Origin of the sequence: Actinomadura rupiterrae, from assembly GCF_024172125.1 — a bacterium.
Classification (GTDB): domain Bacteria; phylum Actinomycetota; class Actinomycetes; order Streptosporangiales; family Streptosporangiaceae; genus Spirillospora; species Spirillospora rupiterrae.
Window position 1 is genome coordinate 113,808 of the sequence record NZ_JAMZEA010000014.1, and the last position, 56,813, is coordinate 170,620.

A 56,813-nucleotide genomic window follows, 5' to 3' on the forward strand; every position below is an offset into this window, starting at 1 on the left:
GTCCGGCGGCGAGGCCGACCTCGTGCGGGCGCAGGCGCTCCCGCGAGCGGCGCAGGAAGTCGGCCAGCTGTGCGCGGTCCATGTCCATATGTCCATCATCGCGCCTTCTGGCCACTGCTCCGGCGGCGCAGCCTGGGATCGCCGATCCTAGGGAGACCGGTCCGATTTCGCGGTTCGGCGCCCGCGGGCAACGTAGGGGGCGAACCGAGAAAACGGAGGTCCGAAAATGGCCAAGGCAGTGCGTTTCGATGAGTACGGCGGGATCGACGTCCTGCGGGTGGACGAGGTCGAGCGGCCGGTCGCCGGGCCGGGCCAGGTGCTGGTGAAGGTCGTGGCGGCCGCGATCAACCCGGGCGAGGCGGTGATCCGGGTCGGGGCGCTGCACGACCGGTGGCCCGCGACGTTCCCGTCCGGGCAGGGCAGCGACCTGGCCGGGGTCGTGGTCGAGGACGCCGAGGGGTTCGCCGCCGGCGAGGAGGTCTTCGGGTTCACGGACCTGCGCGCCAGCCACGCCGAGTACGTCGTGGTCGAGGCGTCCCAGCTGGCCCGGCGCCCGGCGGACCTGCCGTGGGAGCAGGCCGGGTCGCTGTATGTGGCCGGGACGACGGCCTACGCGGCGGTCGAGGCGGTCGGTCCGCGTCCGGGCGACACCGTCGTGGTCTCCGGCGCCGCGGGCGGTGTCGGGTCGATCGCGGTCCAGCTGGCGCGCCGCGCCGGGGCGACGGTGATCGGTCTGGCGAGCGAGCGGCACCACGAGTGGCTGCGGGCGCAGGGCGCGATCCCGGTGACCTACGGCGAGGGCGTCGCCGACCGGATCAAGGCGGTCGCGGGCAACGTCGACGCCTTCATCGACACCTTCGGGGACGACTATGTCGAGCTCGCCATCGAGCTGGGCGTCTCCCCCGAGCGGATCAACACCTTCGTCAACTACGAGGCGGCGGCCGAGTACGGCGCGAAGACGGCGGGGAACGCGCAGGCCGCGCGGATCGAGGTGCTGGTGGAGCTGGCCGACCTCATCCGGGCGGGCGAGCTGGAGATCCCGATCGCCGCGACCTACCCGCTGGACCGCGTCCAGGACGCCTTCCGCGAGGTGGAGCGCCGGCACACCCGCGGCAAGATCGTCCTCAAGCCCTAGCGGCGGTGCCCGGGCCGCGCGAGGCCCGGGCCGGGCCCGGCGGCGGGTCGGGCGGGGCGTGGTTGGACCGTTTTAGGCGGGTTCGCGACAGAACCCGGACCGTCCCGCTACGCTGAGCAGTCCTCCCGAAGGTCCCGCCCCGCCGCCGCGCGGGTCGGTTCCCCCGCCCATCGAGGGGACGCCCATGCCCCGTCACGACCAGCCCGACCACGGGTTGGACCGTCCTGCCTCGTCCCGGATCTACGACTTCTCGCTCGGCGGCAAGGACAACTACTCCAAGGACCGGGACGTCGCGATGCAGGCGTTCGAGCGGCTCGCCGCGGCCCGGCTGCTCCCGCGCGAGAACCGCAAGTTCATGCGCCGCGCCGTCCGGCACCTGCTGGACGCGGGTGTCAGGCAGTTCCTCGACATCGGTTGCGGGCTGCCCGGACGCGGCAACGTGCACGAGGTCGTGCACGGCGCCGACCCGTCCGCGAGCGTCGTCTACGTCGACCACGATCCGGTCGCGGTGGTGCACTACCGCGCGCTCCTGCACGCGGTGCCGAACGCGACCGTCCTGCACGCCGACGCCCGGGACCCCGGCGCGATCCTGGACCATCCGGACGTCGCCCGGCTGATCGACTTCGACCGTCCGGTCGGGGTGCTGATGATCTCGATGCTGGACCTCATCCCCGACGAGGACGACCCGCACGCCGTCGTCCGCGCGTTCCGCGACCGGATGGCGCCCGGCAGCCACCTGGCCGTCTGCGACTTCCTCGACGAGAACCTCAGCGAGGAGGAGCGCGCCATCGCCGACGAGCTGGTGCGGCAGAACGGCGTCGTGGTGACGCTCCGGCCGCGCGAGGCCATCGCCGGGTACTTCGAGGGGCTGGACCTGGTCGAACCGGGCCTCGTCTACGCCCCCGAATGGCGTCCGGACCGGCCCTTCGACCCGCCGTCCGGATGGCTCCTCGCGGGGGTCGGCGTCAAGCCGTAGCGTCCCCTGGGGTGACCGGCGCGGGACGCGGGCCACCCCGCGCCTCCTAGAAGCGGTTCAGGGGACGGATCGGGGGTGAGATCGCGCTGTTGAACTGCAGCAGGATGATCAGGGCGATGCTGACGTAGGTGTCGACCACACACAGGACGACGCTGAGGGCGTAAAGCCCCTGGACGACGGCGATGCGGCGGCGGATGGCCGACACGTCGGCGGGGGCGGTCCCGTCGCGGAGCAGGCCCGCGCGCTCGGCGTAGCGGAGCCCCGCCAGCTGGACGACGCCGAGGAACAGCAGGTCGGTCCAGTAGACGAGCAGCGCCAGCCGCGAGGCGGTGAAGGCCGCCAGCAGCGCCGTCGCGAACGGGACGAGCGAGACCCCGAACAGGAACAGCACGTGGATCCAGGCCAGGTTCCGGTCGCCGCGCTCCAGCAGCCCGAGCTGGGCCTGCTGGCCGACCCAGAACATGCCGAGGGTCAGGAAGCCCAGGAAGCAGATGAGCAGCTGCGGGCCGACGTGGCCGAGCAGGTGCCACACCGGGCGTTCGGCGCCCACGGCCCCGTCCGCCCAGAGGAACCGGGCGTGCAGGGCCTGCTCGGCCGGGACCTTGAGGTCGAGCACGAGCAGCGTCATCGCGACGGCGAAGATCCCGTCGCTCAGCGCCGCGAGCCGGCCGAGGCTCTGGCCGGCGATGCGGTGGTAGTGGGTTCCCTGGCTCACCTGGACGGGCGCGCCGTCCGGTAGGCGGCGAACGACTGGCGGTCGCCCGACCACGCGTCGCGGGGCAGGACCGCTTCGAGCCGCGCGAGGTCCGCCTCGGTCAGGACGATCTCGGAGGCGCCGGCGTTCTCGGCGATCCGGTCGGCGCGGCGCGTCCCGGGGATCGGGACGACGTCGTCGCCCTGGGCCAGCAGCCAGGCGAGGACGAGCTGGGCGGGCGTCGCGTCGTGCTCGGCGGCCAGCCGGCGCACTTCGGCGACGAGTTCCTCGTTGCGCTTCAGGTTCTCGCCCTGGAAGCGGGGGTCGTTGCGGCGGAAGTCGGAGGCGCCGATGGTGCCGGTGGTGAGCGCGCCGGTCAGGAAGCCGCGTCCGAGCGGGCTGTAGGGGACGAGGCCGATGCCGAGGCGGCGGGCCGTGGGGACGACGTCGTCCTCGATGTCCCGCCACCACAAGGACCATTCGTACTGCGCGGCGCTGATCGGATGGGTCGCGGCGGCGCGTTCCAGCTCGTCCGGGCTCGCCTCGGACAGCCCGAGGTAGCGGACCTTGCCCTCCTCGACCAGCTCGGCCATCGCGCCGACGGTCTCCTCGATCGGGACGTCCGGGTCGACGCGGTGCAGGTAGTACAGGTCGATGCGGTCGATGCCGAGGCGCGCGAGCGACGCCTCGCAGTAGGCGCGGACGCGCTCCGGCCGCGCGTCCACGCGGACGCCGTCCTCGCCCCGCACGATCCCGAACTTGGTCGCCAGGACGACCTGGTCGCGGCGTCCGGCGAGCGCCCGGCCGAGCAGTTCCTCGTTGTGGCCGCTGCCGTAGCTCATCGCGGTGTCGAGGAAGGTGACGCCGAGGTCGACGGCCCGGTGCACGGCGGTGATCGACTCGGTGTCGTCGGCGTCCCCATAGCCTTGGGACATGCCCATGCAGCCGAGGCCGACCGCCGACACGGTGAGGCCTTCCGGCCCGAGGGTGCGGAACTTCATGGGCCCCGAGTGTGGCAGGGGCCCGAGGGCCCATCCACAGTGGGCCACTACTCGTCATGGGAGTACCAGGATGACCGAGCAGCGCACCGAATCCCACGCCGAGGCGCGGCCGGAGGCGCCCCGCGAGAAGCGGGCCGAGGCGGCGCGCGAGACGCGGACCGAGGTGTTGCGGGCCAAGGAGTTCGGCGACCTGCTGCGTTCGCGGCGCGAGAGGTTGCAGCCGTCCGATGTCGGCCTGCCCGCGGGGACGCGCCGCCGGACGCGCGGGTTGCGGCGCGAGGAGGTGGCGCAGCTCGCCGCCATCTCGGCGACGTACTACGCCTACCTGGAGCAGGGCCGGGAGACGCGCCCGTCCCGCCAGGTGATCGACGCGCTCGCGGAGGCATTGCGGCTGGACCCGGCCGAACGCGCGCATGCGCACGAGCTCATCCACGGCGCGCCCGCGACGCCGCCTCCGGTCATCGGCGAGTCGTTGTCGAACGAGGTCGTCGCCCTGGTGAACAGGCTCGATCCGTGCCCGACCTACGTCACGGGCCGCCGGTGGGACGTCCTGGCATCGAACCGTGCAGCGCGGGCATTGTGGACGGACTGGACCGCCCTCCCGCCCGAGGAACGCAACATGGTGTGGTGGATGTTCACCGCGCCCTCGGCACGGGAGGTCCTGGTCGAGTGGGAGCGGGAGGCGGCCGCGCTGCTCGGCCGGTTCCGGGCGTCCGCCGCGCGGTTCCCCGGCGACCCCGGCTTCGGTGAGCTGCTCGACCGCCTCCGCGCGGTGAGCCCGGAGGTGCGGGCCTGGTGGCCGCAGCACGAGATCACCCCGCTCCGCTCGGGCGTGAAGCTGCTGCGGCATCCGGAGCTGGGCGAGATCGCCCTGCACCACGTCGTCCTGCAGCTGGCCGACGACCCCGAGCAGCGCGTCGTCACCTTCGCTCCGTCCGCGTCCGACCAGGCGCGGATCGCGGAGCTTCTGGACGGTCGGTGACGGGCGCCGCGCGGTCAGAGGGTCAGTCGAGGATCTGGACGTGGCCGTCCGTGCCGTGCACGCGGATGCGCTGCCCGTCCTTGATCAGGCGGGTGGCGCCCTCGACGCCCACCACGGCCGGGAGGCCGTACTCGCGGGCGATCACCGCGCCGTGCGTCATCAGCCCGCCGACCTCGGTCACCAGTCCGGCGACGGCGACGAACAGGGGCGTCCAACTCGGGTCGGTGAACGCGGTGACCAGGATGTCGCCCGCTTCGAGGTCGGCGCGGGCCATGTCGGTGACGACGCGGGCCCGCCCCTCGACCGTCCCGGACGAGACCGGGAGGCCGACCAGCGCGCCGGGCGGGAGGTTGTCGCGCCGGTACCGGCCGGTGATCGTCTCGCCGTCCGAGGTGAGGACCCGGGGCGGGGTGAGCGCCTCCTGCGTCCGGAACTCCGCGCGCCGCTCGCGGATGAGTCCGGCGTCCGCCTCGCCGGTGCGCACCACCTGCTCCAGCTCCTCGAACCGGAGGAAGAAGATGTCGTCGCGCTCGCGCAGGACGCCGCTCCGGACGAGGCGGTCGGCCTCCCCCAGCAGCGCCTGCTTGTAGATGGAGTAGCGGCTCACCATCCCGTACTTGGGATATTCGCGGTATCCGGCGAATGCGCGGACGCGGTCGATCATCTGTTTCGTCTCTTCGGCCTTGCGTTCCCCATCTGGCAGCGCACGGACGCGTTCCAGCAGTTCCGCTTCTTTCTGCCGCGCTTCTTGGAGCCCTTGTGCGAAGCGCTGCTTTCCGGCGCCGGGCTTGAAGTTCCTGACGTGGCCGAGAAGCGTGGGGAGGAGCATGGCGGGGTGCTCGTTCCAGCGCGTCCGGGTGATGTCGATCTCGCCCGCGCAGCGCATGCCGTACTCGTCGAGGTAGTTCCGGATGGCGTCGCGCGCTTCCGGCCCGCCGGGGAATTCGGACAGGTCGTCCAGGAAGCGGGCGTCCTCGCGGCCCTCGTCCACGACGCGCTGCAGGAACGCCACGGCGTCCGGGTGCGGACGGACGACGTCGGCGACGTCGAGCAGCGCCAGACCCATCCCGGAGGTGACGTTGTGCGGGACGGACTGCGCGATCGCGTCCGCCGCGTTCCGCTCCCCCAGCCACTCCTCCAGGTGCTCGTTCAGCCACCAGGCCGCCTCCATCCCGGCCATGATCGCCTGGTGGCTCCGCCGGTCGAACATCACCCGCCGCAGCTCCGCGAGGTCGGCCCGGATGAAGTCGAGCAGCGCGGGCCCGGACAGGCCCTGGATCTCGCGCCGCAGCGTGGCGACCGACGCCCGGTTCTCCTGGATCAGGACGGGCACGACGGCCGGATCGGCCTCGAACGGATCGAGCGCGGCACGCGCCTTCCCTTCGCCGCCGGGTGCGTCCGGACGGGAGGCGTCGGCGGGTGCGTCCGGACGGGAGGCGAGGAAGTCCCCGCGGTCCAGGACGGTCTGCAGCGCGTCCCCGATGAGCGGGTCGGACCGTCCCAGCGTGCGCATGATGCCCGCGCGCCCGGCGGGCGCCGCCACGATCGGGGCGATGTCGACGAACAGCCGCCCGCCCGCCTCGTGCATCGGATGCGCGGCGGTCAGCTGCCACACCGACAGGCCCAGCGGCTTGATCGCGTCGGTCATCATCTGCGCGTGCCCGACGGACACGAACAGGTGGTTCTCCCCGTCATCGGTCGGCGGGACGGGGAACAGCGTGGTGATCGGACGGCTCTGGACGACGTGGAAGTCATCGTCGACCAGGCACCACTCGATATCCTGGGGCCGTCCGAAATGCGCCTCGATCCGGCGTCCCAGCCGGACGAGCCGGATGGCCTGCTCGTCCGTCAGCACCCGCCGCGTCCGCCAGGCGGGCGCGACCGGCTCCTCCCGGGTGCCGCCTCCCGCCGCCGCCTGGACGGACCGCTCCTTGGCGGCGACGACCGCGCCGACGGCCTGGTCGTCCCGGACGGTGTAGACGTCCCCGGAGGCAAGGCCGGAGACCAGCGCCTCGCCGAGGCCCCACGCGGCCTCGACGGTGGCGGTCCTGCGGTTCGAGGTCACCGGGTCGGCGGTGAACATGACCCCGGCGGCGTCCGGGAACACCATCCGCTGGACGACCACGGCCATCCGCACCTTCCGGTGGTCGAAGCCGTTGCGGGCCCGGTAGGTCACGGCGCGCTCGGTGAACAGCGAGGCCCAGCACCGCCGGACGTGCCGGATCACCTCCGCCGGGCCGGTGACGTTCAGGTACGAGTCCTGCTGGCCGGCGAACGACGCGGACGGCAGGTCCTCGGCGGTCGCGCTGGACCGCACCGCGCAGGACACGCCGGCCGCGCGGGGTGAGCCGACCGCGGAGGGCGCGCCGACCGCGCGGGGTGCGCCGTCCCCGAGCCGCGCGTACGCCGCGCCGATCGCCGATACGAGATCGTCGGGCATCGCGACGCCCTCGATGACGCGGCGGATCTCCTCGCTCTGGACCCGGATCGCCTCGCGGTCGTCCGGCCGCACGTCCGACAGCCGTTCGAGCAGGCCGTCGATCGCGGGAGCCGCGACGCGCTGAAAGGCGTCGGCCGTGACGCAGAATCCGTCGGGCACGCGGATACCGTCGATGCGCGCGAGCTCCCCCAGGTTCGCCCCCTTTCCGCCGACCTCCGCGATATTCGTCGGGTCGCATTGCTCGAAACCCAGCACGTAGCCCAATTCCGTCGCCCCTCGTTCGTCGTGTCGGTCCTCGACGGCCGCAAGTATGGGGCAATTTTTCGCGCCTCATGAGGCGCGCGAATGTGATATAAAATGAAACTGGGGGAAGAGGTACGCCTCAGATCGGCGGCCGGTAGTCAGCGGCCAGATGCGCCTGAAGCTCCGCGTGGCGGAACTGGTAGAGCGGCCCGACCGCGCGCAGCAACCCCAGCCGGTGGCAGTCCCGCAGGAACGGCATGAGCCGGCGCGGCAGCAGCCCCGCCCGGCTCAGCCGCCAGGTGGCCAGCGCATACAGCCACCAGGCCCGGTGACTTCCCGCCGTCGTCGCGACCATGGCCCCGGTCGCCGTCGCGAACACGCTCACGATCGCCATCTCGCCCGGACGCCTCGTGGTGATGGCCACGGCGAGCAGCATGAGCGCTCCGGCCAGGAAGCCGGAGGCGCCGATGCGGAGCAGGTTCATGGTCCGGTCGGCGCGCAGGCTGGACGTCGGAGTCACGGCACGGAACGCGGACGCCGGCGTCTCCACCGCCGTCAGGAACCCGGCGAACCCGCCCCCGAACCCGGCCGCGAACCCGGCGAGGCCGCCTCCAAGCGCGCCGTCCGAGCCGGCGAGCAGCGCGCCACCGCCCATCACGAGCGCGCCGACGAGCCCGAACCCGAGCATCGCGGCGATTCCGTTCACCAGCTCGCGCGGGGGTTTGCGCAGGTCGGCATAGCCGGGTAGATCCTGCTCGCCCATCTTCGTCCGTCCGCCGACGATGATCCCGCACAGCAGGCCGCCCGCGAGCCCCGTCCACGGTTCGATCATGGCCCCGGCCGTGATCCCGCAGAACACGGCCGCGGCGAGGCCGCAAACCGCGCTCATGGCGGAAGAGACGGCGCCGGTGGTGGCGGCGAGGCGCCACCAGGCGAACTCGCCGGTCCCCTGCCCGTCACCAGACGCGTCGGGCCCGGCGGCGAGATGGTGGGCCAGGTAACCGAGCCAGCGGCGGGTGTCGGCGGTCGAATGGCGGAACGGCTCGGCCGGGTCCTTGGCGGGCTCGTGCGTGGCGATCATCGCGGGGATGAGCGCGTCCAGCAGGTGCGCGCGCAGCGCGGCGGCGCTGGGGAACCGGGACGCGTCGGTCAGCTCGGCGGGGTCGGCGCCCGGGGCGGTGTAGACGGCACGCAGCAACCACAGCCCGAGCGGCGTAGCGGCAATCGCCGCCAACGCACTCGCTGCGTCACCGGTGCCGGGCGCGGGGGCTGCGCGCAGGGCGGCGAGGACGTGCCGCCAGGACGGTCCGAGCGGCGGGAGCAGGCTGCGTTCCACGTAGTCGGCCGCCGCGGACGGGGTCAGCGGCCGAGCCGTCAGCACCGCCGCGGACGAGATCACCGCGCCCGCGTTCTGCAGGGCCCTGCGGTACTCGCCCAGGCGGCTGGTGAGGATGAGCTGCTCCGCCGCGCCCAGCGACCGGTTCAGCGCCGTGATGATCGCGGCGCGCGCGGGCGCGGGGAGCTCGTCCAGGCCGTCCAGGACGGGGAGGACCCGGCCGCGCGCGGTCATCGCCCGGACCATGCGCGCGCCGATCCCCGGGGCGCGCAGCGCCGGGTAGTCCGCCAGGAGCTGCTCGGCCAGCCAGGTGTCCAGGCGCGGATGCCGGGTGGTGTCCCACGCGGCGGCCGGGAGCAGCACCGGCACCGGCTCCCCCGGCTCGCGGGTCTGCAGCAGTTCCAATAGCAGTTGGACGGCCAGGGTGGTCTTGCCCGTGCCCGCGCCGCCGAGGATCACCAGCCGGCGTCGCCGTAGCCGCCGGAACCGGGCCGCCAACGCGGGGACGTCGGCGCTGGACGCCGTCCAAGGCTCCGCCGGGTCGGCCTGGTCCATCAGGCCGGTGCGGACGGCCAGGCGCCAGCGCACCGGAATCGGGCCGGGCGCGTACAGCGACCGCAGGCGCGCCTCGTCCTCCCACTGCTGCTCCACGACGTCCGCCAGGACGGCTTCGGCGCGCCGCATCGCCTCGGCGGCGGGGACCGCCTCGGCGCGCGCCGCGCTGCTGCTGCGCCGGGCCCACAGGATGAGCGGGACGGCCGCGACCACCGCCGCGATCACCACGCCGGTGATCTGCCCGACGTTGGCCGAGGTCTGCAGCCCGTCCTTGCCGCGGAGCGGGAGCGCCGTCACGGCCAGCAGGGCTGCCAGTCCCGCGAGCCCGGCCGCGGCCACCACCCATGGCCATCGGCCCTTGCCGCCTCGCATGGGGCTCATCGTGGCCATCGCCGGGCACCCGCCGCAACGGAAGTCCACAACCGGCCCGCAGTTCACACCGAACGGCGTCCGGCACCCAATGTGCGGGAGGCGGGCGGCGCGGGATATACGATTGCGTATAACTGAGATCCGGCGCGGGTGGGGTGGGCACGATATGGGGGCGTTGCGGACGCCGCGCGAGAAGTGGGTCGAGGCGGGGCTGGAGGCGCTGGCGTCCGGGGGCGTGGACGCCGTCCGGATCGAGGCGCTGGCCAAGTCGCTCGGTGTGACCAAGGGCGGGTTCTACGGCTACTTCGCCGACCGGGACGCGCTGCTGGACGCGATGCTGGACACCTGGGAGCGCGAGACCACCGGCGACGTCCTCGAACGGATCGAGCGCGAGGGCGGGGACGTCGCCGACAAGGCCCGGCTGGCCGGACGGCTCACCTTCTCCGAGCGGCTGCGCCCCATCGACCTGGCCGTCCGCGACTGGGCCCGCCGCGATCCGGACGTGGCCGACCGCCTGCGCCGCGTCGACAACGTCCGCATGGAGCTGCTGCGCGAGGCGATCGGCACCTTCTGCGACGACCCGGACGAGATCGAGGCGCGCAGCCTGCTGGCGTTCTGCGCGGCGATCGGCAGCCAGTTCCTCGCCGCCGACCATCCCGGCCGCACTCGCGCCGAGGTCCTCGCCCGCGCCTCCGACCTCCTCCTCAACCGCGTCCCCGGCGGCCCGGCCCGCTGAACGTCAGGGCGGACCCGCGAGCATGCCCGCCATCCACCGCACCCACTCCGCGCCGCGCCGGACCTTGTCCGGCTCTAGCCGCCCCTCGGTCACGTGGATCAGCTCACCGTCCGCCAGCCGCCACGAGTCCAGGCTGCGTCCGAGATGTGCCTGGACGAGCGCGGGCGAGAACAGGCGCCGCGCGGCGGGCAGGTCCGGTGACGTGACGCGGTACATGCGGTCGAAGTCCTCGCCGAGGAACTCCCCGAACTGGCCGCCGATCATCGCGTTGGCCAGCGTGTTGCGCGGCCGCCGCGCCATGCGGTCGACCTGGACGTCAGGGAACCGGCCCGGCACGGCGACGGAGAACACCGAGACGCGCGCCGTCCGCCGGGAGGTGCGGACCACCGAGCCCGGATCGGGACGTGTGTGGAACTCCCCGGTGAAGCGGCAGTCGGCCGCAGTGATCGGAGGGCCGTCAAACGTGCCGGTCAACGTCCGGAGAACGGTGAAGTCCTGCCACTTTCGGCCGAGGACGGCCGCCCACGGCGCGGCGACGCCGCCCTCGCGGAACAGCCAGCCGTGGGCGAGGGCCCACTCCTCCAGCCTCGCGGCCCGCCTGCGCTCCGACCCTCCGAAGATGGACATCCGGCCGAGCGTTCCACGCCATCGCGCGGAGCCGCAAGAGCCGGAGTCCCGCCCGCACGGCGGCTGACGCGGCGCGGGCCGTCCGGGTGCGGCGCGGGCCGGCCGGGTGCGGCGCGGATCGGTTTCCAGTAAACACTGGCGTCTTTATGGCGCTCGGCCGATGATCCCGGTATGAGATTCCTCGCCGTCCGGACGGCCGTCGCGCCCGCCCTCCTGGCCGCCGCGTCCGCCGTGCTGGTTCCCGCGTCCGCCGCCCAGGCCGCCGCACCGGCCGCCCTGAAGGACCTGCCGCTGCCGTTCCTCTGGCCCGGTGCGCGCGTGTTCAGCGTCGCCGCCGTCTCCGACACCGAGGCCTGGGTGGCCGGTGGGCAGGGGCACGTCGGCGACAACACCGGCAATCCGGTGGTGCGGCGGCGGGTCGGCTCGGAGTGGAAGGAGTACCCGCTCGAAGGCTGGTCCGGAAACGGCGACATCGCGCAGGTAGCCGCATACGGCGGCGAGGTCTGGGCGTGGGGCGTCCAGGACGGCAAGCGCCTGTACCTGGCGAGGTTCGACGGCACCGCGTTCCGGCCGGTCGTCCCGCCGGCCGAGGTCGCCTACGCCGAGTGGACGCGCCTGTGGGCGGGCCCGGCCGGGGTGTGGATCCAGATCGAGGTGCAGGGCGAGGGCAACGAACTCCTGCCTTCGCTGTTCCGGCGCGTCGGCAACGGCTGGAAGGCCGATCCGCTCGCCGGGCAACTGCAGGACGGCCTTCAAGACCTCCAGGCGCGCAGCGGCACCGAGGCGTGGACGGGAAGCTGCCGCTACAACACCACCACGCAACGCCTGGAATCGCTGGCGCTCCGCTGGAACGGCTCCACCTGGACGGCACTTCCGCCTCTGCCCACCGACTACTGCGTCTCCAGCGTCGCGCCCGCTGCGGACGGCACGGTCTGGGCGCTCACCTGGAACACGCTCTACCGCTGGAACGGCACGGCATGGACGGCCGCACCGTCCGGGCCGTTCAACAGGGACGGCCAGAAGGTCCGCCTGGACGCCGGCGGCAACCCGCTCGTGGTCGTGGACTACGCCGAGAAGCTCGACCCCACTCCGCCGCTGCGCTACGCGAACGGCACCTGGCAGGCGTTCACCACGCCGGTCGAGACCTGGACGAACGACCTGTCGGTCGCGCCGTCCGGACGGATCTGGGTGGCGGGCAGCACGCGGTTCGGCTCCCCGGAAGTGCTCACCTCGTAACCAGCGGCGCAGCGCTGCGGGCTCAATAACCGGCGGCGCAGCCCATGTGGGCTCGCAGACGCAGGCGACCGGCCGTCCGGGGGACGCTGCCCTCCGGACGGCCGGTTTCCGCTCGTTCAGACCGGGGCTACTTGCCGGGCCTGGACTGCGACAGCGTGCTCGCGGCGGCGGCCTTCTCGGCCTTGGTGGCCTTCGGGTTCCGCATCGTCTCGGCGGCCTCCGCGGCGGCCTCCTCGCCGCTCTTGGTGCGCCGGTCGGCGGCCTGGGACAGCGCGCTGGCGGCCGCGGCCTTCTCCTCCTTGGTCGCCTTCGGGTTCCGCATGGTCTCGCTGGCGTCCGAGGCGGCCGCCGGGCCGGTTCGGCCGGGCTCTCTCGCCATCATGATCACCTCTCCGTGTGAGCCGGGACGGGCGGGGGCCGGACCGGCGCACCGGCCTGCTGCCGACGTGCGACGCGTCCCGCGAGGCGGATCCCGAATCAGGCGGATTCCGGATCACCCTGGCCCCGCCAGGCCCCCAAGGCCATTCGTCCCCTTAGCACCCAGTTGTTAACCCTGAGCGCGGAATCGGGTGCATTGGGTGACGATCGGGTCAGCCGTTCGGGCAGGTGTCCTGGTACTGCTTGATGGCGCCGCCGGGCGCGGGCGCCGGGCACAGGAACCGGTCGTAGCGGACGTCGTCGTCGAGGAACCGCTTCATCCAGGCGATGGCGTACTTGGCGATGGTGGTGTTGGGAAGGTTGAAGGCGAAGACGTGGTCGGCGCCGCTCAGCTCCAGGTAGGCCTTCTCCGGCGCGCTGCGCAGGTCCTTGTAGATCGGCTCGGCGTTCGCGGCGACCGGCGCGATCATGTCGCTCTCGCCGCCGACGACCAGGGTGTCGGCCTTGACGTTCCAGGCGTAGCTGGAGTTGGGGTCCCAGGGCGCCAGCGGGACGACGGCCTTGATGCCGGGACGCTCGGCCGCCGCCCTGATCACCCCGCCGCCGCCCATGGAGTGCCCCATCAGGCCGGGACGCGTCGGGTCGATGCGGTCCTTCACCGCGCTGCGGTTGGTGAGGTAGTCCAGCGCGGCGAGCATCTCCTTGCCGCGCTGGTCCACGACGTCGAACAGGCCGAGGGTGTCGATCGTCATCACCACGAAGCCCTGCGACGCGAGCCGCGGGCCGTACCAGGAGATGGCCCACTGCGGGGACACGAAGCCGGGCGTGACGACGATCGGCGCGAACGTCCCCTGGCTGGTGTCGGTCGGGTAGTAGATCGTGCCGCCCGCGAACCCCGGGTCGGTGTTGGACGGGACGACCACCGACGCGGTCTTGAACGGACCGGTCTCGGCGGTGATGGACGCGTCGGTCGGGTCGGGCCCGCGCTGGTACGGGTTGGCGAGCGCAGGTCCGGCCACCAGGGCGAGGACGGGGGACGCGTGCCCCGGTACGGCGGTCGCCATGAGCACGGCCGCCAGTCCGACGGCGGGGGCCAGGCCCCGGAAGCACCTGCGCGTTACGTCGTTCATCAGACGGCCTCTCTGGGGGTCGCTTCGGTGACGCAACAGTGGCAGGAGCGGCCGGGGAACCCTACGAAAGAAGTGATGAACCGCCCCGGCCCTCTCACCCCGAACTGACAAAGGCGGGCGCGGAGGCGGTCCGGCGAGGAATCCGAACCGGGTGGCGCCACGCCTCGGCGCGACCCGGTCCCCTTGGCGAGAACTTTTTCGGCGCAGAATTCAAATGGCCTCGGAAAGCTCGGCGCGCCCGCTTTCTTTCGAAGATCGAAAAGCGGTCTGGCCGGAGATGGTCAACTTATCAATTAATGGTTCTCAGGCGACGTGATGTGTGACACAGTTCTCGTCGTTCGGCCGTTGCCGAATGCCATTGGTGTGCGAGGGGAGCTTGCGCATGTCACACCGTCCTCGATGGTTGTCACGTCCAGTCACGATCCTGGCGGCGGGGGCCGCCCTGGTCACCGCGGTCACCACCGCTCCCGCAGGGGCCGCCCCGTCCGTCGCGCGCATCGCCGAGGGGCCGAGCGGCCAGGGCTGCGCCCACCGGGTGAACGACACCCCCGAGAAGCTGGTGGAGTGCGTCCGCACCGAGGACCTGTGGCGGCACATGAAGGCGTTCCAGGCGATCGCCGACGCCAACCCCGGCCCCGACGGGCACGCCTCGCGCAACTCCGGCGAGCCCGGTTACAAGGCGTCGGTCGACTACGTGGCCGGGCTGATGCGCCAGGCCGGGTACGACGTCACCGTCCAGCCCTACAAGTTCTTCTACTTCGCCTACACCGCGACGCCGACGTTCCGCGAGGTCTCCCCGACCCCGCACGACTACAAGGTCGTGGACGACTGGAACCCGGGCCAGGCCACCGGGACGGCCTCGGCGGCGCTCCAGCCCGCGGGTGGCATCGTCATCCCGCCGACCCCGACGTCCAGCTCGAAGAGCGGCTGCACGGCGGCCGACTTCAGCGGGTTCACCGCGGGCCGGGTCGCGCTCGTCCAGCGCGGCGGCTGCAACTACGGCGTGAAGGTGCTGAACGCGCAGGCGGCCGGCGCGTCCGGCGTGGTCGTCTTCAACGAGGGCAACCCCGGCCGCACCGGAGTGATCAGCGGCAGCCTGATCGACGGCAACGGCAACCGGATCGTGCCGACCATCCCCGTGTCGTTCACCTCGTTCGCCACCGGCAGCGACCTGCTCAACCAGTACCAGCAGGCCACCAGCGGCGGGACGGCGCTCCCGGTCCTCAACCTCGACGTCAAGGCGAAGGTCGACCCGAACGCCGACGACTACAACGTGATCGCCGAGTCCAAGGGCGGCGACCCGAACCACGTGGTCGTCGTCGACGCCCACCTGGACGCGATCTACGGCGCCGGGATGCTGGACAACGCGTCCGGCTCGGCGACGATCCTCAACATCGCCCAGCTCATCCGCAAGGTCACGCCGCGCAACAAGCTGCGGTTCATCTGGTTCGGCGGCGAGGAGCTGGGCGAGCTGGGCTCGTCGTTCTACGTAAACAACCTCAGCCCGGCGGAGCTGGCGAAGATCGGGTACGACCTGGACGCGGACGTGACCGCGACCAAGAACTACGACGTCGGCGTGCTCGACCCGGCGGGCGTCGACCTGTTCGGACGGACCGTCACCGAGCAGTTCCCGCCGCAGGTGTACGAACCGTCGAAGGTCGCCCGCGACCTCGGCGTGCAGTATTTCACCTCCATCGGGAAGAACCACATTTTCTTCTCCCCGGTCGGAACCGACGCCGAGCAATTCAACCTGGCCGGAGTTCCCGCGAGCGGCGTGCTCACCGGACAGGACTGCTGCAAACTCCAGTCGGACGTCGACCTGTTCGGCGGGACGCTCGGGAACTTCGAAGGGAACATCCCGAGTTCCGACGGCGGATGCGTCGACAACCCGTTCCGCTGGTGCGACAACCTCGACAACAATGACCCGAAGGTCATGACGTTCATGTCGAAGGGATTCGCCAAGATGGTCGGCACCATGGCCTTCGACACCACGGTGCTCGGCTCGTCCGCCAACCCGCGCGTCCACGCGGTGGCACCGGCCAAGTCCCATCCGAGAGGCGCACCAAGTAGCTGACCTGCGGAAACGCTCGTCATCTGACGGCCGCGAGGTGTCCGGCGCCCGGATATCTCGCGGCCGTCCCCTTTCCGGCGGGGTCAGGGCCCGCCGGGCAGCGAGGCCAGGAACTCGCGGGCGGGCCCGCAGTCGCCGTGCCGGAAGAGCGGCTCGATCACCTCGCCGAACACGTCCTCGTCGACGCGGTGCTCCAGCATCGCCCTGATCACCTTGAGGAACACGCCGCCGGTCGCGGGACCGTGCAGCTCGGTGGCCGCGTGGAACCAGGTGACCATCAGGGCGAACGTCTCCTGCTCGTCGGCGTTCATCGGTGCGGACCTCCTCGGGGGCCTGGTTCTGGACGCCTGCCGTGCCGCCGCACGGCACGCGCCCCGGACGGCACGGGACCCTGTGATCATCTTCGGGGCCGGGGCGTGCCCGGCGTCCAGCAGGCGCGCCGTCTTGGGACGGCCCTTAACCGGCACATGCCTGCATCCCGGCTCACCGATCGGATCCGGTGCGGAACGTGTCCAACTCCACCGCGCGCGGACGCGTCGTAAGTCGCGAGCCGGACACGATCCGGGCATTGTGGGTGACCCTTGGGTACCGCGGAGGCCAGGTTCTGATGCAGTTCGTTGCTCGGCAGGCGGAGCGACAGGAGATCGTCGGGCTGGTGGCCGCGGCCGCGGGCGGGGCCGGCGGCGCGCTCGTGATCGCCGGCGAGGCGGGGATCGGCAAGACCTCCCTGCTGGACGCCGCCGTCGGCGCGGCGAGCGCGAGCATCGCAGCGAGCGCGGGCGTTCCGGGCGGTGCGGGCGGTGCGGGACGCGCGGCGGACGGGCAGACCGTGCTGCGCGCCGCCGGTGCCGAGTTCGAGAAGGACCTGCTCTACGCCGCCCTGCACCAGCTCTGCGCGCCCGTCCTCGACCACCGCCGGGCGCTGCCGCCGGTGCAGGCGGGCGCGCTGGAGGCGGTGTTCGGCCTCGGCGAGCAGACCTCGCCCGATCCGCTGACGGTCGGGCTGGCCGTCCTGGGGCTGCTGCGGGAGGTGGCCCGCGAGCGTCCGGTGTGCTGCGTGGTGGACGACGCGCAGTGGATCGACGAGGCGTCCCGGCGGGCGCTGGTCTTCGTCGCCCGGCGGGTGGCGCTCGAACCGATCGCGGTGGTGTTCGCCGCGCGCGACGTCGGCGCCGTCCCCGGGCTGGCCGACCTGCCGCGGATCGCCCTGGCTGGCCTGGCCGACGAGGACGCCCGGACGGTCCTGGGCACGGCGGCTCCGGCCGGCCTGGACGGCGAGGTGGTCGACCGGATCCTGGCCGAGGCGCGCGGCAACCCGCTGGCGCTGCTGGAGTTCGCGCACGACGCCGGTCCGTTCGGGGTGCCGAGCCCGCGCCGGTCCCGGGCGAGCGTGGTGGACGCGCTGGAGGAGCAGTTCGTCCACCGGTTCGAGCGGCTGCCGTCCGCCGCCCGCCTGCTGGTGGTGCTCGCGGCGGCCGAACCGGTCGGCGACCTCGGCGTGCTGCGCCGCGCCGCCGCCGTCCTCGACCTGGACATCGCCGAACTGGACGCGGCGGAGAACGCCGGGCTGCTCGCGCTCGGCCCGCGGCTGCGGTTCCGGCATCCGCTCGTCCGGTCGGCGGTGTACGCGTCGGCGACGCCGGGGACGCGGCGCCGGGTGCACGGCGCGCTCGCCGAGGCGACCGATCCGTCCGTGGAGCCCGACCGGAAGGCCTGGCACCGCGCGCACGCGGTGGCGGAGGCCGACGAGGAGGTCGCCGCCGAGCTGGCACGCTGCGCCGACCGGGCGCGCCTGCGCGGCGGGTTCGCCGCCGCCGCGGCCTTCATGGAGCGCGCCGCGCAGCTGACCCCGCCCGCCGACCACCACGTCATCCAGGACGGGACCGCGCATGGTCGGCTCGATCAGGACAGGATCGTGCGCGACCCACTCGTCCGGGATGGTGAGGGTGCGGGACGGCCGAGCGACCGGCGTCCTGGGCGGTTGCTGGCAGCGGCGCAGTTGCGGCTTCGCGCGGGAGCGCCGACGGCGGCGCGGGCGCTGGTCGCGCGGACCGAGGCGTACCCGATGGACGCGCACGGGCACGCCGAGGCGCGGGTGCTGCGCGCCCGCGCGGACTTCCAGCTGGGCCACAGCCCGGAGGCGACCGCGCGGCTGGTCGAGGCCGCCGCCGACCTGCCTCCCGAGCAGGCCCGCGAGACCTACCTGGAGGCGTTCTCCTCGTTCATCTACAACGACAACGAGCCGGGGCTGCTGCAGCGGCTCGGCGCGCGGATCCGGGAGCAGGCGAAGCACCAGGCGCCGCCGCGCCCGGTCGACCTGCTGCTCGACGCGCTGCTGGACCAGAACATGCTGCCGGTCGGGCAGGCCGTCCCCGCGATGCGCCGGGCGGCGGCGGCCTGCCGGCACGCGGCCGTGGGCCCCTGGCGCATGAACCTGGTCTGCCAGATGGTCATCGACCTGCGCGAGGACGGGCTGATGGAGGAGATCGCCGACCGCCAGGTCGCGGTCGCGCGCGAGCAGGGCGCGCTCGCCACGCTGCCGCAGGCGCTCCGCTACCAGGCCATCTCCAAGACCTCGACCGGACGGTTCGACGACGCGGCCGCGCACCTCGGCGAGGCCCGCGCGGTGGACGAGGCGGCGGGCACGTCCCCGCTGCTCGGCGCCGAGCTCGTCTACACCGCCTTCCGCGGCGACCTCGCCCGCGCCCGCGAGCTCCTCGCGCTGATGGGACGCGACGGGCAGCCGCGCGAGAACGTGGCCGAGCACTACGCCATGGCAGTCCTGCACAACGGGCTCGGCAACTTCGAGGCGGCGCTGGAGTCGGCGCTCGCCGCGCAGCACCGGCACCAGGCGGGTTCGTACTCGATCTGGGCCGTCTATGCCGAGCTGGTCGAGGCCGCGGCGCGGTCGGGCCGTCCGGACGATGCCGAAACCGCGCTGAACCACCTCGAAGCGCTCGCCCGCGCCAATCCCGTCCCGTGGGCGCTGGGCGAGTACACGCACGCGCGCGCCCTGCTCGGCCGGGGAGATCCGGACATGCTGTACCGGGAGGCGATCGGCCACTTCGCCGAGACCCGCATCCGGGTTCATCACGCGCGGGCGCTGCTCACCTACGGCGAATGGCTCCGTCGCGAGCAGCGCCGCGAGCATGCCCGCACCGAACTGCGCGCCGCGCATCGGATGCTGGCGGACATGGGCGCCCACGCGTACGCCGAACGCGCCGCCCAGGAGTTGCGCGCCACCGGCGAGCGCCTGCCGCTCGCGAACGGCGAGGGCTGCCTCACCCGGCTCAGCGCGCAGGAGCGCCTCATCGCGGAGAAGGTCGCGGCCGGAGCGACGTCCAAGGAAGTCGCCGCGACGCTGTTCCTGAGTCCGCGGACCGTGGACAGCCACCTCCGCAACATCTTCCGCAAGCTGGGCATCTCGTCCCGCCGCCAGCTCCGCGACCTGGACTTCTGAGCCTGGCGTCGGCGGTTACGCAGCCGCCCGAATACGTAATCGGTGCCGATGCGGCGCCGCGCCCGGTCCCTGGATCTTTGCCGTGAGGTAGTCCAGTGGAACGAGCGATGTATCAAGTACAACTACTCGGCCCGTTGAAGCTCCTGCGTGCGGAACGCGAGCTGCGGGCCGGCGGTCCGTTGCAGCAGGCCGTCCTGGCGATGCTGGCGCTGCGCGCGGGGCGCCGGGTCGGGCCGGACGAGCTGGTGGACGGCCTGTGGGGCGACGCTCCGCCCAACCACGCGGTCGGGACGCTGCGGAACTACGCCTACCGGCTCCGCGCGGCCATGGGCAAGGACCAGGACGTCCTGGTCTCCGCGCAGGGCGGCTACTTCCTCAACTTGCCGCCCGAGGCGGTGGACGTGGCACGTTTCGAACGCCTTATCCAGGACGCCGGGGACGCGAGTTCCGAAGGCGACCTGGTCAAGGCCCGTCAGCTCTACGAGCAGGCGTTGCCGCTGTGGCGCGGCGTCCCGCTCGCCGGAGTCGCCGGGCCGCACGCCCAGCGCACCCGTGATCGGCTGCAGCAGTTGCATCTGGACACCCGGCTGGCCGCCCTCCGCTGCGCCGATGGCCTGGGCGACCATGCCCGCGTCGCCGCCGAGCTGGAGCCGCTGCTGGCCGCGCATCCGCTGCGCGAAGACCTGCGCGCCCTGCACATGCGGGCGCTGCACCGGGCCGGACGCACCGCCGATGCGCTGGCCGCCTTCACGCGCGCCCGGCGTGTCCTCGCCGATGAACTCGGCATCGATCCGGGCCACGAACTCACCAACCTGCGCGACCAGATCCTCACCGGCCAGAATCCTGCCCGTCCTCAGCTTGCAAGACCAGGCCCGGCGTCCGCCGCCGCGAGCGCGGGACGCCCGTTGGCGCGGCCGCGTCAGTTGCCGCCCGTGCCTGCCGATCTGACCGGACGCGACGACCTTCGCCAAGCGGTCACCGACGCGCTCGCACCGGGCCGCGATCATGTCCCGGTCGCCGTCCTGAGCGGGATGGGAGGCGTCGGGAAGTCCGTCCTGGCACTGGACGCGGCCCACCGCCGCCACGCCGACTACCCGGACGGCCAGTTGTACGCCGACCTGGACGCCGCGCCCGGCGAAGTGCTTCTCGATTTCCTCGTCGGGCTGGGGATGCCGCTCGCGGACGTCCCGGCGACGCTCAGCGCTCGCGCGGCGGCCTACCGATCGCTTCTGGCCGACCGCCGGGTCCTGGTGGTTCTGGACAACGCGTCCGGCACCAGCCAGATCCTGCCGCTTTTGCCCGCCACTCCCGGAACCGCCGCGCTGGTGACTTCCCGGCGCCGCGTCCTGCCCGTCCCGGGCGCTCGCCGGTTCGAGGTGCCGTTGCCGACCGAAGCGGAAGCGGTTGCGATGCTGTCGCGGTTCGCCGGTCCCGAGGTCGCCGCGTCGGCGCAGGAGCGCGCCGAGCTGGCCCGGCTTTGCGGACGCCTCCCGCTGGCTCTGCGCATCCTCGGCACCCGGATCGCCGCGCGTCCTGAACGCGGCCTGGCGGCGATGCTCGCCCGGCTGTCCGATCCTGAACGCCGCCTCACCGAACTCCGCGCCGGGGATCTCTCGGTCGAGGCGTCCCTGAAGCCGGGATACGCGGCGCTGGCGCCTGATCAGGCCCGCGCCCTGCGGCGCTGCGCTCTGCTCCCCGCCGCCGGGTTCGGCCTCCCGGCGGCCGCATCCCTGCTGAACCTTCCCGAGCCGGACGCCGAAGACCTGCTGGACCAGCTCGTCGACGCCGCCCTGCTGGAGCCGCACGGCATAGACCACTACCGCGTCCATGATCTGGTCCGGCTGTTCGTCCAGCAGGCGGTCCGGCGCGAAGAGCCGGCTGGTCAGACCGCGCTCACGCTCGTCCGGTAACGAGGAAGCCCCTCGACCGCAGACGGGTCGAGGGGCATCCGCGCAAGAACCGTCAGGCGGCGGCTGCGGCGGTCTCGGCGGTCGCCGTCAGGACGGCCCGGCCGAGGATGTGGCCGGACATCATGAAGCCGAGCAGCGCCGGGGTCGCGTCGGCCGGGACGCCGATGGACTCGACGTCGAGGGCGTGCACCACGACGAAGTAGCGGTGCGGGCCGTGTCCGGCGGGCGGCGCCGCGCCGATGTAGCGCGCGGCGCGGGCGTCGTTGGGGAGCTGGAACGCGCCGCCGGGGAGGCCGGAGCCGGTGTCGTCCCCGGCGCCCTCGGGCAGCTCGGTGACGGTCGCGGGGATGTCCGCGACGGCCCAGTGCCAGAACCCGGACCCGGTGGGGGCGTCCGGGTCGTAGACGGTGACGGCGAAGCTCCTGGTGCCCTCGGGAGCGCCACTCCAGGACAGCTGCGGCGACAGGTCCCTGCCGCCGGGGACGCCGGACGACATCTGCTCGGCCGGCCAGGCCGCGCCGTCGCCGACGGCGCTGCTGGTGACGGTGAAGGAGGCCGCTTCCGGAAGGCGGGCGAAGGGGTCGTTGGCGCTCATCGAATGCTTCCTCTCGGTGTGTCGATCGCGGCCGCGGCGATGCCGGGAGGCTGCCGCGGCCGAACATCATCGACCATAGCAGCAATAATCGATTATTTGCCAAATCGTCTATGATGACCGCATGACCCAGACGGCCCACGGCTCGTCCCCGGCGGGGAAGCGGATGCTCTCCGAGCAGGTGCACGCCCACCTGCGGGACGCGATCATGCGCGGCGACCACGCCCCCGGCGACCCCCTCAAACCGCAGGACATCGCCCGCGAGCTGGGCGTGAGCCTGGCCGTCGTGCGCGAGGCGCTCGTGCGGGTGGTCGGCGAGGGCCTGGCCGACCGGCTGCCCAACCGCGGCTTCGCCGTCCCGGCCTTCTCCGACCGGCGCTGGCAGGAGGTCGCCGAGGCCCGCCGGACGATCGAACCGGTCATGCTGCGGATGTCCATCGAGCGCGGCGACCTCGACTGGGAGGCGCGCGTCCGGGCCGCGCACCACCGCCTCGTCCGCACCGCTCCGTACGCGCCCGAAGAGGGCGTGAACTACACCGAGGCGTGGGCCGAGGCCCACCGCCTGTTCCACCGCGCCCTGCTGGAAGGCTGCGGCAACCCCGTCCTGCTGGAGACCTTCGACCGGCTGTGGACCGCGAGCGAGCTGGCCCGCCGCTGGTCGGCGCACCGCAGACCCGACCGCGACGGCGAGGCCGAGCACCGCCGCCTGGAAGAGACCGCCCTGGCCCGCGACGCCGACACCGCCGCCGAAGTGCTCACCCGGCACCTCACCATGACCGCCGCCGCCCTCACCGAGGACACCCCGCCCTCCCCCTGACCGCCCCCACGACCAAGGGGCCTCCGGCGCGCTCCCGGCAGCGGCTCAGGAGGTGTGGACGCGGTGGCCGGACAGGACGCCTATGACGCGCTCGGTGTCGGCGGCTTCGATCATGCGGTTCTTGCAGGACAGGTGGCCGCCCATCAGGGAGAACCTGAAGTCGGTGGCGCGGACGAGGTCGGCCAGTTCCGCGGAGAGGGCGGCGCGGAAGGCGGCGTTCCCGGGGGTGGTCTTCTTGGCGAACTTCAGTTCCATGTCTTCGCTGTGGATGAAGAGCTCTTTCAGGCCGGCCGCTGCAGCCGCCGCTTCCAGGCGCGGTGAACGGATGCCGTCCATCGTCAGGTGGATCTCGATGGACGCGTCGGATGCGCGCCTGTCCGGTGGAACGGGCGCTTGCCAGACGTCCTCGAACACGAAAATGATCCGGTTGTAGAGCAGGCGCACTCCGTTGGAGGCGGTTACCTCTGGGTCCCAGAAGGGGGACGTGGCCTTGCCGCCCGCCGCTTTGGCGATGCGGTAGAGGCGGATGCGGAAGCGGAGGTGCACGACGAATCCGGTGAGCGCGAGGAGCCCGAAGAACAGGCCGACGGACGCGCCTCCGCTGAGGTTCAGCCCCTTCCCGAGGTGGGCCACCGTCCGGACGAGTCCGAAGACGAAGGTGAACGCGGCCAGCGCGCCGAGTATCGCGGCCTGCATCCACGGGTAGCCGACCTCGTCATCGTCCGACCCGGCGCCTTCGCGGGCGCGCTCGATGAGGTAACCGGCGACGACCCAGGCTCCGGCGGCGAGGACGGCTCCGGCGCACGCCGCCCACATGCGGTCGAGCCCCCAACCGGCGAACAGCGGGAAGATCGGTATGGCCACCACCAGCATCGTCACGAACGCCAGCACGAAATCCGCCGACCGCCGCTTCATCGACCAGCCCTCTCCGTCGCCATCGCGGACAAGGGCAGGATGTCCGGAGCCGCTTTGGGCCCGGTATGGCCTCGGTATAGGCCCGGCAGGGCGCCGGGGCAGGTTCCGGCGAACCAGAAGGGGCTCCCCGGCAGTCCAATACAGAGGAGATCGGCGGACGAGGAGGGGACGAGGCGGTTCGGTGGAGTTCCGGGTGCTGGGTCCGTTCGAGGTCACCGTCGCGGGACGGCCGGTCGCGCTGGGCGCGGGCAAGGCCCGGCTGCTGCTGGCGCTGCTGCTCGCGGCGGCGAACCGTCCGGTGAGCGACGACCGGCTGGTCGACGGGCTGTGGCCGGACGGCCCGCCGCCGTCGGCGCGCAAGAACCTCCAGGTGTACGTCCACCAGCTGCGTGGCGCGCTCGACGACCCGGGCCGGATCGCCCGCCATGACCTGGGTTACGCCCTGACCGCCGCCGAGGACGAGGTGGACGCCCAGCGTTTCGAGGCGCTCCTCGCGCGCGCCGACCAGGCCGAAACGCCATCGCGAAAGAGGGCGCTGCTCGGCGAGGCGCTGTCGTTGTGGCGGGGCGACGCCTATGCCGGGCACGGCGACGCGGCGTGGTTGCGGGACGAGTCCGTCCGGCTGGACGAGCTGCGGCTCAAGGCGCTGGAGGAGCGCGCCGAGCTGGAGCTGGCGGCCGGCGGGCACCGGCGGCTCGTGCCGGAGCTGCGTGCGCTGGCGCGCGCGCATCCGTTCCGCGAGGGCCTGACGGCCCAGCTCATGCTCGCCCTGTACCGGTCCGGACGGCAGGCCGAGGCGCTGGAGATCTACCAGGACGCCCGGACGGCGCTGGCCGACGAGCTTGGCCTCGATCCGTCGCCGCGGCTCGGCGACCTGCACCAGGCCGTCCTCACCGGCGATCCGCGCCTCGACCTGCCGGCGCCCGTGCGCGAGGCCCCGCCCTGGCACGGACCGCGCTGCCCCGTTGAGGAGCTCGTCGGGCAGCGGCCGGAACGCGAGGCGCTCGCCGCGCTGCTGGCGTCACCGCGGCTGGTGACCGTCACCGGCCCGGGCGGGGTCGGCAAGACGACGCTGGCGCTGCGGGCGGCCGCCGACCTCGCCGAACGCCGCGGCGCCGAGGTCGCGGTGATGGCGCTGGCCGGCCTGTCCGAGGGCGACGACCTGGTCGGCGAGCTGGCGTCCCTGCTGGAGCTCGGCGGTAACGACACCGATCCCGCGGGCGCCGTCCAGCGGCACCTGCGCGGGCGGCGGGACGTCCTGCTGGTGCTGGACAACTGCGAGCATCTGGTCCAGGCGTGCGCGCGGCTGGTCGGCTGGCTGCGTCCCGCGTGCCCTGACCTGCGGATTCTCACGACCAGCCGGCGTCCGCTCGGCGTCCCCGGCGAGACCGTCCGTCCGCTGGAGCCGCTGCCCGTGCCGACCGGCGACTCGGACGCGACGCCCGCCGTGGAGCTGTTCCTTCGGCGCGCGCGGGAGGCCGCGCCCGACCTCGACATCGCCTCCGCACCGGACGCGGTGGCGCGGATCTGCCGCGCCGTCGGCGGGCTGCCGCTCGCGCTGGAGCTGGCGGCGGCGCGGCTGCGCGCGTTCGGCCCGTCGGAACTCGCCGGCCACCTGGAAGGGGACCTGGGCCTGCTGTCGGTGCGAAGCGGTGGCGCGGACCCCCGGCACCGGACTCTCGAAGCCACCATCGGCTGGTCGTACGGCCTGCTGGACGCAACGGAGCGGCTCCTCCTGTCCAGGCTTTCGGTGTTCCGCGACGGCTTCACCGCGCACGCGGCCGCCGAGGTGTGCGGCGATCCGCCGCTCGACCGGCGCAAGGTCCCGGCGCTGCTCGCCTCGCTGGCGGACGGCTCGCTCGTCCAGCCCTCGCAGGAGACCGCGCGTTTCCGGCTGCTGGAGACCGTCCACGACTACGCCCGCGACCGCCTCGCCTCACAGGACGACCCGGCGGACGACTCGCAGGACGACCCGGTGGACGTTCTGCGCGACCGGCATCTCGCCTACTGGCTGGAACGCGTCCGCCGCATCCACGCCCTGCCCGACCACGACGAGCAGCTCGAAGCGCTGCGCGCTCTGTCCCGCGAGGTCGGCAACCTCCGGGCCGCGCTGTTCCACGGCCACCAGGCCGGACGCGCCACGCAGGCCGCCGAACAAGCCGCTGCGCAGGCCGCCGAGCTGACCGTCCTGCTGGACCGGTTCTGGAACATCGGCGCCGCGCACCTGACCGACTTCGAGCGCTGGGTCCGCCAGGTCCTCGGGTCGGTGCCGCCCTCGGCGAGCGGCCTCCCCCGCGCGATCACGCACAGCTGGCGGGGCGAGTTCGCCGCCGCAAGCGCCCTGCTGACCGGCGGACCGGGACGGCGGAATCCGGCATCCGCGGTGACCTTGCTGGCACTCGAATGCCTGTTCCGCACCACGAACCCGCGCGCGCTCGCCGAGTACCCCGCCGTCCTCGACCGCCTCGCCCCCGAGGACCAGCCCGAAGGGCTCACCCGGACGGCGAGCCGACTGCTGGAATGGGGACGCCCCGACCTCGCCGCGCCGCTCCTCGACCGGCACGACGCGCTCACCACGCCCGGGCCCGCGATGCCCCGCCACCTCGCGATCTGGAGCCGCTGCCTGCTCGCGATCCGCCAGGGCGACACCACCGGGACGGGCCGGTGGGAGTCCCGTGTCCTGGACGGCCGCGCCGTGCCCGCCGCTCTCCGGCACCGCTTCGCGCGGATCTCCGCGCTGCGACTCCTGGCGGACGGCAACCCGGGTGCGGTGCGGCGCCTGCTCCAGGACTCGGTGGAGGAACTCGGGGCCGCCTTCCCCGGCAGGTACGGCGCCACCTTCGTGCTGCGCGGCCTGCTCGCCGAGGCGCTGCGCCGCCTCGGCGACCCCGGGCGGGCGCGCCGGGAGCTCGGCCGCGCGCTGGACGAGGCCCGTCCCGCCAGCGACTACCTGTTCGCGCTCCCGCTCGCCGTGACCGCCGCCCTCACCGCGGCCGACCTCGGCGACGACCAGGCGGCCCGGTCGCTCGCGGCGGCCTGGCAGGCGGTCCGCGTCCCCGCGGGCTTGGCCGCACCGCTCGGCCTGGAGGACCAGGTGCGGGACACCCTCGGCATCGACCCCGCCCCCACTCCCCCGGCGCTGCTCCACACCTGGTCCGAGGAACCCCTTCGCGCGCTCCTCGAACAGGCCCGCGGCTGGACGCAGGCCCCCGACGAACCCGTCCCGTTCACGACGGTCGCGTCCGTCCAGAACGAGTAGGACGTCCCGGCACCGGACACCAGACCGTCTCGCTACAGAGACGGGTCGGCGAGTGCTTGGGCTGCGGCTTCGGGCGCGTAGGCCGCCAGCGCCGACACGAGGGCTCGGAGGTCGCGGCGAGTTTCCGGAGCGAGCGAAGCCTTGCGGGCGACGTCCAGTTCGTTCGCCACGGTGAGGACGACAAAGTCGTTCAGGTCGGTCGCGTCCAGGGGGACGACCTCACCGGTGAACCGGTCGGTGAGCGGAAGCGGCGTTTCGCCGAGGCGGGCGTAGGTCTTGGTCCGGTCGCATGCGTCGTAGAGGTAGACGAGGCTTTCGGCCTCGTCGCCGATCGCCGCTTGGAGGCGATCCCGTTCGTCGAGCGGCAGTAGCGCGTGCGGGAAACCGTCCGTGCCGTAGGCGGCGTGGCAGAGCGCGACGAACTGCAGGCGCCGGCTCCCGCCCCACTCCCGCACGAGGTCGCGGACGCGCTGGAGGTGGTCGAGGAGGTTGCCGCCCGGGTGGTCGACGCTTCCGGCGCCCAGCTCGCGGAGCAGGGCGAGTGCGCGCCATTCCGCGGCGGCGGTGGCGATGGTCTCGGCCAGCTTCACCGGCTGGTCGCGGGCGATGAGGTGGCCCGCGTCGAGGATGCTCGTCGCGGTGGCGTGCGGAGCCAAGCGCACCAGGCGGTCGGCTTCGTCCGCGGTGATGGACGACCCGACACCCGCCCGGACGAGCAAGATCGGCACGTCCAGCCCGGCGGTGATCTCCCGCAGCCGCGGCGCCTGCGCGAGGGTGTCCTCGACCAGCGGGCCGAAGTCGCCGAGCACGGCGCCCGAGGCCAGGAACGCGCGGACGCGGTCGGCGTCGGGGTCGGGAACGACGTCCACCAGCACCAGGCCGTCCACCTTCGCCCGGACCGCCGGGTCGGCGAGGGCCGCGAGCGCGGCGAGCCCGCCCAGGGACGCGCCGACGACCACGCATCCCGGTGCCTCTTCGGCGAGCATCGCGGCGGCGTCGGCGGCGAAGGGCGCCAGGGCGTGCCGCGAGCCGTCGCTGTCGCCATGTCCGCGCTGGTCGTAGGCCACGCACCGGTATCCGGCGGCGGTCAGGACGTCGATGACCGGTGTCCACACCTGGCGGCGCTCGCCGCCGGCGTGCAGCAGCAGGACCGTCGGGCCGTCGCCGGTCTCCTCCCCTCGCAGCAGGGCGTCGGGGCGCGCGAGGTTCCGTGTCCGGGATGCGGTGCGAGCGACCATAGAGAGACCTCTCCGCTACCTTGTGGCATCAAGGTAGGACGCTAGGAGGCTTGCCTTGGCCTGTCAAGGTAAGCTTCCGGCATGACCACCCCGCGCGTGCGCCGCGCGCCCGACGAGGCGCGGCGCCTGATCCTGGACGCCGCCGAGGGGCTCCTCGCCGAGGGCGGCGTGGCCGCCGTCCAGGTCCGGGCCATCGCCGCCCGGGTCGGCATGACCGACGCGGGCGTCCACCACCACTTCGGCACCCGCGACCGGCTCCTGGACGCCCTGCTCCGCCATGGCGGACGCAAGATCCGCGCGGGCATGGAGGAGGCGCTGGCGTCCTGGCTCGACCGCGGCGCCGACCTCGGTGAACTGGTCGAGAGCCTGGCGTCCTTCTACCGCCGCGGCTACGGCGAGCTGGCCGTCGCGCTCCACGCCGCCGGGTGGCGCGACGACGGGTCCGGGATGCTCGACCCGGTCGTCCACGCCCTGCACGGCCTGCGCACCGACGGCGCGGGCATCGAGGACACCCGCCTGGCCGTCGCCGCGCTCCACCAGGCCCTCGCCACCGAACCCCTCTACGGTCCCGCCTTCCGCCGCAGCGCCGGCCTGGCGGCAAGTGACGACCCGTCCCCCCAGCTCCAGTGGTGGACCGGCCAGCTCGCCCGCACCCTCGGCCTCCGATAACCGGCACGCCCGGGCGGGGCGCGCTTGTGGGCGGGGCGCCGTTGTGATCATCTGGGGACGGGGCGTGGACGCCGAGGTGGGGCGGGTTGCTACGCTCGCGTCGAGGGTGCGGATTTCGTGCCACCTTTGATGACACGGGGGACAGCGACGTCGATGGACGGGATGCCGTGAGTGCGCCGCTCTACCAGCTGAAGGCGGAGTTCTTCAAGACGCTGGGGCATCCGGCGCGCATCCGGGTGCTGGAGCTGCTCAGCGAGCGCGACCACGCGGTGGCCGAGATGCTGCCCGAGGTCGGCATCGAGCCCGCGCACCTGTCCCAGCAGCTCGCGGTGCTGCGCCGCGCCGGGCTCGTCGTGTCGCGCAAGGAAGGCGCCACGGTCATCTACTCCCTGACCAGCCCGCGGATAGCCGAGCTGCTCGCGGTGGCGCGCGGAATCCTGACCGGAGTGCTGTCGGGCCAGGCGGAGCTGCTGGACGACCTGCGCACCTCCGGCGGCGGAACCCGCGCGTCCAAGTAGGCCGCATTCGCAGCGCACGCGTTCGCAGCACGCCCCGTTCGCAGCACGCCCCGTTCGCAGCACGCCCCGTTCGCAGCACGCCCCGTTCGCAGCACGCCTTCTTCGCTGCGGGTCTCCTTCGCTGCGGGTCTCCTTCGTCGCGGAATCCTGGTCGAGTCACTCTCAGCAATTGCTAATATATGCAATTGCGCATGACGGCAGGAGTCCTCGCGGCGGCCGGGCCGGGTGCGCCTGCCACCTGAGCCGCACCGCCGAGGACGCCATGAGAGAGCTGCTGCGCAAGATCCGCGCGACGGGCCGGGTCGCCGAGCCGGCGCCGGAGCGCCCGGACACCGCGGCCCTGGACCCCGCGACCGCGGCCAAGGCGCGCGAGCTGGCCGGATCGGTGCAGGTCAGGCACGTGGACGCCGGGTCCTGCAACGGCTGCGAGGTGGAGATCGCCTCCGCGTTCGGGCCGGTGTACGACGCGGAGCGGTACGGCGCGCGGCTGGTGGCCTCGCCCCGGCACGCGGACGCGCTGGTGGTGACCGGGCCGGTGACCCGCAACATGCGGATGGCGCTGCGCCGCACCTACGAGGCGGTGCCCGAGCCGCGCGTGGTGGTCGCGCTCGGTGACTGCGCCCGGAACTGCGGAGTGTTCGCCGGGGCTTACGGCGTGGAGGGCGCGGTGTCGGACGTGGTGCCCGTGGACGTGGAGATCGCGGGCTGCCCGCCGCCGCCCGAGGCGATCGTGGCGGCGCTGCGCGGGCTCACCGGCCGATGACCGCGGCGGCGTTCGCGGCGGCCCTGGCACTCGGGCTGCTCGGCGCTCTCGCCGGGATGGCGGCGCCGCGCCGCGTCCGTCCGTTCGTGGCGGGGTCGTGCACGGCGGCGTCCGGGGGCGCGGGGGTCGTCGCGGGTGTCGCGGCGCTCACCGGGCACCCCTGGACGGCGTGGTTGCCGCATCTGCTGCCGCTGGCCGGGACGCGCCTCGCCATCGACCCGCTCGGCGGGCTGTTCATCGCCGTGACCGGCGCCGTCGGCGTGTGCGCGGGCGTGTACGGGATCGCCTACGCGCGTCCGCTCGGACGGGCCGTCCAGGCGGTGACGCCGCTGTTCCTGGCGGCGATGCTGCTGGTGCCCGCGGCGGCGAGTGTGAGCACGTTCCTGCTGGCGTGGGAGCTGATGGCGGTCGCGTCGCTGCTGCTGGTGCTGGCCGAGCACCGCCATCGCGCGAGCGTGCGGGAGGCCGGGCTCTGGTACGCGGTGATGACGCAGGCCGGCCTGGTCGCGCTGCTCGGCGGGCTGGTCGGGTTCGCGGCGGCGGCGCACGGCGAGTCGTTCGCGCGGCTGCGCGAGGCGGGGCACGCGCTGTCGCCGGGAGTGCGGGCGGCGGTGTTCCTCGCGGTGTTCGCCGGGTGCGCGTCGAAGGCCGGGATCGTCCCGCTGCACGTGTGGCTGCCGCGCGCGCATCCCGAGGCGCCCGCGCACGTGTCGGCGCTGATGAGCGCCGCGATGGTGAACCTCGGCGTGTACGGGGTCGTCCGGGTCGGGTTCGACCTGCTGGGCGGCGGGCCGGTGTGGTGGTGGCTGGTCGTGCTCGCGGCGGGCGCGGCGTCGGCGCTGTACGGCATCCTCCAGGCGGTCGTGGCGACCGGCCTCAAGCGGCTGCTGGCCTATTCGACCTGCGAGAACATGGGCCTGGTCCTGATCGGGACGGGCGCGGCCGGGCTGCTCGCCCACGCGGGGGCGCACACGCTCGCGGCGCTGGCGCTCACCGCCGCGCTGCTGCACGTGGTGAACCACGCGGCGTTCAAGACGGTGCTGTTCCTGGCGGCCGGATCGGTGGTCCGCGCGGCGGGCACCGGGAACCTGGACGCGCTCGGCGGGCTGCGGACGCGGATGCCGGTCACGACCGTCCTGTTCGGGGTGGGCGCGCTCGGGGCGTCCGCGCTGCCGCTCGGCAGCGGCTTCGTCAGCGAGTGGCTGCTGCTGCAAGGGCTGATCAAGGCGCACGGCTCCGGCGGGACGCCGATGGCGGTCACGATGCCGCTGGCCGTCGCGGTCGTCGCGCTGACCGCGGGGCTCGCCGTCGCCACGTTCGTGAAGGCGTTCGGCGTGGGCTTCCTGGCCCGTCCGAGGAGCGATCAGGCCGGGTCGGCCGCGGAGGTTCCGGATGCGATGCTGCTCGGCGGCGCCCTGGCCGCCGCATGCTGCGTGCTGCTGGCGCTGGTGCCGGCGGCCGTGGTGCCGGGGGTGGCGCGGGCCGTCCGCGTCCTGGTGCCGGGGCCGGACGCGGTGACCGGCGCGGCGACACTGCGCCTGCATGGTGTGGCGAGCACGCTGTCCCCGCTGTGGATCGCGGTCGCCCTGGCGGTCGCGCTGGCAGTCCTGCGGCTCGGCGTGGCCCGGCGCGCGCGCAGGAAGGCGCGGCTGTGGGACTGCGGCATGGGCCCGCTGTCCGCTCGGATGGAGTACACCGCGACGTCGTTCGCCGAGCCGCTGCAGCGCGTCTTCGAGAACGTCCTCGCGCCCGAGACCGGCGTCCACGTCACCCCGCTCGCCGAGTCGTCCTACCTGGTGGAGCGCGTGACCTACCGGGCGCGGGTCGGCGACCGGATCGAGCGGCGGCTGTACCGCCCGGTGATCGCGGCGGCGGCCCGGTGCGGGGAGGGCGCGCGGCGGCTGGCGAACGGCAGCGTGCACCGGTACCTCGGCTACGGGTTCTGCGCCTTCACCGGCGTCCTGATCGTCCTGGCGGTGACGCGGTGACCCCGGCCGGGGCGCTCGGCGCGGCCGCGCAGGTGGTGCTGGTCGGCGCGGGGTCGCCGCTGCTGGTCGGCGCGATGCGGCAGGTCCGGGCCCGGATGGAGGGACGCGCCGGGGCGGGCGTCGCGCAGCCCTGGCGCGACCTGCGCAAGCTGCTGCGCAAGGAGGCCATCGCCGCGGACGGCACGGGCCCGCTGTTCCGGATCGCGCCGCTGGTGCTCGCGGCCACGGCGCTCGTCGCCGCCGCCGTCGTGCCGATCGCGACCACCGCGTCCCCGCTGGACGGCTCGGCCGACCTGTTCGCCGTCACCGCGCTGCTGGCGCTCGGCACCGTCGCGCTCGCGCTCGGCGGGCTGGACACCGCGACCGCGTTCGGCGGGATGGGCGCCAGCCGCGAGATGGTCGTGCTCGCTCTGGTGGAGCCGACGATCCTGCTGTCGGTGTTCGCGCTGTCCGGACGGGTCGGGTCCACCGACCTCGGCGCGATCGTCGGGTCCGCGCTGCACCGGCCGGAACTGGTGGTGTCGCCGGTCAGCCTGCTCGCGGCGGTCGCGCTCGCGGTCGTGGTGATCGCCGAGACGGGCCGGATCCCGGTGGACAACCCGGCCACGCACCTGGAGCTCACGATGATCCACGAGGCGATGGTGCTGGAGTACGCCGGGCCAGACCTGGCGCTGGTCGAGTGGGCGTCGGCGATGCGGCTGACCGTGCTGCTCGGGCTGTTCGCCAACCTGTTCGCGCCGTGGGGCATCGCGGACGCGTCGGGCGCGATGCCGCCCGTGATCGCGCTGCCGATCGCGATGGCGGTGTTCACCGGGAAAGTGGCGCTGCTCGGCGGTGCGCTGGCGGCGGGAGAGGTGTTCATGGCCAAGCTGCGGATGTTCCGGGTCCCCGAGCTGCTGGCGGGGTCGTTCGTGATGGCGCTGCTGGCGGTCGCCGCGTCCTACTTCCTGGCCTGAAGGGCGGTCCGGTGAACGAGTCCCTCTATGTGCAACTGCTCGACCTGGCCTGCGGCGCGTTCGTGCTCGCGGCCGTGCTGGTGCTGTGGCGGCGCGACCTGGGCGCGATCGTCCGGCTGTTCGCCGCGCAGGGCTTCGCGCTCGCCGCGCTCGTGGTGGTGCTCGGCGCGCACGACTCGGACGCCGGGCTCGTCGCGGTCGGTGTCGCGGTCGGGGTGCTGCGCGCGGTGGTGCTGCCGCTGCTGCTGCGCCGCGCGCTGCCGGCCGGCGGGGAGGCCCGCGAGACCGAGCCGCTGGTCAACGTGGCCGCCTCGCTGCTGGTCGCGGCGCTGCTGGCGCTGCTGGCCTACGCGGTGACGCGCCCGGTCGTCGCGCTGGAGCCCTCCCCCGCCACGCACGCCGCGCCGGTCGCGCTGACCGTCGTGCTCATCGGGTTCTTCGTGCTGGCGACGCGCCGCCGCGCGCTGGCGCAGGTGGTCGGCTTCCTGCTGGTGGACAACGGGATCACCGCGCTGGCGTTCCTCACCACCTCGGGCGTCCCGCTGGTGGTGGAGCTCGGGGTGTCGCTGGACCTGCTGCTCGCCGTCCTGGTGCTGCGGGTGCTGACCGCCCGGATGCGCGCCGCGTTCGGCGGCACCGACCTCGACGACCTCCAGGAGCTGCGGGACTGATGGCGATTCTGCTGGTGGAGGTGCGGGGCTGATGGGCGTGCTGCTGGTCGTGCCGATCGTGCTGCCGCTGCTGGCGGCCGGTGCGTGCGCGGTCTTCGGGTGGCGGTTCACGGCCTGGACGGGAGCCGTCGCGGCGGCCGGGGTGCTGGGCGCCGGAGTGGCGCTGGCCACGCGGGTCATGTCGCGTCCGCGCACCGGCCTGGACGGGTTCCTGCGCGCGGACGCGCTGACCGCCTACATGCTGATCGTGATCGGCGCGGTGGCGCTGCTGGCGGCGCTCGCGTCCCCCGCCTACCTGGCGGCCGAGCGCGCGGCGGACCACGTCACCGACGCCGACCTGCGCCGGTACGGGGTGCTCGGGCAGGCGTTCGTGGCCGCGATGGCGCTGGCCGTGCTCGCGTCCAGCCTCGGCGTGCTGTGGATCGCGGTCGAGGCTACGACGGTCCTCACGGCGTTCCTCGTCGGGTTCCGGCGGACGCGCAACGCGACCGAGGCCGCATGGAAGTACGTGGTGATCTGCTCGGCCGGGATCGCGCTGGCGTTCCTCGGCATCGTGCTGCTGAACTTCGCCGCCCGCCACGCGCACGTGCCCGCGTCCGGCGCGCTGGACTGGGCGTCCCTGGCCGGGCACGCGGGCGGCCTGGACCCGGGGGTGATGCGGATCGCCGTCGCGCTGCTCGTCCTCGGCTTCGGCACCAAGGCCGGGCTCGCGCCGATGCACGCGTGGCTGCCGGACGCGCACAGCCAGGCCCCCGCGCCGGTATCGGCGCTGATGTCCGGGGTGCTGCTGTCGGTCGCGTTCTACGCCGTGCTGCGCGTCCGGGTGATCGCGGACGCGGCGCTCGGCACGGGCTTCATGCGGACGGTCCTGCTGATCGTCGCGCTGGCGTCGCTGCTGGTGGCGGCCGCGCTGCTGCTCGCGCAGCGCGACTACAAACGGCTGCTGGCCTACTCCTCGATCGAGCACATGGGGCTGCTGGCGCTCGGCACGGCGATCGGGACGCCGCTCGCGCTGAGCGCCGTGCTGCTGCACGTGCTCGGGCACGGGCTGGTGAAGTCGGTGGCGTTCCTGGCGTCCGGGTTCGTCCAGCAGGCGTTCGGGAGCAGCCGCGTGGACGCGGTCCGCGGGCTGCTCGCGCGCGGGCCGCTGGTGGGCGGGTGCCTCGGGGCCGCGCTGCTCGCGCTGCTCGGCTTCCCCCCGTTCAGCCTGTTCGCGAGCGAGCTGGGGATCTTCCGGGCCGGGTTCTCGGCCGGGCTCGGCTGGGCGGCCGGCGCCGCGCTCGCGCTGCTGGCCGCCGTCCTCGCCGCCGTCGCCGCCCGGACGGGCCGGATGCTGCTCGGCGCGCCCGCTCCGTCCGGCCCGGGGGCGGTGGCGTTCCCCGTGACCGTCCGCCCGGCGGCGTCCGCCGCGTTCGCGCTGCTGCTCGGGCTGGCGGCGTGCGCGGCGCTCGGCGTCACCGCCTGGCCGCTGCAACCGCTGCTCGACCATGCCGCCGCCGTCCTCGGAGGCCGACCGTGACCATCCCCGTCTCGCACAGCGCGATCACCGAGCTCGACCCCGCCGACCTGCCCGGACGCGTCGGGGCCCTGCTCGCGTCCGGGTTCCGCCTCGCGCTCGCCGCCGCGCACGAGGACCCCGGCGGCGCGCTGCGCGTGGTCTACCTGTTCACCGCCGCGTCCCTCGACCGGCGCACCGAGCTGCACGTCCGGCTCGACCCGTCCCGTCCCGAGGTGCCCAGCGTGGCGCACCTGTCCTTCCCCGCCGGACGGTTCGAGCGGGAGATGCGCGACCTGTACGGGATCGTGCCGACCGGGCACCCGCTGCCGCACCGGCTCGTCCGGCACCACCACTGGCCGCGCGGCTGGTACCCGATGCTGGACGGCGCGGGCGCGCCGCCGGAGTTCGGCGACGCCGAGGGCCCGTACCCGTTCGTCCCGGTGGACGGCCCGGGCGTGTACGAGATCCCGGTCGGGCCGGTGCACGCGGGCCTGATCGAGCCCGGTCACTTCCGGTTCTCGGTCGTCGGCGAGAGCATCCTGAAGCTGAAGGCGCGACTCTGGTTCGTCCACAAGGGCCTGGAGAAGCTGTTCGAGGGACGGCCCGCCGCCGACGCGCTGCCGCTGGCCGAGCGGGTCAGCGGCGACACCGCCGTGGGCCACGCCCTCGCCTACTGCCTGGCGGTCGAGCAGGCCGCGGGCGTCGAGGTCTCCCCCGGCGCGCAGCGGACGCGGGCGCTGCTGCTGGAGCTGGAGCGCCTCTACAACCACGTCACCGACCTCGGCGCGCTGTGCAACGACGTCGGGCACTCCGTCCTGAACGCCCAGTTCGGGCGCGTCCGCGAGCAGCTGCTCCGGCTGAACGCGGCCACGACGGGGCACCGGCTGCTGCGCGGCGGCGTCCTGCCGGGCGGCGCGGTGCTGCGGGCACTCCCCGATCCGGAGCGGCTGACGGAGCTGGCCGCCGATATCGCCTCGCTGGTTCGGCTCGCGTTGCGGCACACGGTCGTTCTCGACCGGTTCACCGGGACCGCGCCGCTATCGGCCGACCCGGCGCGCGATCTCGGCGTGCTCGGTTACGTCGCGCGCGCCAGCGGCCTGGACATCGACGCGCGGCGCGACCACCCGATCACCGACCTGCGTCCGGCGCTGACCGTGCCGGTGCGGGCGTCCGGGGACGTGCTGGCGCGGTTCGAGATCCGCGCCGAGGAGATCGCCACGTCCATCGCGCTGCTGAAGGACCTGTCCTACGGGACGTCCCCCGGCCTGACCAGCTACTGGCCGCCGCTCACCGCCGCGCCCGGCCCCGCGTCCGGGGTCGGGATCGTGGAGGGCTGGCGCGGGACGATCGTGCACCGGGTCGAGCTGGCCGCGGACGGGACGCTGCGCCGGGTGAAGATCGTCGACCCGTCCTTCTTCAACTGGCCCGCGCTGCCGGTCGCGCTGACCGGCGCGATCGTGCCCGACTTCCCCCTGGTCAACAAGAGCTTCAACCTCTCCTACGCCGGCAACGACCTCTGACCGCGCGCCCCCGGACCGCCCCAGACCGGGCCGTCCGGGCGCGCGTGCCTGACGGACCTCTGACCGGGTCTCGACCAGGGGCGCGCATGGACAATCGCTAGCGGGCATGCTGGTTCGATGACCAGTCCGAGCGTCATCACCTGCCGAGGCCGCCGATTCCATGTCCGGCCCGTCCCGCCGGGCCAGGAGGCGCGCGTCGAGCTGGCCCTGGACGTCCTGATGCCGGTGGCGCGCGGGCTCGACGTCCCCATCGGGGAGCAGGGCCGCGCCACCCTCGTCCTGCTGGAGGCGCTGCTCGCGCCCGACGACCTCGCCGAGCTGTGGAAGATCGCACGCGACGGCGACAACGAGCTCGGCGCGGCCATCCTGCACGAGCTGCTGCCGAGCCTGCTCCGCGCCGCCTCCGGCTAGCGCGCGGGCCGGGGACTCTGGTCCGCTCGGAGGAGGCGGTTCAATCGCTCGGGGGAGGCGGTCAGGTCGCTCGGGGGAAGTGCGCGGGGGCCGGCTCGCGCGATGCTCACGTCCATGATCATGCTGGACGGAGAGCGGCGCGACCTCGCCGGACAGGGCCGGGATCAGGGGTGGACCGCCCGGACCGCCCCGATAGCGGCGGTGTGGGTCACGCTGTACGGACTACTCCGGGTCTACTGGAACCTCGGGCACATGCCCGCGCACATGTCGCCCGTCGACACCGACCTGGTGGCCTTCACCGGCTGGGGCAGCGTCGCCCTGTGCGCGGCGGCGGCGCTGGCGGCCCTCGCGCTCATCACCGTCCCCGAGAGCACCGGGCTGCGGCGGCGCGGGCTGCTCGCCTTCGGCTGGGCGGCGGGCGGAGCCATGGTCGCGTCGTCCGCGCTGTTCCTGTTGGACGTGGTCGGGGCCCTGGCTCCCGGGCTGGGCATCAAGTTCTTCTTCGTCGGCTCGCTCAGCCGCGCCGCCTGCCTGGGCGGCGGGGTCCTGCTCGTCCTGGCGACGCTCTCCTACCAGCGGCGGACGCGCTCGGGGTGCCCGCGCTGCGGCCGCAGCGGCGAGACCCACCGGCCGGACCGCATACCGACCCGGGCGTTCTGGGCGGCCTACCTCGCCGTGGCCGGCTGCCTCGCCCGGATCGTCGCGCAGTACTGCGTGGGGTTCGGCGAGTCGCCGCTGCACACCGCCGCGGCCGTGGAGTTCGAGATCGGGTTCGTGCTCGGCGGCACGCTGCTGCCGCTGGCCCTCGTCCACTCCTTCGGACGGATCTGGCCGCGCTGGGTCCCGTTCCTGGCGGGCCGCCGGGTGCCGCGCCGGCTCGTGCTGTGGCCCGGCGCGGCGATCTCCGGCGGCCTCGTCGTGTACTTCGGGCTGATGCTGGTCGAGATGGTCGTCCAGCGCGCCCAGGGCCACAACCCCTTCCCGGAGTCCGACGGCCCCAAGGGGCTCCACCTGCCCGAGTCGTTCTTCTGGGTCGCCGTACCCTCCTACTGGATCTGGGGTGTCGGGATGGCCTGTGCCTCGATCGCCTACTACCGGCTGACTCGTCCTGGTTGCCGCCGCTGCGGCCGCTGAGGCTTACCAGGTTTCGGCGTCTACGCCGCTGATGGTGATGCGGAGGGCGCTGAGCGCGGCGTAGGGGCGGTCGTGCGAGGTCATACCGCCGTAGAGCGGCATGGGAAGCCTCGGCAGCAGGTCCAGGACGGCGCTCAGGTTCCCCTGCTCGGCGGCCTGGACGAGCAGGTGCGCCGTCGGGGCCTTCCGTTGTGCCGGAGGGGTCTGGCGGATCTCGGCGTAGGAGCGTGCGAGGTCCACCGGCTCGTCCGGTTCGTCGGCCGCCAGGTTGTTGCGGTCGGCCCAGTCGTGCAGGAGTGCCGTCCGTCCGTGGTGGCGGAGGAGGCCCACGACCGTCCATGTGGCGAACCAGTCCTTCGCGTCGCGGAGGACGCGTTCGGCCAGGTCGAACCGGTTCGTGCGGAGCGCGTAGGCGAGGAACGGGACGCCCGCGGTGTGGCGGGGGTCGCCGGTGCCCTCGTCCAGCAGGGCAAGGGCCTGGTCCTCGCGTCCGCCCTCCAGCAGGGCGCGGACGATGGGGAGGCGGAACGACCAGTCGTCCCCGTACTGGCGCATCAGGTCGCGGGCTCGCTCGAACCAGCGGTCGGCGCTCTCCTGGTCGCCTAGCGCGGCATGCGCTCCAGCCGTAGCGGAAGCGGCGTGGATCTGGGCGCCCCATTCGGTCGCGTACCAGACCGGCTCGTTCCACTGGCGTTCGCAGGCTTCTGCGTGGTCGTGGAGGAGGGTGCGGGCCTCGTCTGATTTTCCCGCGGTCGCCAGGAGCATCGCGGCCTCGGCGGCCACGAAGGGGCGGCGGCCTTCCGGCGACGCCTCGACCAGGACGCGCACACCGTCCGGACGGGCCAGCCTCGCGCGGAGGAGAGCCGCCTCGCGGAGCGCTTCGCCCGACCACGGCGAACCGTCCTCGCCGAGCTCCTTGACCGCGTCGAGGAACGCGTCGAACAGGTCGTCCAGCGTGGCCGGGACGGACGGAGGCCATGCGTCGGCTTCGGGTCCCGGCGCGGGGAGGCCCTGGAACGGCTCCAGGTAGCCGCGCACGGGTTCGGCGGCCTGGTCCGCGGCCGTGGGCGCGTCGGGGTAGGTCTCAAGCTCGCCCCAGTGGACGGGCCAGGCGTGGCGTCCGTCCACGGCCCAGGCGAGCGTCGCGGCGAGGTCAGCCTCGCGGCCGGGCGGCGCGATCACGACACCTTCGAGGAACGCGAGCGCCCAGTTGCGCTCGTCGAGCGCGAAGGTGGGGTTCGGGGTGGGCCAGAGTTCCTCGCCGAGATCCTCGTCGTCGAGTTCCATCGGACGTAGCGCGTCGGGTTGGCGCAGAAGAGTGACGTCGCTGATGGTCTCGCCGGTGTCCGCGCGCAGGAAGCGCAGCACGGTCGGGCCGAGCGCCACCAGGACGTCGTCCGCGCCCCAGAGCAGGCCGGTGGCCTCCTTGGGGGCGTCGAACGCGCGCAGGCGTTCGGCGTTCCGGTCGTCCGTCGACCAGATTTCGACCCGTCCATCGGTGGTGAGGCACGCCGCGCGATCACCGTCGGGCGCCCAGGCCCACGCTCCGAGCACCAGGTCGTACTCCGGCGCGCGGACCGCCACGTCGATGTCGTAGAGATGCCGGCCGGCCCGATCCACGATGGCGACGCGGCCGTGCTCGTCCGGCACGACGACGGCCAGCCGCGTCCCCCAGGCCAGCTGGACGGTCCGGTACCGGTCTTCGACGCTCCAGGGAAGGGCGCCGATATCCGCGCCGGTCGCCGCGTCGGCGATGACCAGTTCGTCACCGCGCCGGTACGCCAGGACCGTCTCGTCCGGGCTCCAGACCGCGTGCTGCCCGGTGCCTTCGACGCTCCAGAGGAGTCGGCCGGAGGCGATGTCGATCGAGCAGATCGTCCCGTTGTGGAGGCTTCCGTGCAGCCGGGCGCCGTCCCGGGACCAGAACGGCGTCTCCAGGGCGAACCCCTCGTCGTCCTCGTCCCGGTCTTCGTCGATCGCCGGGATGGTCGCGGTCTCCTCGCTCGCGAACTCCACGATCGAGGCGAAGGTCTCCGAGTCCTCGTCCATCACGTAGGCGCGGAGGCCGTCCGGCGCGAGCGCGAACGGGTCGGGGCGTCCGTTGTAGGTGAGGCGGACGGACGCGGCCGGCTCGGTGTCCTCGCCGAAGGGGTCCCAGATGCCGATGTTGCTGGCCGCGTACTCCACCGCCAGGCGCGTCTCGTCGGCGGACCACTGGAGCGTCCCGCCGTATCCGGGCCATCCGATACCGCCCACGATCCCGTCGATGACGTTCACGCACCGCCCGGTGGCCACCTCCCAGATCTGCAGGGTCGCGCCGGCCTCGTAGTCGTCGCCGCCGAAGTCGCCGACGGCCAGGTAGCGCCCGGACGGGCTGAGCGCCTGCGCGCTGATCCCGGACCGGTGCACATCGGGATGGCGCAGCACGGCTCCCCGCGCGCTGACCAGCTCGACCGCGCGCCGGTGCGCCTCCCCCACGCCGTGCACGCGTTCCAGCTCGCGCAACGCGTCCCGCAACGCGGGAAGGTCCCGCGCGGGGTCGAACTCCGGCGAGTCCAGCGCGTCCAGAACGGCCTGCTCCGAGGTCCCGATGATCTCCATGCCGGACGATGCTAGGCCCCGCCCCCGACGATCTTCCGGCCCTTCCACACAAAGACCACCTCACCTGCACCTAGGCGCACGGACGCCGCCTAAGACGTCCTAGGACACCCGAATAAGGCGTCGTCCCCATGTGCCGGCCGGGGTCTTAGGGCGAACCTTTAGATGTCGCCAGGGACCTGCCGACAAACCAGAAGGAGCCAGACCATGTACCACCACTCGTTCGCCCAGGGCATCGCCTCCCAGCGCGTATCGGCCCGCCGCTCCGAGGCCAAGGCCGCGCGCCGCGCCGCCAAGGCCAAGGCCAAGGCCCGCCAGCGGTGACCCCCGCGACCAGGCGGCCCGACAGGAATCCCCCAACGGCCGTCCTCCCACCCAAAGGCCCTCGCCACCGACCCGGTGGCGAGGGCCTCTCGCATTACCGACGAATGCGGAACCGCCGACGGCCACGTGCGTCACTGAGGGTCGCACTGGCCGCGGTGATGAACTCGTCGAGTGCCGCTTTGGCGCGGGTCCCGGCCTCGTCCACCTGCTTCCTGGTGTCGGCATGATGGATCGACTCCGCAAGAGCGAGTGCGCGTTCAGCGCTCTGCGTCAGTTGCCGGTCGTCAGAGACGAGCCGTAGGCGGAAGAACTCTTGTTGAGCGGCCGAGCGCAGTCGGTACGTCTCGTTCCTGGCCTCTAGATGTGCAGGCCCCTCCGGCTCCTGGAGGCGGCGGTGGACGCGGTCGTACTGCGCGCGGCGATAGTCCATGATCGCGCCGGCGAACGCTCCGTAGGCCGCCAGCCGGTCCTCGCGGAGCTGCCGGTCGCGGGCCATCTGATCTGCTCGCTTGCTGGTCCGCCGCTGGAAGCCGTCGGTCATCGCGGAGCCGCCCAGTGTTCCCGCGACCGCGATGAGACTCGTAATGGTGTCACTCACGTCGCTTAGGCGCCGGACGAAAAGCTTCCGTTCCGCACTGCGGCGGGCGGCTTTCAGGGGCGGGCGCGGAGGGTGAGGAGGTGGGTGGCGGTCAGGGCTATGGGGCGGGTCTTGTCGGTGGTCAGGGCTTTCAGGGTGGCGGTCGCCTTGGGGCCGGGGATGTCGGCCAGGGCTTGGAGTAGGCGTAGGCGGGTCGGGTGGTCGTGGGGTTCGGCGGTCAGGTGGGTGGTGAGGGTTTCGGCTATTCGGTCGGCTTGGGTGGGGGTGGCGGCCACGGCGCTGAGGGCGTCGGCCGCGTCGGCGTCGTTGGTGGCTTCGAGGATCATGTCGATGAGGGTCGGGATGGCCTCGGGGACGCCTCTCGCGCCGAGAGTCAGGGCGGCTTGGCGGCGGACGGTGATGTCGGGGTTGGTCAGGGCGTCCTGGAGTAGCGCGTTGGTGTTGGGGATTTCGGCTATGGATTGGACGGCGCGTTTTCGGACGTCGGCGTCCGGGGAGTCGAGGCCCTCTGCTAGGCGGGGTAGGGCGGCTTTGCCTGTTTGGGCCAGGGCCCAGCGGAGGGCGCCGGCCACGTTCGGGTCTGCTTCGTTCAGCGCGGCTTCAGCCAGGGCGTCGGGTGGCACGGGGAATGGGGAGAGGGCGGCGCGCTGGCGTTTTCCGGCGCTTTCCGAGTTCAGGGCTTGGAGGAGGGCGACCATGTGGAGGACGTCGTCCCATTCGGCGGGTTCGGTGGCGCTGATCCGGCTCAGGCGCGTGAGCAGCTCGGTTTCGGCGGCGATGCGGTCGCGGGTCTGGCGGATGAGGTCGTCGACCAGGCTTGAGGGCTTGAAACCCGGGTCGTCCAGCGCGGACGCGACCTCGCGCAGCGAGAGGCCCAGGGAGCGCAGGCTCTCGATGTGGAAGATCCGGCGGATGTCGTCGCCGGTGTACTCGCGGTAGCCGCCGGTGGTGCGGCCGGACGGTTTCAGAAGGCCGAGCGATTCGTAATGCCGGAGCATGCGCGCGCTGACGCCCGAACGCCGGGAGACTTCGCCGATCAGCATCGTCATTCCTCCTGGCCTAGGGCGACGAGCCGCTTTGCTTCGTCGATGGCGAACTCGAAGCCGGAGTCAGGGTCGCGCATGAGCTGTTGCGTGGCCATCGCGTGTTGGCGGACGCGCGGATCGGCAGAATTCAGCGCGGATGGTTCGATCGGCTCGCCCAAGGCGACCAGCGCTCGGCTCAGGCTCAGCTGGGTTGCTCGGTCGCCGCGTCCCAGTTGCGTCGTCAGCACTTCGGCAAGGTCGGAGGTTTCGGACTCGGGGCAAGGACGACAGCCGCCCGCCACGCGGCCCGTGCCACCTCGTCGTCGGGGTCGGTCAGGTGCGCGCGGGTGATCGCGGGCCAGGCGCGGCGGTCTCCGATCTTGGACAGGGTGTGCAGGGCCTGACTCCGCGCCTGCGGCCGCGGCGAGGCCAACTCGTCCATGAGCCGGGGGACGGTCTCGGACGGCGCGTGGCGGGTGAGCGCCCACGTGAGCATGTCGCGGACGAAGAACTCGGGCTCGACCGCGCTGCGCTCGATGAGCTCGGCAACGAACCGCGGGTCCGGGTTCGTCCCGACCGCCATCGCCGCCCGCAGCCGCACGGACGCGCTGCGGGCGCGCAAGGCAAGGATCACGTTCTCGGTCATCGGGACCACCTCCTCGCCACAGTGAAGAGCTTGTCACCGTGGCAAGGTCAAGCGCCCGTCAGGGGTGGAGGGTGGGCCGGTAGACGAGCTCCTGCGTGCGGCCGTCCAGGGTCCGCGCCTCGATCAGTTCGAGGTCGAAGTCGTCGGCGCCCTCGAAGATCCGGTCGATGCCCGTCCGGCCGGTGATCACGGGGAAGACGGTCACCTGGACGCGGTCGACCAGGCCGGCGGCCATCAGCGTCCGGTTCAGCGACAGGCTGCCGTGCGAGCGCAGCGGCACGTCCGACTCCTGCTTGAGGCGCGCGACGATCTCGACGGCGTCGCCGCTCGCGACGGTCGCGTCCGGCCAGTCGAGCGGTTCGCGCAGCGTGCTGGACACGACCGTCGCGGGCAGGTTCCGCATGCGGGTGACCCAGGGGTCGCGGGACTCGTGGTCCTCCGGGGTCGAGGCCAGCATCTCCGCGAACGCCCGGTAGCTGGTGGCCCCGAACACCATCCGCTGCGCCTCGCCGTACTGGGCCGCGCGGTGTTCGAGCAGTTCGGGGCCCTGCTTTCCCCAGTAGCCGCCCCAGTCGGCGCCGGGCCCGGTGGCGCCGAAGCCGTCGAGGCTGGAGAAGACGTCGAAGGTGTAGGTCGCGGTCATGTTCCCCCCTTGGTGCGGTCCATCGCGTGTCTAAGACAGACTGGCCGGACGCTCGGGATTCATCGCTCTCCGACGCGGCGTTTCGGCCGGTGAGCTGCGCGGGTGGTCAGATCATGCGGCGGAGGGCGGTTTCTACGGCGTCGGTGAGGGGGTCGCCTTCGGTTCGCGGGTGGCGGGCTAGGCCCAGCTCCATCTCCGGCAGGGCGGGCAGGGCTTCCGGGGTGTGGCAGGCCAGGTCCGGTTCGACGTTCGCGGGCATGAGGGCGGCGACGCCGAGGCCGGCGCGGACGGCGGCGAGGACGCCGATCAGGCTGTTGCTCTCGAAGGCGACGCGCCAGCGCCGGTCGGCGCGCTCCAGCCCGTTCAGGACGGCCGTCCGCCAGGCGCACGGGTTCGAGAACAGCACCACGGGGAGCGGGTCGGCGGTCAGGTCCACACTCTGGCCGACGGCCCAGACCAGCGGGCGGCGGACGGTCCAGAGCGGCGGGCCGGGTAGGTCGTGCACGCCGTCGAGGACGAGCTGGACGCGTCCGGCGTCGTAGGCGGCGCGCATCGCGGACGAGGAGACGCTGAGCACCTCCAGCGTCGCGCCCGGGTGCAGCCGCGCGAGGTCGGCGAGGGCCTGCGGGAGCCGGGACGCGGCGAGGTCTTCGAGCAGGCCGACGCCGCAGTGGCCGGTGAGCGCGCGCCCGGCCTCGGTGAGGGCCTGCGCGGACAGCGCGAGGATGCGCTCGGCGTACGGCAGCAGTTCCTCGCCCGCGCGGGTCGGCCGGACGCCGGACGGCGAGCGGTTCAGCAGCGGACGGCCGACCGTGCCTTCCAGCTTGCGGAGCTGCTGGCTGAGCGCGGGTTGCGTCTGGCCGAGCGCGGTCGCGGCGCGGCTGATGCTGCCCGCCCGGACGGCCGCGACGAACGAGCGGAGCAGAGCGATCTCCAGATCCCTGGCCATAAGCATCCATTATGCCCGCTCGAAGGATCAAACCACTTCTTATATTGTCAGGAATGTTCTAGCGTCTCGCAGATGACCGGATACCGACAGGTGCTCGCCGTGCGGGGGCTGGCTCCGCTGCTGGGCGTCTCGCTGATCGCGCGCGCCGCGATCACGGCCGACGCGATGACGCTGACGATGTGCGTCGTCCTCGGCCTGCACAGGAGCTACGCGGCGGCGGGCGGCGTCGCTGCGGCGCTGACCGCGGGGGTGGCGCTGGGCGGCCCGCTGCTCGGCCGGGTGATCGACCGGCGGGGTCCGCGCGTGGTCCTGCTGTCGACGGCCGTCATCCAGATCGCGTTCTGGCTGTGCGTCCCGGTCATGCCGTTCTGGACGCTGCTGGGCGCCGCGTTCGCGGCGGGCCTGCTGATGGTGCCCGCGCAGCCGGTGACCCGGCAGGCGATCTCCGCGATGACCACGGCGGGGCAGCGCCGGGCCGCGTTCGCGCTGGAGTCGGTGCAGGGCGAGCTGTCGTACATGGTCGGCCCGCCGATCGTGATCCTCTTCGCGGCGAAGGCGTCCCCGGACGTGGTGGCCTGGGTCGTCGGCGTCGCGATCGTGGCGGGCGGGGTCGGGATCGCGCTGCTGAACCCGCCGCTGCGCGCCGCGGACGAGCCGGACGCCGACACGGGCGAACGTCCACGCCGCCGGGAATGGCTGGGGCCGCGCATGATCGCGGTGCTGGTGATGGCGTTCGGCACGACGGTGCTGCTCAGCGGTACGGACCTCGCCATCGTCGCGACGCTTGAGGAGGCGGGCCAGGTGTCCTGGGCCGCGGTGGTCGTGGCGGTGTACGGGGTGGCGTCCATCATCGGCGGGCTGGCGTACGGCGCGCTCACCCGGCCGCTGCCCACATGGCTGCTGCTCGGACTGCTCGGGCTCGCCACCATCCCCGCAGGTTTCGCCCATAGCTGGCAGTGGTTGTGCGTGGCGGGCGCCGGGGCGGGGCTGCTCACCGCGCCGACCCTTTCCACCGTGGCGCATGCGGTGAGCCGACTCGCGCCCGCGAGCGTGCGCGGCGAGGCGACGGGCCTCCAGTCGTCGGCGCTGAGCGCAGGGTTCGCCCTCGGCTCCCCGATCGTCGGTGGAGCGATCGACCTGACCGTCCCGGCGGGCGGCTTCGCCACGGCTGGACTGGCCGGGGTTGTAGCCGCTCTGATCGGATGCCTGCTGTGGCGGCACTCCCCCGCGCGGACCGAGCCCGCGCAAACCGGATCCACCCGCCCGGCCCTCGATCCGGTCCCGTAAATCGGCTTCGTCGTATCGCGGGCTCTCCGCTACAGTTCGTACTTCCAGAACGCGAATGGCGGGTGCGATTGTGATGAGTGGGACCGAGCCGGCAGAAGCCTTCATCGAGGATTCGGGGAATGTTCTCGTCGTATCTTCGACGGCGCAAGACCATGAGCTGACCAGGGATTTCTTCGGGACCGTGGTCACGGCTGATGAGCTTGCGTCCGGCTCGATCGACCTCGCACAGAAGACCGTTTACGTGAGCGGCGACATATCCGGGATCAGCCGGAGCCGGCTGGACGCGGCGGCCCGCGTGTTCGTCATCCGGGAACGCTCGGACGGTTTCAGCGAAAGCGCCGACGAACCTTGGACGGGTGTCGATCTCGGCCAGGTTCCGGTGCGGGTGCACGGTGTCGGCGTGTATTACCGACGGTTCTTCGATCCCAGCGACGATCACTTCGGACGGATCCGTGCGGAGCACGAGTTCCAATCGCTGACGGAATCGACGAAACCCGGGACGGCCCATCGCAGCGGAATCTACCTGACGCCCGTCACGCACGAGGGCGACGAGCTGCATTTCCGGCTGCTCCGGTGCTCCACGAACCTCTCCGGACCGACCGAGACGTTCCGTCCTACCGACACGGAAATCGTCGAGGCCCTGAACCGCGAAGCCACCGCGGTCTTCCGGGGCCACGCGCCGCTCAATCACGTCCTCGCGCAGATCTACCACAACACCCCGGCCACGGCCGAGCGGAAGCAGTCCAAGGCCAAGATCTCGTCCCATGCCGACAAGACCAAGGACATGCCCGCCAACGGCATCATGGCGTTCTGCACCTTCTATGACGGCCTCGACAAGCTGCAGCCGCTTCCCAAGGACGCCTTCGACCGCGGCGTGAAAGGCGTCAGCGGGCTGACCAAGCTGCACTTCCGCCTGAAGGAGCCGACCGCCGGGGACGAGGGTGGCGCACTGCCGGCGCAGTTCACCATCACGCTTTATCCCGGCTCGGTGTTCTTCATGCCGCTGTCCACCAACCGGCTGTACACGCACGAGATCCGGGCCTCGATGCTGGACGCCGAAATGCTCCCGACCCGCCTGGGATACGTCGTGCGCTGCTCGAACGCCGAGGCCGTCCACAAGGACGGCCAGACGTTCCTCAAGGTCGGCGGCGAGCTGGTGAAGCTCGGACCGCCCACTCAGGAGGGAATGGACGAACTGCGCCGGCTCTATGCGGAAGAGAACAAGTCCTCGTCCTTCATCGACTACGGCGACGAGATCCTCTTCAGCATGAACACGGGAGACTACGTTGCCCCTCGGGCCTGAGATCGCGGACGAGGTCGCCTCGTACGACCTGCCGATCGAAGGGAATCCCTTCGGCGAGTTGTACGCGGCGACTCGCTGGGAGGACGTGGGAAAGGGCCGGCAAGGCGCCGTCCTGACCAAGGCAGATGAAGCGGGTGGTGTGCCGCTCGTCCGGACCACCACCCGCTACGCCGAACCGGCGCAGCTCTTCCGGCCGGTGCACGAACGGCTGGCGCAGCAGATCCAGGAGCGCGCCGGCCTTTCGGCCGGGTTCAACAACGCCCTCATCGAGACCTACACGAACGCCTACACCAAGATGGGCGCCCATTCCGACCAGGCGCTCGATCTGGCCGGCGGGTCGTCCATCGCCGTCTTCTCCTGCTACGAACATCCCGACGCGGGACCGCCGAGGAAGTTGATCTTCGAGTCGAAAACGTCCGGCGACGAGGACGAGAAGGTCGAGATACCGCTCGTCCACAACAGCGTCGTCGTGTTCTCGGTGGACGCGAACCGGCGGCTCAAGCACCGGATCGTCCTCGACAAGCCCGTCCCGGCGACCGACAACCGCTGGCTGGGCGTGACGTTCCGCACCTCGAAGACCCTCGTCCGGTTTCGCGACGGGCACGCCTACCTTCCGCAAGGCGCGCGCCTCACGCACGCGGACGACGAGCAGAGCCGCGAGTTCTACGAGCTGCGGCGCCGAGAGAACAAGGAGACGGACTTCGCCTACCCCGCGCTGACGTACACCATCAGCGAGAGCGATCTGGTGCCGCCCGTCTGACCTTGCTCCCAGGCGGAAGGATCAGCGCGCGAACAAGCGGGCGACGAACGGGATGGTGTCGGCCTGCGACTTGAGCAGCGTCCCGCTGTGGTCGGACGGGTAGGTCTTGAAGGTCAACGGCTGGTGGTTGGCCTTGAGGACGGCGACGTACGGCGCGGTCAGGACGTACGGGACGTCGGTGTCGAGCAGCCCGTGGCCCATGAAGAAGGGCTTGTCGAAGCCGGATTCCGGCATCGCGAGGTAGTCCTGGGCGACGGCGGCGAAGTGCGGCAGCGTCAGGACCGGCTTGGTGAAGAAGCTCGTGACGGACACGCCCTTGAGGTCGGTCTCGAAATCGTCCACGCAGGCGGTCTCGGCCATCGCGAGGTACTTGCGTCCGGTCGGGGTGAGGATGCCGTCGATGCCCAGTTCGGGGTGGACGGACCGGAGCGCGGCGAAGATGTACGACAGGTAGGCGGTCGTGCCCGGGCCGAGGGACGGCGGGAACTGCGGCCCGACCAGGTCCACGATCTTCTCGACGTAGGCGGGGGTTCCGGTCCCCACCGCGCCGCGGTAGCGCAGTTTCGGTCCGCCGAACTGCGTGGCGTAGCGGGCGGTGTAGATGGCGGCTCCGGCGCCCTGGGACTGGCCGATGACCGCCCAGTCCCGCGACAGCCGCTCGTGGACGGACAGGCTCCTGGCAGCGAACCCGCGCCCGGCCTTCACCATGTCGACGACGTTGTGCGCGGTGGAGCGTCCGTTGAGGTAGGCGGGCAGGCCCGGAGTGCCGAGGCCCGCATAGTCGCTGGCGACGATCGCGTAGCCCTGCTTCATCCACGTGGCGAGGTAGGGGAAGTCGCGCTCGGGCAGCGCGGGCCCCTTCACCGACGGCGCGCAGGCGTCGCCGAGTCCGGACGTCCCGTGCGCCCAGGAGATGACCGGCCAGCCGCCGGACGGCGCCGTCCCCTTGGGGATGAAGACCTCGCCGGTGCTCCTGGCCGGACGTCCGTGCGCGTCGGTCGTCTGGTAGGTGAGGCGGAACGCCTTCGCCGTCGTGCCGGGCACCCAGAGCTTCGCCGGGAGCGGCGCGGACGCGAGGACCGTCCCCGGCGCCGGCGCGGCGGCCTGGGCCGCGACGGCCGGGACGAGCGCGGCCGGGAGGGACAGTGCGGCCGGGAGGGTGAGGGCGGCCAGCGCGGCGGCGCGGCGGCGGGGTCCGGACACGGGGGCCTCCAGGGGATGGAAGTGAAGATCGCCGAGTGTAGATCGCCGAGCGGCAGCCGTACCACTCCCCCGGCACCGTCCCGGGGCGGGCCCGCGCCACACGCCAGACATGTCGGCCTTAACACCCTTGTCACCTTTTGTTGACCTTGACGGGAGAGGCTCGGGACGTTTCAGCCGCCGCGCAAAGGCCGGCGGCACTACCCCCCAGGGAGTCGACGTGCCTCTCCACGTCCACACCGCCAAGGCCCTGGCCGCGCTCGGCGCCGCCGCGCTCCTCACGGCCGGCCTCACCGGCCCGGCGGCCGCCGCCCCGAGCGCCCTCGCCTCGTTCCCGCCCGGCTACTGCCACGCGTCCAGCCTCGACCCGGCGACCACGCACCCCGACCCCAACTGCACGCCGGGGGCCCTCAACCCGGACGTCACGCAGGCGACGATCCACCAGACCATCTGCGTCGCGGGCTACTCCAGCTCGATCCGCCCGCCGTCGACCTACACCACGGCGCTGAAGAAGCAGCAGATCGTCGAGTACGGCTACACCGACACCAGCCTGTCCTCCTACGAGGAGGACCACTTCATCCCGCTGAGCCTCGGCGGCGCCCCGCGCGACCCGGCCAACCTGTGGCCCGAGCCGGGCGGCTCCCCCAATCCCAAGGACGGCATCGAGTTCAAGCTCTACAAGGCCGTCTGCGCCGACCAGGTCACCCTGGCGGCGGCCCAGCACGCCATCGTCACCGACTGGACCACCGCCGACCAGATCATCCCGTGAGCCGGTCCTCCGTCCTCCCGGCGTGAGCTGATTCCGGGCGCTCGCCCCTAGGGCGCTCGCCCGCAGGGCGCGGTCCTCCCACAGCGGGGGCCGCGCCCCGCGGCGTCCGGCCCGGTAGGAGCAGGCCGGTCGCCGCGCCGAGCAGCGCCAGCAGCGCGGCCGCGGCGATCGCGGGGGTGAACCCATCGCTGAAGGACGTCGCGGAGCCGAGCCCGCCCCGCGCGGTGAACACCGCCGTTGTGATCGCGATGCCGAAGGCGCCGCCGAGCTGCCGGACGGTGTTGAACGTCCCCGAAGCCGCGCCGATCGCGCTCGGCGGGACGGACCCGATGACCGCGTTCTGCGCCGACGGGATCGCCGCCGACAGCCCCACCCCGGACAGGACGAACGGCGCGACCAGCCACGCATAGGACGTCCCGGGCCCGGCGACGAAGGCGATCCATCCGAACCCGACCGCCTGCAGGGTGAGCCCGGCGGACACCAGCGTCCGGGCGCCGATCCGGGTGACCTGCGCGCCCGCGATAGGCGCGACCACGAACAGCGTCACCGTCCACGGCAGCAGCAGAACGCCTGTGGCGAACGGCCCGTGCCGCGACACGACCTGAAAGAACTGGGCGAAGAAGAACGCGCCGCTGAAGGTGCACGCGAACAGCAGGAACCCGGCCGCGTTCCCAGCCGAGAACGCCGGTGTCGCGAACAGCCGCATCGGGACGAGCGGGGCGTCCGCGCGCAGTTCCCACCCGACGAACAGGACGAGCGCGAGCACCCCTCCCACGGCCGCCGCAAGGACCTCCGGACTCGTCCAGCCGACGTCGTTCCCCCTGATCAGCGCCCAGACGATGCCGAACGCGGCGGCGCTGACCAGGGCGGTTCCAAGGACGTCCAACCGGCGCGGGGTCCCGGCGTCCGGCTCGATCCGCGCCAGCACCGCCACGATCAGGACGGCGGCGATCGGCACGTTCAGCCAGAAGATCCACTGCCAGGTCAGGTACTGCACGACCGCCCCGCCGACCAGCGGGCCCCCGGCGGTCGCCAGGCCGGTGATCGAGGCGAACAGCCCCAGCGCCCGGGGCCGCTGCTCGGGGCCGACCGAGGCCGACAGCACCGCCAGGGCCGTCGGCGCGACCGCGGCGGCGCCCGCGCCCTGCACCGCGCGGGCCGCGATCAGCCAGCCCAGGCCGGGCGCGAGCGCGCACCCGGCGGAGGTGATCCCGAACAGCGCGAGCCCGGCGACCAGGACGCGCCTGCGCCCGTAACGCTCGCCGAGGGCCGCGCCTGCCATGAGCAGGACCGCGAACGGCAGCGTGTAGGCGTTGACGGTCCATTCCAGGTCGGCGATGGAGGCGTGCAGGTCCACCGCGATGGCGTGCAGGGCGGTGGTGACGACCAGCGCGTCCAGCGAGATCATCAGTGCGGCCGTCGCCGTCAGGGCGAGCAGCCATCGTTGCGTGCTCGACATGCTCATCCGCTTCGCTTCCGCTGCCGCGCGCCGCTCAGGCGTCCCGGACGGGCCGGTAGACGACCTGCGTGAGGCCGTCGCCGACCGTGCGGGTGCTGACGCGGCTCCACTGCCTGCTGCCCGCGGTCGCGCCGAACAGCCGCCACCCGCTCCCGGCCACGACCGGATGCAGGATCAGCCGCAGCTCGTCGACCAGGTCGTCCTCCATCAGCGGGCGGACGAGCCGGCCGCTGCCGTACACCACGACGTCTCCGTCGATCTCGCGCTTGAGGTGCGCGGCCGCCTCGGACGGCCCGTCCTTCAGGACGGTCGTGTTGTTCCAGCGGGGATCGGTGAGGGTCGAGGACAGCACGTACTTGGGCATACTGTTCAGGCGGTCGGCCCATGCGCCCTGCCGGGCGGGCCAGCGCGCGGCGAACGCGTCGTAGGTGCGGCGGCCCAGCAGCATCGCCGCGGCTTCCAGCGCCTCTTCGGTTTCGGCCTGCGCCCACGCCGCCGCGTCGGGCGCGGTAGCCGGGTCGAACCAGCCGCCGAAGCTCTGGCCCTCGTCCCCGACCGGGTCCTCGATGACCCCGTCGAGGGTGACGTTCTCGCTGACGACGATCCTGCCCATGGCGTTCTCCTTCAGTGCCGTTGCCGACTGACGGAGATGCAGACGCGGCGACGCCCGGAAAAGGGGCGGTCGTCCACCGCCCCCTTCGGGCCGCGCCCGGCGTCTGTATAAGGAGGACGAGGCTTTGGAAAGGTAGTGGGCGTGGACCTGGCGAGAACGGACCTGATCGGCATGGCGCGTGCCGGGGACGGCGAGGCGTTCCGGATGCTGACCGAACCGCACCACCGCGAGCTGCAGGTGCACTGCTACCGGATGCTCGGCTCGTTCCAGGACGCCGAGGACGCCCTCCAGGACACCCTGCTGTCCGCCTGGCGGGGCCTGGAAGGTTTCGACGGCCGGTCTTCGCTGCGCACCTGGCTGTACCGGATCGCCACCAACCGGTGCCTCAGCACGCTGCGTTCGGCGAAGCGGCAGGCCGCCAAGGAGTGGGACGTCCCCGGCATCGAGCCGCCCGAGCCGACGCGGCTCGGCGAGGTGGTGTGGCTCCAGCCCTTCCCCGACGCCCTGCTCGACGGGGCGATGGACGCGCCGCCCGGCCCGGAGGCGCGCTACGAGCAGACCGAGGCCGTCTCCCTGGCGTTCGTGACGGCGCTCCAGCTCCTGCCGCCGCGCCAGGTGGCCGTCCTGGTGCTGCGGGACGTCCTGGGGTATCCGGCGAGCGAGGTCGCGGAGATGCTCGACACGACCGTCGAGTCGGTCAAGAGCGCCCTGAAGCGGGCCCGGAGCAGCCTGCGGGCACAGCAGACCGGGCGCGCCGGCGGCGCCGAGCACGAGCCGCCGCCCGCCGCCGGGTCGGCCGCCGAGGACGCGATCGTGGCGCGGTTCGTCCGCGCCTACGAGTCGGCCGACGTCGACGCGCTGGTCACGCTGCTGACCGACGACGTGTTCATGTCGATGCCGCCGCTGCCGCTGGAGTACGAGGGACTCGACGTGGTGGCCCGGTTCTGCGCGGACATCTTCGGCGCCGGACGCCGGTTCGAGCTGGTGCCGACGCGCGCCAACGGCCAGCCCGCGTTCGGCGCCTACCTCCGCACCGCGGACGGAGTCCGGCACGGGGCGGGCGTGCTCGTCCTCACCCTTGCGGGCGACCGGATCAGCGCTCTCATCCGCTTCGAGAACACCCTGTTCCCGGCTTTCGGCCTGCCGCGAACCCTCCCCTAGCAGGTGCCCCCACCTGCGGCGGTACAGCCCGCTGTAGTTACCGGACCTCGCCCGGCAGCGGATAATGATGCTGTTCCAGGCGATTTCGGGGGGTGCGCATGCGTGATCGAGCGTTGTCGGGCTCGGCTTACTTGCTGATCACGCTGGGTACCGCAGCGGTCACGGCGGTCGCGTGGCCGGTGCTGCTCGTCCCTGCCGCCGGGCGCGGCTGGGCGCGGTGGCATCGGCGGCGTGCCGGCAGGTTGCTCGGCGTCCCGGCCGAGGGAACGCCGCGAGGACGCCGCGATCTCGCCTGGGCGCTCGCCCACGTCGCGGTCGGCTTCCCGTCCGGGCTGCTCGCCCTGCTCTGCCTGGGGAACATCCTGGTCGCGGCGGTGGCGATGACGGCGTGGTGGGCGTTCCCGGCTACCGATCGTCCGAGCTTGGGGTCCTTCCTGGACGTCCGGGTGGACGGCTGGACGACCGCGCTGGCCGGGGGCGCGCTCCAGATCGCCGTCCTGGGCGCGGTGGCGTGGTGGGGGCTGCCGCTGCTGGCGCGGCTGCACGCGCGGCTGAGCCTGTGGCTTCTCGCGCCGTCCGTCCGGGAGCGGCTCACCGAGCGGGTGGACGTGCTGACCAGGAGCCGCGTCGGCGTGGTCGACGCGCACGGCGCCGAGCTCCAGCGGATCGAACGCGACCTGCACGACGGGACGCAGGCGCGGCTGGTCGCGATCGCCATGCAGCTCGGCATCGCCCGCGAGTCGCTCGCCGACGACCCGGACGCGGTGGCGACGCTGATCGAACGCGCCCACGAGACGGCCGAGGAGGCGATGGTCGAGCTGCGCTCGGTGCTCCAGACGATCTACCCGCCGATCCTCGCCGACCGCGGGCTGGACGGGGCGCTGGCGTCGCTCGCCGCCCGGTCGGGCGTCCCGGTCCGCATCGACCTCGGTGAGCTGGGCGCCCTCCCGGCGAGCGTGCAGGCGGTGGCCTACTACGTGATCGCCGAGGCGCTGACGAACGTGACCAAGCACGCCGCCGCGACCCGCGCGTCCCTGCGCGTCGAGCGGGTCGGCGACCTGCTGGCCGTCGAGGTCGCCGACGACGGCAGGGGCGGCGCGGACGAGGCGGGCGGCAGCGGGATCACCGGGATCCGCCGCCGGGTCGCCGCGCTGGACGGCGACGTCCGGCTCGTCAGTCCGCCGGGCGGACCGACCGCCCTGACCGTCCGCATCCCGTGCTCGCCATGACCGCGGCAGGGCCGCCCATCGTGATCGTTCTGGAGGTTCCGTGCGGGTCGTGATCGCCGAGGACAACGTGCTGCTGTCCAGCGGGCTGGAGCTGCTGCTGGCGGCCAAGGGCTGCGAGGTCGCCGCGGTCGCCGCCGACGCCGAGGGGTTCCTGGCCGCGGTCGCCGAGCACCGGCCCGACATCGCCATCGTGGACGTCCGGCTGCCGCCGTCGTTCCGCGACGAGGGCATCCACGCCGCGCTGCGGGCCCGGCGCGAGCACGGCGCGCTGCCGATCCTGGTGCTGTCGCAGTACGTCGAGCGCGAGTACGCGGGCGAGCTGCTGTCCGACGGCCGCGGCGGCATCGGCTACCTGCTGAAGGACCGCATCGGACGGGTCGCCGAGTTCGTCGACGCCCTGCACCGCGTCGCGGCCGGCGGCACCGCCATGGACCCCGAGGTCGTCGCGCAGCTGCTCGCGCGCCGCGCCGACGACCCCCTCGACAGCCTCACCGCGCGCGAGCGGGAGGCGCTCGCGCTCATGGCGCAGGGCCACGACAACACCACGATCGCGGCGCGGATGCACATCTCCGACAACGCCGTCGCCAAGCACATCGGCAACATCTTCAGCAAGCTCGGCCTCTCCCCGGACGACTCCGGGCACCGCCGCGTCCAGGCCGTCCTCACCTACCTGGACGGCACACCCAAGTAGGTGAGGTGGGCGAGGACGGCCTGCGCCCTCAACGGCCTGCGCCGTCAACGGTCGGCGCCGTCAACGGTCGGCGTCGTCAGATGACGCCGGCTTCGGCGAGCCAGCGCCAGAGCTCGTCCTGCTGGACGACCGTGACGCCGAGCTTCTCCGCCTTGGTGGTCTTCGAGGCGCCGACGTTGTCCCCGGCGAGCAGGTAGTCGGTGTTCGCCGACACCGAGGACGCGGTGGTCGCCGCGGCCTGCTCGACCAGGCGGGTGACGTCCGGGCGGCTGATCTTCGCACCGGAGCGGGGGTCGACGAACGCGCCGGTGATCACGACGGCCTTGCCCTTGAGCGGCGAGTCGGACGCGGCGGCGGTGTCGACCGGGCGGTCCTCGTCGAGCACGTCGAGGTTCACGCCGCGCTCGCGCAGGGCGGCGATCTCCTCCCGGACGTCCGTGCGGGCGAAGAAGGCGACGACGCTCTCGGCGACCTTCGGGCCGATGTCGCGGATGGCGACCAGATCTTCGGCCGTGGCGTCCGCGACGTCCTCGATGCGTTCGTAGCCCGCCAGGCACAGCCGCTTGGCGGTGCCCTCGGACGCCATCGGGATCGCCAGGCCGATCAGCGCGCGCCGCAGCCCCATCCCCTTGGACGAGGCGATCGAGTCGACCATGTTCCGCGCGCTGACCTCGCCCATCCGCTCGTAGCCGAGCAGCTGGTCGGCGGTGAGGTCGTAGAAGTCGCTGCGGCGCTTGAGCACGCCGTCCTCGGCGAGCTTCTCGATCCAGACGTCACCGACGCCCTCCATGTCGGCGGCGGGCCGCGAGGCCCAGTGCATCAGGCGGCGGGTCGCCTGCGCGGGGCACTGGAGGTTCACGCACCAGCGCTCCTCGCCCGCGCCGCGGATCTCCAGCTCCGACCCGCAGGACGGGCACTTCTCCGGCGGGACGATCTCGACCTCGGTGCCGTCGCGCCGCTCGGGCAGCGAGCGGCCCGCGAACGGGATCACGTCGCCGCGCCGGACGACCGCGACCGTGTCGCCGATGCGCAGGTCGCGCTCGCGGATCAGGCGCGGGTTGTGCAGGGTGATGTTCTCCACGGTCACGCCGCCGACGAACACCGGCGCGACCTTCGCGCGCGGCGGGACGCGGCCGATCTTGCCGACCGGCCACTCCACCGACAGCAGCGTGGTGAGCTTCTCCTCCGGCGGGTACTTGAACGCGATCGCGCCGCGCGGCTCGGCGCTGTTGAAGCCCGCCGCGTCGAACGCCGCGGGCTCGTGCAGCCGCACGACCGCCCCGTCGATGTCGTAGTCGAGGCCGTCGCGGCGGGCGCCGATCTCGTGGAT

50 protein-coding genes (2 of these 50 cut by a window edge) are annotated in these 56,813 nt (G+C 73.0%); 27 read left to right on the forward strand and 23 right to left on the reverse strand.

Features of this window, described 5'->3' with window-relative positions:
* Nucleotides 1-82, reverse strand: partial view of a helix-turn-helix transcriptional regulator gene (locus FHU30_RS38665; RefSeq protein ID WP_253882549.1) — the 5' end (the start) only. The gene continues 779 nt to the left of window position 1, outside the view; only the first 82 of its 861 coding nucleotides appear in the window; its start codon is at nt 80-82; the stop codon falls past the left edge of the window.
* A 144-nt stretch (nt 83-226) separates the two neighbouring features.
* Between FHU30_RS38665 and FHU30_RS38670 the strand changes: the two genes are divergently transcribed.
* Together FHU30_RS38670 and FHU30_RS38675 are read left to right on the forward strand one after the other, a co-directional pair.
* Nucleotides 227-1,135: an NADP-dependent oxidoreductase gene (locus FHU30_RS38670; RefSeq protein ID WP_253882550.1), complete on the forward strand. Its 909-nt coding sequence runs from the start codon at nt 227-229 to the stop codon at nt 1,133-1,135.
* A gap of 184 nt (nt 1,136-1,319) precedes the next feature.
* Nucleotides 1,320-2,111 (forward strand): SAM-dependent methyltransferase, encoded by a 792-nt coding sequence (locus FHU30_RS38675; RefSeq protein WP_253882551.1) that lies wholly within the window; start codon nt 1,320-1,322, stop codon nt 2,109-2,111.
* A 46-nt stretch (nt 2,112-2,157) separates the two neighbouring features.
* On the opposite strand, the gene FHU30_RS38680 is transcribed toward FHU30_RS38675, so the two are convergent.
* Nucleotides 2,158-2,826 carry a TMEM175 family protein gene (locus tag FHU30_RS38680; protein WP_253882552.1) on the reverse strand — a complete coding sequence of 223 codons (669 nt, stop codon included), beginning with the start codon at nt 2,824-2,826 and terminating at the stop codon, nt 2,158-2,160.
* Nucleotides 2,823-3,806, reverse strand: coding sequence for an aldo/keto reductase (locus FHU30_RS38685; protein WP_253882553.1), 984 nt, complete (start codon nt 3,804-3,806; stop codon nt 2,823-2,825). Before FHU30_RS38685 ends, FHU30_RS38680 begins: the two co-directional genes overlap by 4 nt.
* A gap of 70 nt (nt 3,807-3,876) precedes the next feature.
* Here FHU30_RS38685 and FHU30_RS38690 point away from each other — a divergent pair, with 70 nt between their 5' ends.
* A complete protein-coding gene (locus FHU30_RS38690; RefSeq protein WP_253882554.1) occupies nt 3,877-4,788 on the forward strand; it encodes a helix-turn-helix transcriptional regulator in 912 nt (303 codons plus the stop codon).
* Nucleotides 4,789-4,810: 22 nt separating this feature from the next.
* Here FHU30_RS38690 and rph read toward each other — a convergent pair whose 3' ends face one another.
* Both rph and FHU30_RS38700 read right to left on the reverse strand, forming a co-directional pair.
* Nucleotides 4,811-7,483: a rifamycin-inactivating phosphotransferase gene (rph, locus tag FHU30_RS38695; protein WP_253882824.1), complete on the reverse strand. Its 2,673-nt coding sequence runs from the start codon at nt 7,481-7,483 to the stop codon at nt 4,811-4,813.
* 127 nt (nt 7,484-7,610) lie between these two features.
* A complete protein-coding gene (locus FHU30_RS38700; RefSeq protein WP_253882556.1) occupies nt 7,611-9,743 on the reverse strand; it encodes an NACHT domain-containing protein in 2,133 nt (710 codons plus the stop codon).
* A gap of 154 nt (nt 9,744-9,897) precedes the next feature.
* Here FHU30_RS38700 and FHU30_RS38705 point away from each other — a divergent pair, with 154 nt between their 5' ends.
* Nucleotides 9,898-10,467, forward strand: coding sequence for a TetR/AcrR family transcriptional regulator (locus tag FHU30_RS38705; protein WP_253882558.1), 570 nt, complete (start codon nt 9,898-9,900; stop codon nt 10,465-10,467).
* A gap of 3 nt (nt 10,468-10,470) precedes the next feature.
* On the opposite strand, the gene FHU30_RS38710 is transcribed toward FHU30_RS38705, so the two are convergent.
* Nucleotides 10,471-11,094, reverse strand: coding sequence for a hypothetical protein (locus FHU30_RS38710; RefSeq protein WP_253882560.1), 624 nt, complete (start codon nt 11,092-11,094; stop codon nt 10,471-10,473).
* Nucleotides 11,095-11,265: 171 nt separating this feature from the next.
* Between FHU30_RS38710 and FHU30_RS38715 the strand changes: the two genes are divergently transcribed.
* Nucleotides 11,266-12,330, forward strand: a complete 1,065-nt coding sequence (locus FHU30_RS38715; RefSeq protein ID WP_253882565.1) for a beta propeller repeat protein — start codon at nt 11,266-11,268, stop codon at nt 12,328-12,330.
* 127 nt (nt 12,331-12,457) lie between these two features.
* Here FHU30_RS38715 and FHU30_RS38720 read toward each other — a convergent pair whose 3' ends face one another.
* Entirely contained in the window at nt 12,458-12,712 is a 255-nt protein-coding gene (locus FHU30_RS38720) for a hypothetical protein (RefSeq protein ID WP_253882566.1), read from the reverse strand.
* A gap of 208 nt (nt 12,713-12,920) precedes the next feature.
* Nucleotides 12,921-13,838, reverse strand: coding sequence for a dienelactone hydrolase family protein (locus FHU30_RS38725; protein WP_253882568.1), 918 nt, complete (start codon nt 13,836-13,838; stop codon nt 12,921-12,923).
* A 403-nt stretch (nt 13,839-14,241) separates the two neighbouring features.
* Here FHU30_RS38725 and FHU30_RS38730 point away from each other — a divergent pair, with 403 nt between their 5' ends.
* Nucleotides 14,242-15,912, forward strand: a complete 1,671-nt coding sequence (locus FHU30_RS38730; protein ID WP_253882569.1) for a M28 family peptidase — start codon at nt 14,242-14,244, stop codon at nt 15,910-15,912.
* A gap of 80 nt (nt 15,913-15,992) precedes the next feature.
* Here FHU30_RS38730 and FHU30_RS38735 read toward each other — a convergent pair whose 3' ends face one another.
* Nucleotides 15,993-16,220, reverse strand: coding sequence for a hypothetical protein (locus tag FHU30_RS38735; RefSeq protein WP_253882573.1), 228 nt, complete (start codon nt 16,218-16,220; stop codon nt 15,993-15,995).
* 296 nt (nt 16,221-16,516) lie between these two features.
* Between FHU30_RS38735 and FHU30_RS38740 the strand changes: the two genes are divergently transcribed.
* Entirely contained in the window at nt 16,517-19,369 is a 2,853-nt protein-coding gene (locus FHU30_RS38740) for a helix-turn-helix transcriptional regulator (RefSeq protein WP_253882574.1), read from the forward strand.
* Nucleotides 19,370-19,503: 134 nt separating this feature from the next.
* Entirely contained in the window at nt 19,504-21,279 is a 1,776-nt protein-coding gene (locus FHU30_RS38745; protein ID WP_253882576.1) for an AfsR/SARP family transcriptional regulator, read from the forward strand.
* A 52-nt stretch (nt 21,280-21,331) separates the two neighbouring features.
* On the opposite strand, the gene FHU30_RS38750 is transcribed toward FHU30_RS38745, so the two are convergent.
* On the reverse strand, nt 21,332-21,874 hold the full coding sequence (locus tag FHU30_RS38750; RefSeq protein WP_253882578.1) for a YbhB/YbcL family Raf kinase inhibitor-like protein: 543 nt from the start codon (nt 21,872-21,874) through the stop codon (nt 21,332-21,334).
* 121 nt (nt 21,875-21,995) lie between these two features.
* Between FHU30_RS38750 and FHU30_RS38755 the strand changes: the two genes are divergently transcribed.
* A complete protein-coding gene (locus FHU30_RS38755; RefSeq protein ID WP_253882579.1) occupies nt 21,996-22,688 on the forward strand; it encodes a GntR family transcriptional regulator in 693 nt (230 codons plus the stop codon).
* A gap of 45 nt (nt 22,689-22,733) precedes the next feature.
* Here the strand turns inward: FHU30_RS38755 and FHU30_RS38760 are convergent, their stop codons facing one another.
* Entirely contained in the window at nt 22,734-23,603 is an 870-nt protein-coding gene (locus FHU30_RS38760) for a hypothetical protein (protein ID WP_253882580.1), read from the reverse strand.
* A gap of 193 nt (nt 23,604-23,796) precedes the next feature.
* Between FHU30_RS38760 and FHU30_RS38765 the strand changes: the two genes are divergently transcribed.
* A complete protein-coding gene (locus tag FHU30_RS38765) occupies nt 23,797-26,862 on the forward strand; it encodes an AfsR/SARP family transcriptional regulator (protein ID WP_253882582.1) in 3,066 nt (1,021 codons plus the stop codon).
* A gap of 32 nt (nt 26,863-26,894) precedes the next feature.
* Here the strand turns inward: FHU30_RS38765 and FHU30_RS38770 are convergent, their stop codons facing one another.
* On the reverse strand, nt 26,895-28,100 hold the full coding sequence (locus FHU30_RS38770; RefSeq protein ID WP_253882584.1) for an alpha/beta fold hydrolase: 1,206 nt from the start codon (nt 28,098-28,100) through the stop codon (nt 26,895-26,897).
* An 81-nt stretch (nt 28,101-28,181) separates the two neighbouring features.
* Between FHU30_RS38770 and FHU30_RS38775 the strand changes: the two genes are divergently transcribed.
* From FHU30_RS38775 to FHU30_RS38820, 10 genes are all read left to right on the forward strand, one after another.
* Nucleotides 28,182-28,769 carry a TetR/AcrR family transcriptional regulator gene (locus FHU30_RS38775; RefSeq protein ID WP_253882585.1) on the forward strand — a complete coding sequence of 196 codons (588 nt, stop codon included), beginning with the start codon at nt 28,182-28,184 and terminating at the stop codon, nt 28,767-28,769.
* Nucleotides 28,770-28,936: 167 nt separating this feature from the next.
* Nucleotides 28,937-29,287 (forward strand): ArsR/SmtB family transcription factor, encoded by a 351-nt coding sequence (locus FHU30_RS38780; RefSeq protein ID WP_253882591.1) that lies wholly within the window; start codon nt 28,937-28,939, stop codon nt 29,285-29,287.
* 262 nt (nt 29,288-29,549) lie between these two features.
* Entirely contained in the window at nt 29,550-30,050 is a 501-nt protein-coding gene (locus FHU30_RS38785; protein ID WP_253882593.1) for an NADH-quinone oxidoreductase subunit B family protein, read from the forward strand.
* Nucleotides 30,047-32,038: a proton-conducting transporter transmembrane domain-containing protein gene (locus tag FHU30_RS38790; RefSeq protein ID WP_253882595.1), complete on the forward strand. Its 1,992-nt coding sequence runs from the start codon at nt 30,047-30,049 to the stop codon at nt 32,036-32,038. The genes FHU30_RS38785 and FHU30_RS38790 overlap by 4 nt, the downstream gene beginning before the upstream one ends.
* Nucleotides 32,035-32,994, forward strand: coding sequence for a respiratory chain complex I subunit 1 family protein (locus FHU30_RS38795; protein WP_253882597.1), 960 nt, complete (start codon nt 32,035-32,037; stop codon nt 32,992-32,994). Before FHU30_RS38790 ends, FHU30_RS38795 begins: the two co-directional genes overlap by 4 nt.
* Nucleotides 32,995-33,005: 11 nt before the next feature.
* Nucleotides 33,006-33,665, forward strand: coding sequence for a hypothetical protein (locus FHU30_RS38800; RefSeq protein ID WP_253882598.1), 660 nt, complete (start codon nt 33,006-33,008; stop codon nt 33,663-33,665).
* A gap of 31 nt (nt 33,666-33,696) precedes the next feature.
* Nucleotides 33,697-35,184: a proton-conducting transporter transmembrane domain-containing protein gene (locus FHU30_RS38805; protein ID WP_253882599.1), complete on the forward strand. Its 1,488-nt coding sequence runs from the start codon at nt 33,697-33,699 to the stop codon at nt 35,182-35,184.
* Entirely contained in the window at nt 35,181-36,683 is a 1,503-nt protein-coding gene (locus FHU30_RS38810; protein ID WP_253882601.1) for a hydrogenase large subunit, read from the forward strand. Before FHU30_RS38805 ends, FHU30_RS38810 begins: the two co-directional genes overlap by 4 nt.
* 117 nt (nt 36,684-36,800) lie before the next feature.
* The gene (locus tag FHU30_RS38815) at nt 36,801-37,094 is read left to right on the forward strand and encodes a hypothetical protein (RefSeq protein ID WP_253882603.1); all 294 of its coding nucleotides are present in this window, start codon (nt 36,801-36,803) and stop codon (nt 37,092-37,094) included.
* 114 nt (nt 37,095-37,208) lie between these two features.
* Nucleotides 37,209-38,228: a hypothetical protein gene (locus tag FHU30_RS38820; protein WP_253882605.1), complete on the forward strand. Its 1,020-nt coding sequence runs from the start codon at nt 37,209-37,211 to the stop codon at nt 38,226-38,228.
* Nucleotides 38,229-38,231: 3 nt separating this feature from the next.
* Here FHU30_RS38820 and FHU30_RS38825 read toward each other — a convergent pair whose 3' ends face one another.
* The 7 genes from FHU30_RS38825 to FHU30_RS38855 form a co-directional block, all read right to left on the reverse strand.
* A complete protein-coding gene (locus tag FHU30_RS38825; protein ID WP_253882607.1) occupies nt 38,232-40,829 on the reverse strand; it encodes a WD40 repeat domain-containing protein in 2,598 nt (865 codons plus the stop codon).
* A 415-nt stretch (nt 40,830-41,244) separates the two neighbouring features.
* On the reverse strand, nt 41,245-41,691 hold the full coding sequence (kilB, locus tag FHU30_RS38830) for a plasmid transfer protein KilB (protein ID WP_253882609.1): 447 nt from the start codon (nt 41,689-41,691) through the stop codon (nt 41,245-41,247).
* Nucleotides 41,692-41,801: 110 nt separating this feature from the next.
* On the reverse strand, nt 41,802-42,791 hold the full coding sequence (locus tag FHU30_RS38835; protein WP_253882610.1) for a HEAT repeat domain-containing protein: 990 nt from the start codon (nt 42,789-42,791) through the stop codon (nt 41,802-41,804).
* Nucleotides 42,792-42,793: 2 nt separating this feature from the next.
* On the reverse strand, nt 42,794-43,021 hold the full coding sequence (locus FHU30_RS38840) for a hypothetical protein (protein WP_253882612.1): 228 nt from the start codon (nt 43,019-43,021) through the stop codon (nt 42,794-42,796).
* On the reverse strand, nt 43,015-43,419 hold the full coding sequence (locus tag FHU30_RS38845; protein ID WP_253882613.1) for a HEAT repeat domain-containing protein: 405 nt from the start codon (nt 43,417-43,419) through the stop codon (nt 43,015-43,017). The genes FHU30_RS38840 and FHU30_RS38845 overlap by 7 nt, the downstream gene beginning before the upstream one ends.
* Nucleotides 43,420-43,477: 58 nt before the next feature.
* Entirely contained in the window at nt 43,478-44,062 is a 585-nt protein-coding gene (locus tag FHU30_RS38850; RefSeq protein ID WP_253882615.1) for a dihydrofolate reductase family protein, read from the reverse strand.
* Nucleotides 44,063-44,168: 106 nt separating this feature from the next.
* Complete coding sequence (locus FHU30_RS38855) at nt 44,169-45,011, reverse strand: LysR family transcriptional regulator (protein WP_253882617.1); 843 nt, start codon at nt 45,009-45,011, stop codon at nt 44,169-44,171.
* 72 nt (nt 45,012-45,083) lie between these two features.
* On the opposite strand from FHU30_RS38855, the gene FHU30_RS38860 reads away from it, so the two are divergent.
* From FHU30_RS38860 to FHU30_RS38870, 3 genes are all read left to right on the forward strand, one after another.
* Entirely contained in the window at nt 45,084-46,298 is a 1,215-nt protein-coding gene (locus FHU30_RS38860) for an MFS transporter (RefSeq protein WP_253882618.1), read from the forward strand.
* 73 nt (nt 46,299-46,371) lie between these two features.
* Nucleotides 46,372-47,601, forward strand: a complete 1,230-nt coding sequence (locus tag FHU30_RS38865; RefSeq protein WP_253882619.1) for a hypothetical protein — start codon at nt 46,372-46,374, stop codon at nt 47,599-47,601.
* The gene (locus tag FHU30_RS38870; protein WP_253882621.1) at nt 47,585-48,361 is read left to right on the forward strand and encodes an alpha-ketoglutarate-dependent dioxygenase AlkB; all 777 of its coding nucleotides are present in this window, start codon (nt 47,585-47,587) and stop codon (nt 48,359-48,361) included. Before FHU30_RS38865 ends, FHU30_RS38870 begins: the two co-directional genes overlap by 17 nt.
* Nucleotides 48,362-48,382: 21 nt before the next feature.
* On the opposite strand, the gene FHU30_RS38875 is transcribed toward FHU30_RS38870, so the two are convergent.
* Nucleotides 48,383-49,564, reverse strand: coding sequence for a lipase family protein (locus FHU30_RS38875; RefSeq protein ID WP_253882623.1), 1,182 nt, complete (start codon nt 49,562-49,564; stop codon nt 48,383-48,385).
* 217 nt (nt 49,565-49,781) lie between these two features.
* On the opposite strand from FHU30_RS38875, the gene FHU30_RS38880 reads away from it, so the two are divergent.
* A complete protein-coding gene (locus tag FHU30_RS38880; RefSeq protein ID WP_253882625.1) occupies nt 49,782-50,330 on the forward strand; it encodes a hypothetical protein in 549 nt (182 codons plus the stop codon).
* On the opposite strand, the gene FHU30_RS38885 is transcribed toward FHU30_RS38880, so the two are convergent.
* Together FHU30_RS38885 and FHU30_RS38890 are read right to left on the reverse strand one after the other, a co-directional pair.
* On the reverse strand, nt 50,320-51,795 hold the full coding sequence (locus FHU30_RS38885) for an MFS transporter (RefSeq protein WP_253882626.1): 1,476 nt from the start codon (nt 51,793-51,795) through the stop codon (nt 50,320-50,322). The genes FHU30_RS38880 and FHU30_RS38885 overlap by 11 nt on opposite strands.
* A 28-nt stretch (nt 51,796-51,823) precedes the next feature.
* Nucleotides 51,824-52,402: a dihydrofolate reductase family protein gene (locus tag FHU30_RS38890; protein WP_253882628.1), complete on the reverse strand. Its 579-nt coding sequence runs from the start codon at nt 52,400-52,402 to the stop codon at nt 51,824-51,826.
* A 141-nt stretch (nt 52,403-52,543) separates the two neighbouring features.
* Here FHU30_RS38890 and FHU30_RS38895 point away from each other — a divergent pair, with 141 nt between their 5' ends.
* From FHU30_RS38895 to FHU30_RS38905, 3 genes are all read left to right on the forward strand, one after another.
* On the forward strand, nt 52,544-53,563 hold the full coding sequence (locus FHU30_RS38895) for a sigma-70 family RNA polymerase sigma factor (RefSeq protein ID WP_253882629.1): 1,020 nt from the start codon (nt 52,544-52,546) through the stop codon (nt 53,561-53,563).
* A 98-nt stretch (nt 53,564-53,661) separates the two neighbouring features.
* Nucleotides 53,662-54,792 carry a sensor histidine kinase gene (locus tag FHU30_RS38900; protein ID WP_253882631.1) on the forward strand — a complete coding sequence of 377 codons (1,131 nt, stop codon included), beginning with the start codon at nt 53,662-53,664 and terminating at the stop codon, nt 54,790-54,792.
* Nucleotides 54,793-54,832: 40 nt separating this feature from the next.
* Nucleotides 54,833-55,483, forward strand: coding sequence for a response regulator transcription factor (locus FHU30_RS38905; RefSeq protein ID WP_253882632.1), 651 nt, complete (start codon nt 54,833-54,835; stop codon nt 55,481-55,483).
* Between the two features lie 76 nt (nt 55,484-55,559).
* Here the strand turns inward: FHU30_RS38905 and ligA are convergent, their stop codons facing one another.
* Nucleotides 55,560-56,813, reverse strand: partial view of an NAD-dependent DNA ligase LigA gene (ligA, locus tag FHU30_RS38910; RefSeq protein WP_253882634.1) — the 3' portion only. It continues 738 nt past the right edge of the window; only the last 1,254 of its 1,992 coding nucleotides appear in the window; its start codon lies off the right edge, out of view; the stop codon is at nt 55,560-55,562.

Excerpts from the sequence above, each read along its gene's own strand:
- FHU30_RS38670 (WP_253882550.1), top strand. The coding sequence starts at position 227 with ATGGCCAAGGCAGTGCGTTTCGATGAGTACGGCGGGATCGACGTCCTG.
- FHU30_RS38675 (WP_253882551.1), top strand. The coding sequence starts at position 1,320 with ATGCCCCGTCACGACCAGCCCGACCACGGGTTGGACCGTCCTGCCTCG.
- FHU30_RS38685 (WP_253882553.1), bottom strand. The coding sequence starts at position 3,806 with ATGAAGTTCCGCACCCTCGGGCCGGAAGGCCTCACCGTGTCGGCGGTC.
- FHU30_RS38690 (WP_253882554.1), top strand. The coding sequence starts at position 3,877 with ATGACCGAGCAGCGCACCGAATCCCACGCCGAGGCGCGGCCGGAGGCG.
- FHU30_RS38700 (WP_253882556.1), bottom strand. The coding sequence starts at position 9,743 with ATGAGCCCCATGCGAGGCGGCAAGGGCCGATGGCCATGGGTGGTGGCC.
- FHU30_RS38705 (WP_253882558.1), top strand. The coding sequence starts at position 9,898 with ATGGGGGCGTTGCGGACGCCGCGCGAGAAGTGGGTCGAGGCGGGGCTG.
- FHU30_RS38710 (WP_253882560.1), bottom strand. The coding sequence starts at position 11,094 with ATGTCCATCTTCGGAGGGTCGGAGCGCAGGCGGGCCGCGAGGCTGGAG.
- FHU30_RS38715 (WP_253882565.1), top strand. The coding sequence starts at position 11,266 with ATGAGATTCCTCGCCGTCCGGACGGCCGTCGCGCCCGCCCTCCTGGCC.
- FHU30_RS38720 (WP_253882566.1), bottom strand. The coding sequence starts at position 12,712 with ATGATGGCGAGAGAGCCCGGCCGAACCGGCCCGGCGGCCGCCTCGGAC.
- FHU30_RS38725 (WP_253882568.1), bottom strand. The coding sequence starts at position 13,838 with ATGAACGACGTAACGCGCAGGTGCTTCCGGGGCCTGGCCCCCGCCGTC.
- FHU30_RS38735 (WP_253882573.1), bottom strand. The coding sequence starts at position 16,220 with ATGAACGCCGACGAGCAGGAGACGTTCGCCCTGATGGTCACCTGGTTC.
- FHU30_RS38740 (WP_253882574.1), top strand. The coding sequence starts at position 16,517 with ATGCAGTTCGTTGCTCGGCAGGCGGAGCGACAGGAGATCGTCGGGCTG.
- FHU30_RS38750 (WP_253882578.1), bottom strand. The coding sequence starts at position 21,874 with ATGAGCGCCAACGACCCCTTCGCCCGCCTTCCGGAAGCGGCCTCCTTC.
- FHU30_RS38755 (WP_253882579.1), top strand. The coding sequence starts at position 21,996 with ATGACCCAGACGGCCCACGGCTCGTCCCCGGCGGGGAAGCGGATGCTC.
- FHU30_RS38760 (WP_253882580.1), bottom strand. The coding sequence starts at position 23,603 with ATGAAGCGGCGGTCGGCGGATTTCGTGCTGGCGTTCGTGACGATGCTG.
- FHU30_RS38770 (WP_253882584.1), bottom strand. The coding sequence starts at position 28,100 with ATGGTCGCTCGCACCGCATCCCGGACACGGAACCTCGCGCGCCCCGAC.
- FHU30_RS38775 (WP_253882585.1), top strand. The coding sequence starts at position 28,182 with ATGACCACCCCGCGCGTGCGCCGCGCGCCCGACGAGGCGCGGCGCCTG.
- FHU30_RS38785 (WP_253882593.1), top strand. The coding sequence starts at position 29,550 with ATGAGAGAGCTGCTGCGCAAGATCCGCGCGACGGGCCGGGTCGCCGAG.
- FHU30_RS38790 (WP_253882595.1), top strand. The coding sequence starts at position 30,047 with ATGACCGCGGCGGCGTTCGCGGCGGCCCTGGCACTCGGGCTGCTCGGC.
- FHU30_RS38805 (WP_253882599.1), top strand. The coding sequence starts at position 33,697 with ATGGGCGTGCTGCTGGTCGTGCCGATCGTGCTGCCGCTGCTGGCGGCC.
- FHU30_RS38815 (WP_253882603.1), top strand. The coding sequence starts at position 36,801 with ATGACCAGTCCGAGCGTCATCACCTGCCGAGGCCGCCGATTCCATGTC.
- FHU30_RS38820 (WP_253882605.1), top strand. The coding sequence starts at position 37,209 with ATGATCATGCTGGACGGAGAGCGGCGCGACCTCGCCGGACAGGGCCGG.
- FHU30_RS38825 (WP_253882607.1), bottom strand. The coding sequence starts at position 40,829 with ATGGAGATCATCGGGACCTCGGAGCAGGCCGTTCTGGACGCGCTGGAC.
- kilB (WP_253882609.1), bottom strand. The coding sequence starts at position 41,691 with ATGACCGACGGCTTCCAGCGGCGGACCAGCAAGCGAGCAGATCAGATG.
- FHU30_RS38835 (WP_253882610.1), bottom strand. The coding sequence starts at position 42,791 with ATGCTGATCGGCGAAGTCTCCCGGCGTTCGGGCGTCAGCGCGCGCATG.
- FHU30_RS38845 (WP_253882613.1), bottom strand. The coding sequence starts at position 43,419 with ATGACCGAGAACGTGATCCTTGCCTTGCGCGCCCGCAGCGCGTCCGTG.
- FHU30_RS38850 (WP_253882615.1), bottom strand. The coding sequence starts at position 44,062 with ATGACCGCGACCTACACCTTCGACGTCTTCTCCAGCCTCGACGGCTTC.
- FHU30_RS38855 (WP_253882617.1), bottom strand. The coding sequence starts at position 45,011 with ATGGCCAGGGATCTGGAGATCGCTCTGCTCCGCTCGTTCGTCGCGGCC.
- FHU30_RS38860 (WP_253882618.1), top strand. The coding sequence starts at position 45,084 with ATGACCGGATACCGACAGGTGCTCGCCGTGCGGGGGCTGGCTCCGCTG.
- FHU30_RS38865 (WP_253882619.1), top strand. The coding sequence starts at position 46,372 with ATGAGTGGGACCGAGCCGGCAGAAGCCTTCATCGAGGATTCGGGGAAT.
- FHU30_RS38885 (WP_253882626.1), bottom strand. The coding sequence starts at position 51,795 with ATGAGCATGTCGAGCACGCAACGATGGCTGCTCGCCCTGACGGCGACG.
- FHU30_RS38890 (WP_253882628.1), bottom strand. The coding sequence starts at position 52,402 with ATGGGCAGGATCGTCGTCAGCGAGAACGTCACCCTCGACGGGGTCATC.
- FHU30_RS38900 (WP_253882631.1), top strand. The coding sequence starts at position 53,662 with ATGCGTGATCGAGCGTTGTCGGGCTCGGCTTACTTGCTGATCACGCTG.